Below are 57,671 nucleotides of genomic sequence, written 5' to 3'. Positions count from 1 at the left end.
TCGCGCAGGTGGGCGGCTAGCCGGTCGACGCGGGTCATCAGCTCCCGGTAGGTGACCTGGCGGCCGCTCTGGACCAGCGCGACCGCGTCGCTGTCGCGGCGGGCGGCGATCCGGGCGGTGAGGTCGGGCAGGTCGGTGTGCACCCGGACCGGCCCCTGCCAGGCTTCGGTGACCAGCGCGTGCTCGGTCTCCTCCAGCAGCGGCAGCCGGTCCACGGGCAGCCGCGGGTCGGTGACGGCGGCGCCGAGCAGGTTCAGGTAGTGGTGCATCGCGCGGCGGGCGGCGGGCTCGTCCCACACGTCGCGCCGGTACTCCAGCTCGACCTCCAGCGCGTCGGCGTGCTCGCTGACCGCGACGACGAGGTCGAACTTCGCGGTGTCCGGACGGAACCGCTCGACGAGGGTCATCCGGGCCGCGCCGAGCCGCACCGTGGTGCCGGTCCGGGCGGCGGAGCTGTTCCAGTCGAACACCACCTGGAACAGCGGGGTCGCGTCGGTGTCGCGGGTCAGCGGCAGCGCCGCGACGACCTGCTCGAACGGCACGTCCTGGTTGCTCTGCGCGGCGGTCGCCGCGTCGCGGACCCGCCCCAGCAGCTCCGCGAACGGCAGCCGCGGCTCGACGTCGGCGCGGACCACGACCGTGTTGACGAACAGGCCGATGAGCGGCTCCACCTCCGGCAGCGCGCGGTTCGCGACGGGGGTGCCGATGAGGATGTCGCGCTGGCCGCTGTACCGGTGCAGCAGCGCGTGCAGCGCCGCCAGCATGACCGCGTGCGGGGTCGCGCTGTGCGCGCGGGCGAGGGCCCGGACCGCGGCGGTGACGTCGGCGCCGACCCTGGCCTTCAGCCGGTCACCGCCGGTGGCGCCGGCGGCGCCGGGACCCGGCGACGGCAGCTCGAGGCGCTGGGCGGCGTCGGCGAGCTGCCCGCTCCAGTAGGCGAGCTGCCGGTCGAAGCCACCGTCTGCGAGGCGGCGGACCTGCCAGGCGGCGTAGTCGGCGTACTGCAACCGAATCGGGGCCGGTGCCGGGCCGTCGCCCAGCTCGGCCGCGTACCCGGCGGACAGCTCCCGGGCGAGGATGTCGACGGACCAGCCGTCGAAGGCGATGTGGTGCAGGCTGAGGACCAGGTGGTGCCGGTCGTCGCCGGTGCGGGCGAGCACCGCTCGCCACACCGGCCCTTCCCGTAGGTCGAACGGCCGCTGGTATTCGTCGCGGGTCAGCTCGTCCAGCGCGGTGTCGTCGGCGCCGGGCAGGTCCACCCGCCGCAGCCGGAGGCTGACCGGCCCGGTCACCTGCTCCTGCCCTGCGTCCGTCCGCCGGTACGTCGTGCGCAGGATCTCGTGCCGCTCCTCGACGCCGCGTAACGACCGCTCCAGGGCGTCGGCGTCGAGCGGCCCGTCGATCCGCAGCGTGAAGATCACGTGATACGTCGGGGTGCCGGGGTTCAGCTGCTCCAGGAACAGCAGCCGCTGCTGCGCGGGGGACGCCGGACGGGGACCGCTGCCGGGCGTGATCGTCGGCGCGGGCGGCCCGGCGGTGAGTCGCGCCAGCCGCTGCTCCACCAGGCTGCGCACGTCGGTTGACAGGCGCTCCGGGCTGGTGCTGGTGCTCATCGGGGGTCCCTCCGTCGCGCGCGGGCGTCGTCACGCCGCGTCTGCTGACAGGCAACACGACCGCGACTAGTGAGTTTGTTAGGAGCCGCAGGACATCGGCACGGACGGTGAAGTTTGAGGATTGTGCTAGGACCTGCCGCCTACGGTCAGTCGCGGGCACCATCGAGACGGGGGACCTGTGCGGCCGACGGACGACACGACGCAGTTGGAGCTGGAAGCATCGGTCGAGCGGCTGCTGGACGTGCACGCGAGGGTCATGGCCCACGTGTACGCGCTGATCAGCGAGACCGGATCCGAGACGGTGGCGCCGGTGGTGCACGAGCCGCCGCCGACGAACGGGGAGCCGTATCCGCTGTCGTCGACGCAGCGGGAGATCTGGTTCCTCGACCAGCTCGGCGACGCGTCCTCGCGGGCCTACAACGAGACCGTGCTGCTGGACCTGGCCGGGCCGCTCGACCCCGGGACGCTGCGGCACGCGCTGGACACGGTGGTGGCGCGGCACGACAGCCTCCGCACCGTCTTCGCCGCCGACGGCTCCTCGCAGCGGGTGCTCCCGCACACGCCGGTCGACCTGCCCGTCGTCGACGTCCACACAGGACGCACGGGAGACACAGGGCGCGCAGGACGCACCGAGTGGCTCGAAGGACGGGTGCAGGAGACGTTCGACCTGACGCGAGGGCCGCTGCTGCGCGCCGCCCTGCTGCGCCTCGGACCCGGGCACCATCAGCTGCACCTGCTCGTCCACCACAGCGTCGTGGACGGATGGTCGTTCGTGGTCATCCTCGACGAGCTGCTGCGCCTGTACGAGCAGCAGCGCACCGGCGTCTCAGCGGGACTGGTGCCCGCTCCGGCCTACCGTGACCACGTCGCCCGCCAGGCGGCCCGCCGCGAGGGCCCGGCCGGGCAGGCGGCGGCGTCGTACTGGACCGAACGGTTCCGCGGGCCGCGGCCGGTGCTGCAGCTGCCGCTGGACCGGCCCCGGCCCGCCCGCGGCGCCGGCCGGGCCGCCCGCCTCGACCTGGCCCTGGACCCCGCGGTCGCCGACCTCGCCGCCGCGCGGGCCAAGGAGCTGCGCACGACGCTGTTCACGGTGCTGTTCGCCGCGTACGCGCACCTGCTGCACCGGCTCACCGGCGAGGACGACATCGTCGTCGGCATCCCCGTGGCGCAGCGCGACCATCCCGGCGCGGACGTGCTCGTCGGGCACTGCAACACCGTGCTGCCGATCCGGCTGGCCCGGGACGGCGCCGCCACCTTCGCCGAGCAGGTCCGGGCCGTGCAGCAGGCACTCGTCGGTGCCTACAGCCACCCGGACTTCAGCATCGAGCTGCTGCGCGGCGAAAGCGGCGGGACCGGCGGCGCCGAGCCGGGGCCGCTGCTGCGGACGTTCTTCAACCTCGACCGGGCCCGGGCCGTGCCGCACCCGGCCGGGCTGCACGCCTCCATCGTGACCCCGCCCGCGGCGGTTGCGAAGGTCGACCTGTTCGTCGACATGCTCGTCGTCGACCGCGACCTCACCGTCATCTTCGAATACGACACCGCCCTGTTCGACGCCAGGACCGTGCACGGCTTCGCGGCCATGTACGAGCACGTGCTGCGCGGCCTGACCGCCCGGCCCGGCGACCGCGTCGACGGCCTGGAACTGACCCCGCCTGCACAGCGCCGGGAGCTGCTCGCCGCCGGGCGCGGTGCCGTGACGCCGCCGGTCGCCGCCCGCAATGTCCTGGAGCTGTTCGAGGCGCGGGCCGCGGCGACCCCGGCGGCGACCGCGGTCGTGCACGGCGGCGAGCGACTGTCCTATGAGGACCTGAACACCCGCGCGGCGGCGCTCGCCTCGCGGCTGCGCGGGGAAGGCGTGGGGGCGGAGGACCGCGTCGGCGTGTTCCTGCCCCGCGGCGCCGACCTGGTCGTCGCGGTCCTCGGCGTGTGGAAGGCCGGGGCGGCGTTCGTCGCCCTCGACCCGGACCAGCCGGCGGCCCGCCGCGCCGCGGTCGTCGCCGACGCCGGGGTACGGATCGCGGTCACCACCGACGCCCTGGCGGCACAGTTCGACGGCACCAGCGTGTGCCTGGACCGCCTTGAAGCCGGCGGAGAAGCCGACGATGTCGCGCCCCTGAGAAGGCTCCCCGGCGGGCTCGCGTACGTCATCTACACGTCCGGGTCGACCGGCCGGCCCAAGGGCGTCATGGTCACCGACGACGCGCTGCTGGCCGTGCAGCAGGGCTGGGACCAGGCCTACCGGCTGCCGGGCCGGGTCACGTCGGTGCTGCAGATGGCCAACTTCGGCTTCGACGTCTTCGTCGGCGACCTCGTCCGCGCCCTGTGCAACGGCGCCCGGCTCGTGCTGTGCCCTCGCGACCTGCTGCTGCAACCGGAGCACCTCCTCGCGCTGCTGCGGCGGGAAGCCGTCGACTGCGCCGAGTTCGTGCCCCTCGTGGCCCGGCGCCTCGCCGACCACGCCGCCGCGACCGGCGCCCGCCTCGACGGGCTGCGGACGCTGATCGTCGGCTCCGACCTGGTGCACGCCGACGACCTCGTCCGGCTGCGGGAGCTGCTCGGCCCCAGTGGTGAGGTCGTCAACTCCTACGGCCTGACCGAGGCCACCATCGACAGCACCTACCTCATCCACGACCGGGCCGAGGACAGCGGTGCGCTGTGCCTCATCGGCGGGCCGTACCCGAACGCCGAGGCGTACGTGCTCGACGACGACCTGCGGCCCGTGCCCGCCGGCGTGCCCGGCATGCTGTACGTCGGCGGCGCCCTCGCCCGCGGCTACGCCAGCCGGCCGGACCTCACCGCGGCGGCGTTCGTCCCGCACCCGCACGCGAGCGTGCCCGGCGCCCGGCTGTACCGCACCGGCGACCTCGCCCGCTACCGCCGCCGCGGGGACGGGCTCACCATCGAATACCTCGGCCGCCGCGACCACCAGGTGAAGATCCGCGGCTACCGGATCGAGCTCGGCGAGGTCGAGGCGGCGCTGCGCGCGGTCACCGGCGCCGCAGAGGTCGTCGTCCTGCCGCACCGCGGCGACACCGACGGCGACGACCGCCTCGTCGCGCACGTCGCCACCGGCGGGCCCGGCGGACCCGGTGCGTCCGGTGCGTCCGGGGAGGGGCAGCTCGCCGACTGGCACGAGCGGCTCGGCGGGCGGCTGCCGCGGTACATGGTCCCCGACGGCTACGTGCTGCACGCCGCGCTGCCCGTCAGCCGCAACGGCAAGGTCGACCGGGCCGCGCTGCTGGCCCGCGGCACCGACGGCGTCCAGATCGCCCGCCGCGCCTACGTCGCGCCCCGCACCGACCTGGAGCGGCGGCTCGCCGGCGTGTGGTCCGACGTGTTCGACCGGGAGCGGATCGGCGTCGAGGACGACTTCTTCGCCCTCGGCGGGCACTCGCTGCTCGCCACGCGGCTGGTCAGCCGGGTCCGCACCGCGCTGGGCCTGGAGCTGAGCCTCCGGGCGCTGTTCGAGACCCCGACGATCGCCGCCATCGCCCACAGCCTCGAAACCAGCCTCGGAACGGGCCTCGAAACCGGCGGGGACGCCGGAGCCGGCGCGATGCCGGCCGCGACCCGGCCCGCGCTGACCGCCGCCGCCGACCGCCCGGCGGCCGTGACGCTGTCACCGGCGCAGCAGCGGCTGTGGTTCCTGCACGAGTTCGAGGGGCCCGCCGCCACGTACAACATCCCCCTCGCGCTGCGCCTGACCGGCCCCCTGGACCGCGACGCGCTGCGGGACGCGTTCCACGACGTGGTCACCCGCCACGAGTCGCTGCGCACGACGGTGCGCACCGTCGCCGGGACCGCGGTGCAGCAGGTCGCGTCCGCCGCCACGGTGCGGATCCCGTTCCTGACCTCGTCCGTCCACCCGGGCGACCTGCCGGCCGCCGTTTCCGCCGCGGCGGGCGCGCCGTTCGACCTCACCACCGACCTGCCGCTGCGGGTGCACCTGTTCGCGCTCGGCACCGACGAGCATGTCGTCGTGGCGGTGCTGCACCACATCGCCGCCGACGCCTGGTCGGTGGCGCCGCTGGCCCGCGACCTCACCACCGCCTACGCCGCCCGGCGCGACGGCAACCCACCGTCGTGGGCGCCGCTGCCGGTGCAGTACGCCGACTACACCCTCTGGCAGCAGCGGCTTCTCGGCGCCGAGACCGACCCCGGCAGCGTCCTGAGCCGGCAGGTCGCCCACTGGCGGGACGCCCTGGCCGGCGCCCCCGACGCCCTCGAACTGCCCGGCAGCGGCACCGGCGGGACCGGCGAGGCCGACGGCGCCGACGTGCGCTTCACCGTCGGGCCCGCGCTGCACACCGCCCTCGCGCGGCTGGCCAGAACCGGTCGCGGCAGCGTCTTCATGGTCGTGCAGGCCGCCCTCGCCGCACTGCTCACGAACCTCGGCGCCGGCACCGACATCCCCATCGGCAGCCCCGTCGCCGGCCGCCTCGACGAGGCCCTCGACGACCTCGTCGGGTTCTTCGTCAACACCCTGGTGCTGCGCACCGACACGTCGGGCGACCCCACGTTCCGGGAGCTGCTCGACCGGGTCCGCGACACCGACCTCGCCGCGTACGCCAACCAGGACGTGCCGTTCGAGCACCTCGTCCTCGCGCTCAACCCGCCCCGCGTCGAGGGCCGCAGCCCGTTCTTCCAGGTGATGCTGGTCGCCGACGGCACCGAACAGGTCCACGCGGAGCTGCCCGGGCTGCGGATCGCCGAGGAGCCCGTCGCCGCGACGACCTCGACGTTCGACCTGGTGCTGGTGCTGCGGGAGCGGTTCACCGCCGACGGCGGGTGCGCCGGCATCCGCGCCGACCTGCGCTACCGCACCGACCGCTTCGAGCCCGCGGACGCGGAGCGGCTCACCACCCGCCTGCTGCGGGTCCTCGCCGCCGTGGCCGCCGACCCGGACGTGCGCTGCGCCGACCTCGACGTCATGGACGACACCGAACGCGACCTCGTCCTGCACACCTGGCCCGCCGGAAGGACCCTGCCGGCTCCCGCCCCCGACGGGCCGCAGACGCTGCCGGCGCTGGTCGAGGCGCAGGCCCGGCGGACCCCGGACGCCGTCGCCCTCGACGGCGCGGACGGACCGGTCACCTACGCCGAGCTGGACGCGTGGGCGACCCGGCTCGCCGCCCGCCTGCACGCCCTCGGCGCGGGACGCGACGGCCTGGTCGCCCTGGCCGTGCCCCGCGGCGCCGGGCTCGTCGCCGCCGCGTTCGCCGCCGGCAAGGCCGGGGCGGCGTTCATGCCCGTCGACCTCGACGCCCCCAAGGCCCGCATCGCGCAACTGCTGCAGGACGCCCGGCCCGCGGTCGTGGTGACCGATGCCGCGCATCGCCACCTGCTGCCCGACGTGCGGATCGCGATGATCGACGAGGACAGCGACGCGGGGACCCTGCCCGCGGGCGCCGCGCCGCTGCCCGGCGACGCGGCGTACCTGCTGTTCACGTCCGGCTCCACCGGACGGCCCAAGGGCATCCTCGTGCCGCACCAGGCGATCCTGAACACCCTGCGCTGGTACCTCGACGAGGGCCTCGTCACCGCCGCCGACCGGGTGCTGTTCAAGACGCCGATCACCTTCGACCCGTCGCTGCTGGAACTGTTCGCCACGCTCGCCGCCGGCGCCACCCTCGTCCTCGCCGAACCCGACGGCTACCGCGACCCCGAATACATCGCCCGGACCGTCGAACGGTTCGCGGTCACGTCGGTGCGGTTCGTCCCGACGACGATGCGGCAGTTCCTCGACGTCATCGACGCCGGCAGGTGTACGACCCTGCGCCACATCCTCTGCGGCGGGGAGAAGCTGTCCGCCGAGCTCGCCGCCCGCTGCCTGGACGTCCTCGACCTGGAGCTGGTCAACCTGTACGGGCCGACCGAGGCGGCGGTCGAGGCCACGTCCTGGCGGGCCCGCCGCGGCGCCGTGCCGGCCCGGATCCCGATCGGCCGGCCGGTCGCCAACACCCGCGCGTACGTCCTGGACGAGCGGCTGCGCCCGGTCCCGCCCGGCGCGGCCGGCCAGCTGCACCTCGCCGGCGGCGGGCTCGCCCACGGCTACCTCGACCGGCCCGACCTCACCGCCGCCGCGTTCATCCCCGACCCGTTCGGGCCGCCCGGCGGCCGGCTGTACCGCACCGGGGACCTGGTCCGCTGGAGCGACGACGGCGAACTGCTGTTCCTGCGCCGCGTCGACACGCAGGTGAAGCTCCGCGGGGTCCGCATCGAGCTCGGCGAGGTCACCGCCGCGCTGCTCGACGTGCCCGGGGTCCTCGACGCGGCGGTGCTCGTCCGCGCGGTCGACGGTGAGCCGACCCTCGTCGGGTTCGTCGCGCACGGCGATGCCCCGGCGCCGGCCACCGCCGGGGTGCTCAAGCGGCTGCGGGCGGTGCTGCCCGCGGCGATGGTCCCGACCCGGCTGGTGCCGATGCCCGCGCTGCCGCTGCTGGCCAGCGGCAAGACCGACGAGCGGACCCTGGCCACCGTGCCGCTGCAGGCGGTCGTCACCACGTACGTGGCGCCGCGCACCACAGCCGAGGCCGCGATGCTGCGGCTGTGGGAGGACGTCCTGGCCCGGCCCGGCATCGGCGTCGAGGACGACTTCTTCGCCCTCGGCGGCCACTCGATGCTCGCCACCCGGCTCGTCGCCCGGCTGCGCGCCGAGTCCGGCGTGGAGGTCCCGGTCCGGGCCGTGTTCGAGGCGCCGACCCCCGCCGGGCTCGCGGCGTACGTCGACGGCGCCGCCGGCAGCGTCCGCCCGCCGCTGGTCCCCGGGCCGCGGCCCGACGTCGTGCCGCTGTCGTTCGCCCAGCAGCGGCTCTGGTTCCTGTACCGGCTGACCGGCCCGAGCGCCACCTACAACGTGCCGCTGACGATCCGGCTCACCGGCGCCCTGGACGTCGAGGCGATCGCCGGGGCGCTGCGCGACGTCGTCGGCCGGCACGAGAGCCTGCGGACCACGGTCATCGAGGTCGACGGGGTCGCCGCGCAGCGGATCGTGCCCGCCGCCGAGGCGCGCCCCGACCTGACCGTCGTCGACTGCGGCCCGGGCTCCGGGCAGAGCCTCGCCGGGGCGCTCGCCGCCGCCGTCGACACCGCGTTCCGGCTGGAGGACGACCTGCCGGTGCGGGCGTGGCTGCTGTCCGCCGGACCCGACGAGCACGTGCTGAGCGTGGTCCTGCACCACATCGCCTGCGACGGCTGGTCGATGGTGCCGCTCGCCACCGACCTCGCCCGCGCCTACGCCGCCAGGGTCGCCGGCGACCGGGTCCGGTGGGAGCCGCTGACCGCCCAGTACGCCGACTACACCCTGTGGCAGCAGCGGCTGCTGGGCAGCGCCCGCGACGCCCGCAGCCTGCTGTCCCGGCAGACCGCCTACTGGCGGCGGGCGCTGGCGAAGGTGCCGGCGGAGCTGGCGCTGCCGTTCGACCGGCCCCGCCCCGCCGCGCCGACGTCCGCAGGCGGGGGAGTCCGCTTCACCGTCCCGGCGGGGGTCCACGACGGCATGGCCGTCCTCGCCCGCGGCCACCGGGCCAGCACGTTCATGGTCGCCCAGGCGGCGTTCGCGGCGCTGCTCACCCGCGCCGGCGCCGGCACGGACATCCCCATGGGCACTCCGGCCGCGGGTCGGACCGACCCGGCGCTCGACGACCTCGTCGGCTTCTTCGTCAACACGGTCGTGCTGCGCACCGACACGTCCGGCGACCCGGCCTTCGCCGACCTGCTCGGCCGGGTCCGCGACGCCGACCTCGACGCCTACGCCAACCAGGACGTGCCCTTCGACCACCTGGTGCGGGCGCTGAACCCGGCCCGGTCCAGCTCCCGGCACCCGCTGTTCCAGGTGATGATCGTCGCCGACGACACCGACCGCGACGCGCTGGAGCTGCCCGGCCTGCGGATGCGGATCGAGCCGACGACGTCGACGACCGCCAAGTTCGACCTCAACCTGATGCTGCGCGAACGCATCGGCCCCGACGGCGCCTGCCTCGGCGTCGACGGCCTGCTCGAATACAGCGCGGACCTGTTCGACGACGCGACCGTGCGGCGGCTCGCCGACCAGTACGCGGCGCTGCTCGCCGAGGTCGTCGCCGACCCGGAGACCCGGTGCTGCCGCCCCCTCGATGTCCGCGACCCCCGCGATGCTTCTGCGAAGACGGTGACCGCTGGTGAGTGACCTCAGGCCCAATCCCTGGCTGCCCAACCGGCGGCGCGCCACCGGCACCGTGCTGCGGGTGTTCTGCTTCCCGCACGCCGGCGGCGCCGCCTCCGCGTTCCGGACGTGGCAGCGGCAGCTGCCGTACGGGCTGGAGGTGTGCCCGGTCCAGCTGCCCGGCCGCGAGTCCCGCTTCGGCGAGCCGCTGCCGACCGGCGTCACCGACCTCGTCCCGAACCTCGCCGCGGCGCTGCTGCCCGCGCTGGACGTGCCGTTCGCGTTGCTGGGCAACAGCATGGGCGCGCTCATCGCCTACGAGCTGGCCCGGCACCTGCGCGGGCGGTACCTGCTGTCCCCGACGCGGCTGGTGGTCGCCGGCGCGAAACCGCCCGGCGGCGCCGCCCGCATGCCGCACCTCAGCCACCTGCCGGACCTCGAGTTCGGCCGGGCGATGCAGGCCCGGCACGGCGGCATCCCCGCCCAGGTGCTCGACGACCCGCAGATCGCCGAGGTCTACCTGCCCGTGCTGCGCGCCGACATGGCGATGGTCGAGGGGTACCTCCCCAAACCGGGGCCGCCGCTCACCTGCCCGATCAGCGCCTACGTCGGCGACGGCGACACCGTGTCCAGCCCCGAGGACGTCGACGGCTGGGCGGCGGTGACCTCCGGCCGCTTCGACCGGCGGGTCCTGCCCGGCGACCACTTCGCCGTCCTGAGCCACGCCGAGCTCGTCACCGGCCGGCTCGCCGACGAGCTCGGCGTGCGCTGAGTGCCACCCAGTTTCGCTTTCGAGAGGACACCGACATGGCCGACGACGACAGCCGCCGCTACAGCGTGGTGGTCAACGACGAGGAGCAGTACTCGATCTGGGCCGACGGCCGCGACGTGCCCGCCGGCTGGCGGGACGCTGGGTTCGCCGGCACCAAGGACGAGTGCCTCGCCCACGTCAGCGAGGTCTGGACCGACATGCGCCCGCTGAGCCTGCGCCGCGCGATGGAGCACCAGAGCGTCTAAGCGTTCTGCTAGAGATCCGCCGCGGCCCGCCCGGGCCGCGGCGGACCCACGTGATACTCGATTTCCCCGCTCACGCCCGGTCCGTCCGCGGTCCGCCGCCGGAGGCTCAGGGCACCTCTGACGAAGGCGGTGCAGCCCATGGCTTCCCTCGACGGTCCATCCTCCGAAGCCCGGGACGGGTTGCTCGCGCGGCTGCTCGCGGCCGGCGACGCCGACCGGGACCGGGTGCTGCTCGACGTGGTCCGGACCGCGGTCGTCGCCGCCACCGGCAAGCCCGGCCCCGTCGACACCGGTCTCGCGTTCCGGCAGCTCGGCGTGTACCGCGCGATCGGCACCCAACTGCGGGAGGAGCTGGCCGCCGCCACCGGGGTGCGCATCCCCGCGACCCTGCTGTTCGACTACCCGACGCCCAACGCCGTCGCCCGGTTCCTGCGCGACGAGCTGCTCGGCCCGGACGCCGACGTCCAGGTCGCGGTGACCGAGGCGCATGCGGCGGTCGACGACCCGGTCGTGATCGTCGGCATGAGCTGCCGGTACGCGGGCGGCGTCGACACACCGGAAGCCCTGTGGCGGCTCGTCGCCGACGGATCGGACGCCGTCACCACGTTCCCCACCGACCGCGGCTGGCGGACCGACCTCTACGACCCCGACCCGGACGCAGTCGGCAGGTGCTGCACCCGGCACGGCTCGTTCCTGCACGACGCCGCCCAGTTCGACCCCGCGTTCTTCGGGATCAGCCCGCGCGAGGCGCTCGGCATGGACCCGCAGCAGCGGCTGCTGCTCGAGGTCGCCTGGGAGGCCCTCGAATCGGCCCGCATCGACCCGCCGTCGGTGGCCGGCCGCCCCGGCGGCGTCTACGTCGGCGTGCCCTACACCCACTACGGCCCGGCGCTGCACCGCCCTGCCGACGGCATGCACGGCTACCTGCTGACCGGCAGTCTCACCAGCGTCGCGTCCGGCCGGGTCGCCTACACCCTGGGCCTTGAGGGGCAGGCCGTCACCGTCGACACCGCCTGCTCGTCCTCGCTGGTCGCGCTGCACCTGGCGACCCGGGCGCTGCGCGGCGGCGAGTGCGAACTCGCCCTCGTCGGCGGTGTCACGGTCATGTCGACGCCGGGTGTCCTGATGGAGTTCAGCCGCAAGCGGGGGCTGTCGCTCGACGGTCGCTGCAAGGCGTTCTCCGACGACGCCGACGGCACCGGCTGGGGCGAGGGCGCCGGCATGCTCGTCCTGGAGCGGCTGTCCACCGCCCGGGCCCGCGGCCACCGGGTCCTCGCCGTCGTGCGTGGCTCCGCGCTCAACCAGGACGGCGCGTCCAACGGTCTGACGGCCCCGAACGGCCCGGCGCAGCAGCGGGTCATCCGCGCGGCGCTCGCCGACGCCGGTCTCGGACCGTCCGATGTGGACGCCGTCGAGGCGCACGGCACCGGCACCGCCCTCGGCGACCCGATCGAGGCGCAGGCCATCCTCGCCACCTACGGCCGGGACCGCGACGGTGACCCGCTGTGGCTGGGCTCGCTGAAGTCGAACGTCGGGCACACGCAGGCCGCGGCCGGCGTCGGCGGGGTCATCAAGATGATCCTCGCCATGCACCACGGCGTGCTCCCGCAGACCCTGCACGTCTCGGCGCCCTCCACCCACGTCGACTGGGCGAGCGGCAACGTCGCGCTGCTCCGCGAGGCGGTCGCCTGGCCGGAGACGGGCCGCCCGCGCCGCGCCGCCGTGTCGTCGTTCGGCGTCTCCGGCACCAACGCCCACGTCGTCCTCGAAGCCCCCGCGCCCGAGGACACCGACGCGTCCGCGCCCGGGGCCTCGTCGCCGGCCGGGGCGGCGCCGGTGCCGATCGTGGTGTCCGGCAGGGGCGAAGCGGCGCTGCGCGCCCAGGCCGCCCGCCTCGCCGGGTTCCTCGACGAGCACGACCTCGCCGCCGTCGGCTGGTCGCTCGTCAGCACCCGGGCCGCGCTGTCGCACCGCGCCGTCGTCGTCGGCGCCGACCACGAGACCGTCCGAGCGCAGCTGCTGCGGGTCGCCGACGGGACCGCGCCCGGCGCGCTCGCCCGGCCCGGCGGGAAGGTCGCGTTCGTCTTCCCCGGGCAGGGTTCGCAGTGGGCCGGCATGGCCGTGCGGCTGCTGGACACCGATCCCGGGTTCGCGGCGTCGATCGCCCGGTGCGAGGCGGCGTTCGCGCCGTACACCGACTGGTCGCTGACCGCCGTCCTGCGCGGCGAACCGGACGCCGCCCCGCTGAGCCGCGTCGACGTGGTCCAGCCGGTCCTGTTCGCGGTCATGGTGTCCCTGGCCGGGATGTGGCGCGCCGCCGGCGTCGGACCCGACGTCGTCGTCGGGCACTCCCAGGGCGAGATCGCCGCCGCGCACGTCGCCGGCATCCTCTCCCTCGACGACGCCGCCCGCGTCGTGGTGCTGCGCAGTCAGGCGCTGTCCGCCCTCGCCGGCAAGGGCGGGATGCTGTCGGTGGCGCTGCCCGCGGCCGAGGTCGCGCAGCGGATCGCCGAATGGGACGGCCGGCTCGGCGTCGCGGCCGTCAACGGCACCACGTCCGCCGTGGTGTCCGGCGAGCCCGGCGCCCTCGACGAGTTCACCGCGGTGTGTGCGGCGGCGGGTGTACGCACCAAGCGCGTCGACGTCGACTACGCCTCCCACGGGGTGCAGGTCGAGGCGATCCGCGACCGGCTCCTGGAGCTGCTCGCCCCCGTCGCGCCGCGGCCGGCCGCCGTGCCGATGCACTCCACGGTCGGCGCCGACCTGAGCGGCGTCACCGTCGGCGGCGCGGACTACTGGTACCGCAACCTGCGCCACAGCGTCGAGTTCGCCGACGCCGTCCGTGCCCTCACCGACGCCGGCGTGACGACGTTCATCGAGGTCAGCGCCCACCCGGTGCTGACCGTCGGGATCCAGGAGACCCTGGAGGACCTGGCCGGGGACGCGTTCGTCACCGGCACGCTGCGCCGCGACGACGGCGGCCGGGACCGGTTCCTCGCCTCGCTCGGCGCCGCCTACGCGCACGGCGCGGCCGTCGACTGGACCGGCGTCTTCGGCCCCGACCGGCGGACCGTCGCCCTGCCCACGTACGCGTTCCAGCGGCAGCGCTTCTGGCTCGAGGCCCCGCTGCTGGAGGACGCCGCGCTCGCCGCGACCGGGCCGACCGTCGACGGCGAATTCTGGGCCGCCGTCGAGCAGTCCGACGCGGCCGGTCTCGCCGGCGTCCTGTCCGCCGACGCCGAAGCGGTCGCCGCCGTGCTGCCCGCCCTGCGCACCTGGCACGAGCACCGCGCCGTCCGCGGTCTCGTCGACGGGTGGCGGTACAAGATCCGCTGGGACGCCCTGCCCGAGCCGCAGGAGGTCACGCTCACCGGCGAGTGGTTGATCGTCCATCCGGACCCGGAGACGGTGCCGGGGCCGGTCATCGCGGCCCTGACCGCGCACGGTGCGACGGTGCGCACGCTCGCCGTTGACCCGGCCGGCACCGACCGCTCGGCGCTGTCCGGCCTGCTGCGCGACGCGCTGTCCGTCGACGTCCCCGTCGCCGGGGTGCTGTCGCTGCTCGGCACCGACGAACGCCTGGACGCCGGCGTGCCCGCCGGCGCGACCGGCAACCTGCTGCTCATCCAGGCCCTCGACGACCTCGGCGTCACCGCGCCGCTGTGGTGCGTGACCCGCGGCGCGGTGGCCGTCGACGGCGAGCGTCTCGCCGCGCCCGCCCAGGCGCAGACGTGGGGTCTCGGCCGGGTCGCGGCGCTGGAGTACCCGCGCACCTGGGGCGGGCTCATCGACCTGCCGGCGACCGGCCTCGACGCCCGCGCGGGAGCCAGGCTGTGCGCGGTGCTCGGCGGGCTGGAGGGGGAGGACCAGGTCGCGGTCCGGGCCACCGCAGTGTTCGGGCGGCGGCTCGTGCACGCCGGGACCGGCTCCACCGCACCCGCCCGCACCTGGCGGCCGTCCGGGACTGTCCTGGTCACCGGCGGCACCGGTGCGCTGGGTGGGCACGTCGCCCGGTGGCTCGCCGCCGGCGGCGCCCGCCGCCTGGTGCTCACCAGCCGCCGCGGTGCGGAGGCGCCCGGGGCGGCCGCGCTCGTCGCGGAGCTCGCCGCGGCCGGCGCCGAGGCAGCCGTCGTCGCCTGCGACGTCGCCGACCGAGCCGCCGTCGCGGCGCTCGTCGCCGACTGCGCCGGGCGGGGTGAGCCGATCACCGCGGTCATGCACACCGCCGGCATCGCCGACCTCGCCGCACTGCCGGACCTGACCGCCGGCGGGATGGCCACCGTCGCCGCGGGGAAGGTCGCCGGGGCCCTGCACCTCGACGAGCTCCTGGACCGGTCCACCCTCGACGCCGTCGTCTACTTCTCCTCCATCGCGGCCGTCTGGGGCGTCGGCGACCACGGCGCCTACGCGGCGGCGAACGCCCACCTCGACGCGCTCGCCGAGCAGCAGCGTGCCGACGGCGTCCCGGCGCACTCGGTCGCGTGGGGGCCGTGGGCCGGCGGCGGCATGATCGCCGACTCCCTCGCCGACACGCTGCGCCGCCGGGGCGTCCCGCTGATCGACCCCGAGCCGTCGATGCACGCCCTGCAGCAGGTCCTCGACCACGACGACACCACGGTCGCGGTCGCCGACGTCGACTGGGAGCGCTTCGCCGCCGTCTTCGGCAGTGCCCGGCCGAGCCCGCTCATCGGCGCGCTGCCCGAGACCCGCCGCCTGCTCGAAGCCGCACCCGAGCCGGCGGCGGCGGGCGCTGCCGAACACGGCGGCGAACTCGCCCGCAGCCTCGCCGGGCTCGGCCCCGCCGACCGTGACCGGGTCCTGCTCGACCTGGTGCGCGGGCAGGTCGCCCGGGTCCTCGGGCACGCGTCCACGGCGACCGTCGAGTCGTCGCGGGCGTTCATGGAGCTCGGCTTCGACTCGCTGTCGGCGGTCGAGCTGCGCAACGGGCTCAACAAGGCGACCGGGCTGCGGCTGCCGGCGACCGCCGTGTTCGACCACCCGACGCCCGCGCACCTGGCCCGGTTCCTGCGCGCCGAGCTGTCCGGCGAGGCACCGGAGGCGCCGGTCGTCGCGCCCGTCGCGGCCGTCGACCGTGGCGACCCGATCGTCATCGTCGGGATCGGCTGCCGGTACCCCGGCGGCGTCCGCAACCCCGGGGACCTGTGGCGGCTGGTCGAGGGCGAGGTCGACGCGGTCGGCGCGATGCCGGCGGACCGCGGGTGGGACCTCGCCGGCCTCTACGACCCGGACCCGGACCGTGCCGGCACCACGTACGTGCGGCACGGCGGCTTCCTCTACGACGCCGCCGACTTCGACCCGGAGGCGTTCGGGATCAGCCCGCGGGAGGCCGTCGCCATGGACCCGCAGCAGCGGCTGCTGCTCGAGGTCGCCTGGGACACGTGCGAACACGCCCGGATCGCCCCGACGTCGCTGCGCAACAGCCGCACCGGGGTCTTCGTCGGCATGGCCGACCAGGCGTACGGCTCCCGGCTGCGGTCCGGTGCCGAGGGCATCGAGGGGTACCTCGTCACCGGCGGCGCGTCGAGTGTCGCGTCCGGCCGGGTCTCCTACGTGCTGGGTCTGGAGGGCCCGGCGGTCACCGTCGACACCGCGTGCTCGTCGTCGCTGGTCGCGCTGCACCTCGCGGTGGAGTCGCTGCGCCGCGGCGAGTGCGACCTCGCCCTCGCCGGGGCCGCGATGGTGATGTCGACGCCGTCGCAGTTCGTCGGGTTCAGCCGCCAGCGAGGCCTCGCGCGCGACGGCCGCTGCAAGGCGTTCGGCGCCGGCGCCGACGGCTTCGGCCTGTCCGAGGGCGCCGGCATGGTGATGCTGGAGCGGCTGTCGGGCGCCCGCGCCAACGGCCACCGGGTCCTCGCCGTCGTGCGCGGCACCGCGGTCAACCAGGACGGCGCCTCCAACGGGCTGACCGCGCCCAACGGCCCGTCGCAGCAGCGGGTGATCCGCACCGCGCTCGCCGCCGCGGGCCTCGCGCCGTCCGAAGTGGACGCGGTCGAGGGGCACGGCACCGGCACCCTGCTCGGCGACCCGATCGAGGCGCAGGCGATCCTCGCCACCTACGGGCAGGACCGCGCCACGCCCCTGTGGCTCGGGTCGCTGAAGTCGAACATCGGGCACACGCAGACCGCGGCCGGCATCGGCGGCGTCATCAAGATGGTCCTGGCGATGGAGCACGGCACGCTGCCCAGGACGCTGCACGCCGACGAGCCGTCCCCGCACATCGACTGGTCGTCCGGGGCCGTGCGGCTGCTCACGCGGGCCCGGCCGTGGCCGGCGGGTGAGCGGCCGCGCCGCGCCGGGGTGTCGTCGTTCGGCATCAGCGGCACCAACGCCCACGTGATCCTCGAAGAGCCGCTGGCGGCCACCGGGCCCGACGCTGAGCCCGCCGCCGGGCGGACGGCGGTCTCCGGGCCGGTGCCGCTGGCGCTGTCCGCGCACGGACCGCAGGCACTCGCCGCGCAGGCAGCGCTGCTGCGGGCCCGGATCGGCGGGGCGGGACCTAGTGCCGACGCCGCCGACGACGACACGGCGGATCTCGCCGACGTCGCGTGGTCGCTGCTGGCCACCCGGGCCGCCCTGCCGCAGCGCGCCGTCGTCCTCGGCCGGGACCGCGCCGACCTCGCCGAGGGCCTCACCGCCCTCGAGACCGGTGCGGAGCCCGCCACCGGACCGGCGGTCGTGCGGGGCACCGCCGACGTCGACGGCCGCGTCGTGTTCGTGTTTCCCGGCCAGGGCGCGCAGTGGGCCGGGATGGCGGCCGAACTGCTCGACACCGCACCGGTCTTCGCCGCGTCCGTGCGGGCGTGCGAGGAGGCCCTCGCGTCCTTCGTGGACTGGTCCCTGAGCGCGGTCCTGCGCGGCGAGGACGGCGCCCCCGGCCTGGACCGGGTCGACGTCGTGCAGCCCGCGTCGTGGGCGGTGATGGTCTCCCTCGCGGCGCTGTGGCGTGCCCACGGTGTGCGGCCCGACGCGGTCGTCGGCCACTCCCAGGGTGAGATCGCCGCCGCCTGCGTCGCCGGGATGCTCAGCCTCACCGACGCCGCCCGGGTCGTCGCGGAGCGCAGCAAGGCGATCGTCACCCTCGCCGGCAGTGGCGCGATGGCGTCCGTCGCGCTGCCCGTCGAGGCGGTGCGGGACCGCATCGCGGGCGTCGGTGTCGACGGAGGCCGGATCAGCGTCGCCGTCGTCAACGCGCCGACGGCGGTCGTCGTCGCCGGCGAGGTCGGGGCCGTGCACCGGTTCGTGGCGGACTGCACCGCCGACGGCATCCGGGCCCGGCTCGTCGACGTCGACTACGCGTCGCACTCCGAGCAGGTCGAGTCCATCGAAGGCACGCTGCTGGAGGCGCTCGCGCCGGTCCGTGGCGTGCCCGGCACGGTGCCGATGCTGTCGACCGCGACGGGTGAGTGGCTCGCCGGCCCGCAGCTGGACGCCGGCTACTGGTTCCGCAATCTGCGGGAGACGGTCCGCTTCGCCGACGGCGTCCAGCGCCTGGTCGAGGACGGTTACCGGGCGTTCGTGGAGTGCAGCCCGCACCCGGTGCTGACGGTGGCGGTCCAGGAGACCGCCGACGCGAGCACCGACGGCGCCTACGTGGTGGTCGGGTCGCTGCGCCGCGGCGACGGCGGCCCGGACCGCTTCGCCCGCTCCGTCGCCGAGCTCCACGTGCGCGGCTGCGCGGTGGACCTCACGCCGCTGCTCGGCACCGGCCGTCGCATCGTGGACCTGCCGACGTACGCCTACCAGCGGCGCCGGTTCTGGCTCGACGCGACGCCCACCGGCCCGGCCGCGGGCGCGCCCGCCGACGACCGGTTCTGGGACGCGGTCCGCCGCGGCGACGTCACCGGTCTCGCGGGGGCCACGTCGGCCGATCCCGCCGCGCTCGCGGCGGTCCTGCCCGCGCTGCGGACCTGGCACGAGGACTCCCGGGTGCGGGCCGCGGTCGACGAGCTGCGCTACGCCGTGCGGTGGGACGCCCTCGACGAGCCCGCCCCGGCGAGGCTCACCGGCCGCTGGCTGGTGGTGGCCGCCGAGTCGGCGGACGGCGGCGTCGACGGCCCCGCCGGCGTGGTGCTGGACGCGCTCGCCGCCCACGGTGCGGCGGCGGAACTCGTTCGGCTCCCGGCGGGTGAGTCCGACCGCGACCGGATCGCCGAGCGGCTCCGCCCGTGCGCGGACGGTCCGGTCGAGGGTGTGCTGTCGCTGCTGGCCTGGGACGAGTCGCCGCACGGCACGGTGCCGGAGCTGCCGGCGGGCCTTGCCGGCAACGTCGGACTGGTGCAGGCGCTGCACGACGCCGGCACCGGCGCGAAGCTGTGGTGCGCGACCGGCGGGGCGGTCTCCGTCGGCGCCGGTGACGTGCTGCACCGCCCGGCCCAGGCGCAGGTGTGGGGCATGGGCATCGTCGCCGGCCTCGACGACCCTGACGGCTGGGGCGGCCTGGTCGACCTGCCCTCCACAGTGGACGCCGCCGCGGCCGGTCGGCTGTGCGCCGTGCTGGCCGGGATCGGCGACGAGGACCAGGTCGCCGTCCGCGCCGCCGGCGTCTTCGGCCGGCGGCTGGTCCGGGCCCCGCTCGCCGACGGTCCGCGCCGCCCGTGGCGTCCACGCGGGACGGTGCTGGTGACGGGCGGCACCGGGGCGCTGGGCGGGCACGTCGCCCGCTGGCTCGCCGGCGCCGGCGCGACCCGACTGGTGCTGACCAGCCGCCGCGGGATGGCGGCGCCCGGCGCCGCCGAGCTCGTCGCGGAGCTCGCCGCGCTCGGCGCCGAGGCGACCGTGGTGGCCTGCGACGTCGGCGACCGGGAGCAGGTCCGCCGGCTGCTGGCCGAGCTGCCGGCGGGTTCGCCGCTCACCGCGGTCGTGCACGCGGCCGGGGTGCCCGGCGACGAGCGGCCACTGTCCGGCACCGAGCTGACGGACATGGCCGCGGTCCTGCGCGGGAAGGCCGCCGGGGCGATGCACCTGGACGCGCTGCTGGCAGCGGTGCCGCTCGACGCGTTCGTCATGTTCTCCTCCGGCGCCGGCGTCTGGGGCAACCTCGGCCAGGCGGCGTACGCGGCGGGCAATGCCTACCTGGAGGCGCTCGCCCGGCACCGGCGGCACCGTGGCCAGGCGGCGACGTGCGTGGCGTGGGGCGCGTGGGAGGCCGGCGGCATGGTCGACGCGGGCGAGTCCGACCGGCTCGCCTCGCACGGGATGCTCGCCATGGACCCGCGGCACGCGGTCGCGGCGCTGCGGGACGCGGTCGAGCACGGCGAGGCGGCGCTCGTGGTGGCGCGGGTCGACTGGGCCCGGTTCGGTGCCCTGTATTCGATGGCGCGGCACCGCCCGCTGCTCGACGAGCTGCCCGAGGCGCGACCGGCGTCGGCAGCCTTGGAGGAGTCCGGGACGGGGCGCCCCGAGCCGGCGCAGCGGCTGCTCGGCCTCGCCGACGACGAGCGGCAGCGGGAGCTGGTGCACCTGGTCCGCAGCCACGCCGCCGGCACCCTTGGCCACGCCACCCCTGACGCGGTGTCCGCGCAGCGGCCGTTCCGCGAGCTCGGCTTCGACTCCCTCACGGCGGTCGACCTGCGCAACAAGCTCACCGCCGTGACGGGGCTGCGGCTGCCGGTGACGGTGGTGTTCGACCATCCGACGCCGGCCGCGCTCGCCCGGCACCTCAACGCGGAGCTGGTCCCGGACGCGGGCGGCGACCCCTTGCGGGCGCTGGACGCCCTCGCCGCGGCGCTGCCCGCCGAGGACGCCGACCCGGGCACGCGACGGCAGGTCGCCGAACGGCTGCGCAGCCTGCTGCGCCGCTGGGACGACGGGCCGGCGGGGGACGGGCCGGCCGGGGACGGGCTGGCCGAGGCCGACGACGACGAGATGTTCGACCTGATCGACCGCGAGCTGGGCCTGACCTGACACGGTGCGGGCCGCACCCCGGCCGGGGTGCGGCCCGCACACCGCGTTGCCGCCGCACACGCAGATGGCCGGGACTGGTGTCCCGGCCATCGTTGCGTGCTCACGTGCGGCCTTCAGCGCCGCACGTACTCGCTGAGCACCTTCGGCGGCCACGACCCGACGCCGAAGAGCCCCATGGAGTAGGCCTTCGACACCAGCGCCGCCCGGTTCGGCACCTTGAACTGGCGCAGCATGTTGCTGACGTGGTACTCGATGCCCTGCCGGCTCAGGTACAGCTTCGCGGCCAGTTGCACGGTGGGGACACCGGTGGCCACTCCCTCGAGGATCTTCGCATTGATCTCGGTCAAGATCTTGTTCGGGCTGATGAGTACCCGGCGGTCATCCTCGCCCTTGTCGGGTGCGACCAGGACGACGATTGTCTTCAGCTGCCCGGCATCGCCCTGTACGGCCATTCCGGTGAGGGATCCGGTGAAGGCGGTGCGGGTCGCCCACAGTGCGGCGAGATGCTCCACGAAACGGCCGCTGCGACCGGTGAGAAGCCGCTCGAACTGACGGCGCATGTGCTGGCGCACACTCGGGTGCAACAGCTCGGAGAAGTCGAATCCGTACAGGTCGAAGCGCGGCTGGCCGCAGTGCTCGAGCAGCGCGGAGTTTGTGTGTTGGATACGCAGTTGTGGATTGAGGACGGCGAGGCCGGCCCCGGTCCGTTCGACAATGGACAGAAACAGCTCGCCGTATTCACTCGCGCCGACGAGGGCTGCCGGGTTTGGCTGCGGAAAGGTGCAGCATTGTTCCGGTAGTGTTTCACTCCTGTTTTGTCGCTGGAGCGGGCCGGTCTGAGTTGCGTCTCGAACGTCTGCCTTCAAGTTACTGACCAGAAGCATCGACACGTCTCCCAAATGCTCCAAATTTGTGATCGCATCGGGAGCCTTGCACGGCTTTCCGCAAGCGTCAACGCGAGCAAATCGGGCACCAAAGACTGTGGTAGGTGTGCGCCTAGTTCGGTGTGGCGGACCGTAGTCGGCGGCGTTGGGTGCCCGTTCGGACACGCCGGGTGGCCAAGGTTTCCGCAGTGGCGCCGTCCGTGACGTGTTCATGCAGCTCAATATGGGTGGGGAGGGCCGGCGCGCCGCGTCCGGGGGCGGTATCTGGGCACCCTGTGCAACGGAATCCGGACCGAAGTCCGGTTCGGCCCCACATGTGACCGTCCGGTAGCACGTAGAGGCCGACATCGATCTTGCGAAAAATTTGAGCATTGTCTTGAGGGTTCAGGGCCGCGGCGACGTATCCACGAATGCTTTCAGTGGCCTAATTATTACCCGCGGTGATCTTCCAGAGTTCGGAAGCGAACGAACCTATTCGAAGTGTACATCGGACATTTTGGCCGCTACCTGGTTGAGCACCGCCTTTAGTGCGGATCGGTTGGTGACCCCCAGTTTGCGGTAGCAGTTGGTCAGGTGTTTCTCCACGGCCCGCTGGGAGATACCCAGCCGGGTGGCGATGGCCTGGTTCGTGAGACCGGCCGTGACCAGCTCCGTGACGGTCCGCTCCGACGGGGTGAAGGAGCTGAACCCGGGCACCAGCTGCTCGTGGTGCGCCTCGAGCGCCACGTTGGCCGGCTCCATCAGCCAGGAGAAGCCGGCCGCGGCCGCCAGCTGCCCCCCGCGCCGCAGGTCCTCGCCGGCGCCCCGCCGCCCCGTCGCGAGCAACCGGGTGCCCCGCGCCAGCAGCGCCCGCGACAGCTCCAGCTCGTTGACGGAACGTTCGAGGACCTCGACAGCATCGTCGAGCAGGCGTAACGCCTGCCGGCCGCGGCTGAGCTCACCCCAGATCCGCAGCGTCCGGCCGGTCGCCGCGGGTGACCCCCACGCTGCCGCCAGACGGTGCTCCTCGGCGATGCGTTCGAGGGCCTCCTCGGGCCGCCCGAGCCGGTGCAGCAGCGGTGCGATCATCGCGCCGATGGGAAAGAGCGCCCGGTTGTGCCAGCCGTGCGTGGCCAGCTGCTGCTCACACTCGATCAGCGCGGCCAGCGCCGCCTGCGGCTCGGCGGTGTACTGCATCGCGCCGTACAACAGGTTGCTCACCATCGGCAGCATGCCCGTCTCGGCGTTGGCCCGCTCCGCGCGGCACAGCGCCGCCGCCCGCTGCCGCAGCCGCTCGTTCGGCACCGCGGCGGCGACCGCGAAGAGCATCGCGACGCTGATCCCGTCGTCGCCGAAACCGTCCGGCAGCACGGTGAGCGCGTTGAGGGCGCTGGCCGCGGCCGGGCCGGGACGCCCGATGTGCAGCTGCTGAAACGCCAGCTGGGTGTGCACCTGCGCCGCGACCCGGCGGCACGGCTCGGCGTCGGAGGCCCGGCGCGCCTCCATCAGCCACAGCTGCAGCGCCGGCACCCGCTCGACGGCGACGGCACCGGCGACCAGGAGCGGCGCGATCGAGGCGAGCGTGTCGTGGTCGGCAGGGAGAGACTCGAACAGCAGCTGCGCGAGCGGGGCGAGGTCGTCCGCGGTCATGTCCGCCAGCATGGTCGCGCAGAACAGCAGCACCCCCGCGAGCTCCCGTTCGGCCGGGGTCCGCGGCGGCGCCGCCCAGCCGCGCAGCTGGGCCGTGGCGGCGGCCAGCACCGCGGGGTCCTGCCAGCCGGCCATCCACAGTCGCGCCTCCAGCCGCTGCGTCAATGCCGCGGCCGCCGCCGGCCGCCCGTCACGGGCCGGCTCCGCGGCCGCCACGACCGACAGGTGCCGCGCGATCGCCTCGCCCGCGGCGTCCGCGCCGGCCTGCAGCGCCATCGGCGGGATCCGGGCCAGGGCGGCGGCGCGCGCGTCGTCGTCCGGCAGCTCCGGCAGCGCCTGCAGGACCCGGCGCACCAGCGTCGACGGGTTGCCGCACCGCTCGGCGACGGCGAGGTCGACGAGCACCCGGGCCCGCTCGGCACCGCCCGGCGGCAGGCCGCGCAGCGCGACCCGCAGATACCGCACGGCGGTGGCCACGTCATGGCGGGCGAGGGCGCTCGCGGCGGCGTCGGACAGCACCCCCGGCGCGTACGCGTCCAGCGTGACCGCCTGCTCCAGGTGCGCCGCGACCCGCTCGGCGGGCGCGCCGGCCAGGTACAGCGCCTCCGCCGCCTCCAGATGGCCGACCGCGAACGACTCCGGGCAGATCGTGGTGCCCACGACGTGCCGCACGACCGCGTCCAGCACCGGCTGCGGCTCGGCGGCGTCGTGCAGCCCCATCGCCCGCAGCGCACGGGCGGCGGTGCGGGCGTCGACGTCGTCGAGACCGGCGAGCCGGCCCACGAGACCGGGCTCCGCGTCGGCGCCGAGCAGCACGCCGCGCAGCAGATACGCGCACAGCGCCTCGGGCAGCGCCGCGACCGCGGCGGTCACCCGCCGGCGCAGCGGCTGATACGCGCGGCCGGTGATGTCCGGCGGACCGCCGCCGGTCCCGGACCATCCGTCGACGTCCGCGGCCATCGCGCGCACCACCGAAGGGTTGCCGCCGCTGAGCCGGTGGCAGCGGTCCGCCGTGGCCCGGTCCGCCCCGGTGCCGGCCAGGAGCCGCTCGACCCCGGCCGCGGTCAGCCGGGCCGGATGCGACGTCCGGTCGGCGTGGGCCAGCGCGGCGCGGACCCCTGGCCGCTCGGCGCCGGCGTCGCCGTCCAGGACCGCGAGCACGACCAGGACGCTCACCCCGCCCGCCCGTCCGGTCAGCCGGTGCAGGCGGGTGAGCCAGGCGAGGCTCGCGTCGTCCGCCCACTGCAGGTCGTCGACGGTGACGAGGAGCGTGCCGGTCCTGGCCGCGGCCGAGGCGCGGATGTCCCGCCACAGCCGCGACGCCAGGCTGCGCGGCAGGCCCTGCTCGACCCGGTTGGCGACGGCCGCGACCACCGGCACCCCGCCGGCGAGGGCGAGCTCCGCCGCCTGCATCAGCAGCGCGGACTTGCCGGCGCCCAGGTCGCCGGTGACGGCCAGGACACCGCCCTGTCCGGCCCGGAGCCTGGTCAGTGCGGCGCAGCAGAGGTCTCGCTCATGATCCCGCTCGATCAGCACACCGCAGAGTGTTCCCCAGCCGCGCCACCCAGTACATCGGAAAGCTCCGATCTGCTGGTGATTCCCAACTTTCGGTACGCGTTGCTGAGGTGCAGCTCAACGGTGCGCTTGGTGATGGCGAGGATCCCGGCGATGGCCGTGTTCGGCAGGCCGTTCGCCGCCAGCTCGGCGACCCGGAGCTGGGCGGCCGACAGGGTCGAGGCGTCGCCGCCGGTCTCCGGGTGCCGGTCGGCGACCCGGCCGGTGTTGCGGTGCACCGCGACACCCTTGGCGCTCCTGCCGGCCTTGGCCGCGCCGGCGCCGCCGACCCTGACGCTCCAGCCGTTGCCGGGCCCGATCCGGGCCGCGGCGCGCAGGGCCGCGGCCGCCGCGGGCGACCGTGGACGGCCCGCCGCCGCGCTTTCGAGGCTCAGCAGCGTCTCCGCCGACCAGCCGCCCCGCATCGCGGCCCACAGCGCCACGACCGCGCGGTCCGCCCGGGTCACCCCGTCGCCCTGCAGCAGCGACGCGCGCAGCTCGGTGAGCGCGACGGTGCCGCTCGCGCCCCACCGCTCGGCGGCCAGCCGTTCGGCCCGCAGCAGCGATGCGGCCTCCGCGTCGCGACCGCGGACGTGCTCCCACAGCGCCGCCTGGGACCGCCACGGCAGCAGCGCCGGGTTGCGGTGCCCCGCGGCCAGGCACCGGCGGCCGCACTCGTGCAGCATCCGCACGGCGGCGTCGACCTGACCGTCGGTGGCCTCGGCGACCGCCCGGGCGTAGAGCAGGTACGCCCAGGCGATGCCCTGGTCGCTGCCCGGCGGCAGGGGCGCGGCCAGCGCCGCGCGGGCCTGCTTCCCGCGGCCCGTCGCCAGCAGCTGCATGAGCTGCAGCGCCCGCAGCCGCGGCAGGGTACTGGCGTGCCAGGACTGCTCCGGCAGGCATCGCCCCAGGTCGTGCAGGTCGCGTTCGGCCTCGGCGAGGCGGCCGGTGCGCAGCCACAGCTCGATCCGCGCGGCGAGCGGCCCGGCCGCGTGCCCGCCGGCGCCGCGGGACGCCTCGACGAGCCCGTTGAGCCGGCGCTCCGCCGCGTCGAAGTCCTCGGTGAACGTCAGCGCGCGGGCCGCCGCGACCTGGACGGCGGGTGGCACCACGGCACCGGCCGGCGGGTCCAGCGCGGCGAGGGCGTGCCGGCGGGCGCGGTCCACGTCGTCGCCCGCGACCGCTTCGCGCCACGCGAGGACGCCGCGCCCGGCGGGGTCGGTGGCGGCGCCGTCGGGTGCGGGCACCCGGTCGGAGGTCAGCTCGGGTGCGGTGCCGGCCCGGTCGACCGCCAGCCAGTACAGCGCCGCCAGTGCCGCCGCCTCACCGGACGACGCGGCGACGTCGTGGTGGGTGGCGGCGAGCTCGCGCCGGGCGGCCTCGTCGTCGCCGCGGACCAGGAGCCGGTCCGCGGCGGCGAGCCGCAGCGGTGACGGCCCGCCGTCCGGTGCCGTGCGCAGCACCGTGCGGTAGGTGCGGCCGGCGGCCTCCGGCGAGCAGGTCAGCTGCACGTCGCCGAGCGTCAGCCAGGTCGAAAGCCGCAGCGTGTCGTCCATCGGCTCGCGCAGGGCCCGGTTGTACAGCGTCGTCGCCGCGTCCCAGGACCGTTCGGTGGCGGCTGAGGCGGCCGCGGCCAGCAGCGCGCCGAGCGCCCAGGCGGGCCAGCCGGGCTCGGTCGCGCTCAGCAGCCGGCCGACGAGGACGGGTGGCAGGCCCTTGTCGTGGGCGGTCTCGGCGGCGAACCGGCGCAGCGCGGCCCGGTCGGCGCCGTCCATCGCGGCGAGCACCACGTCGGCGACGAGGGGGTCGGTGGCGTCGAGCCCGGGGCAGCCGGGCAGGCCCTGGGTGAGCCGGGCGGCGAGGCGGTCCGGCACGCCCGGCCCGAGCAGCGCCCGGATCCGCAGCCCGCGCAGCTGCGCGGCGGGCAGCTCGGTCAGCCGCTCGGTGACCTGGTCGCGCCGCACCTGGCGGCACGCGGCGTTGAGCCCGTCGAGGTCGAGGTGGTGCAGCCCGTACCGGCGGACGGCGGCCACCAGCACCGCCGGGTCGCCCGCGGCCGCGGCGGCGAGCAGCACCGCGGGGTCTCCGGCGGCCGCGGCGGCCAGCAGCGTCCCGGTGTGCGCGTCGAAGGTGCCCCCGCCGGCGGTGGCGAGCACGGACCGCCACCGCGCGGCGGCCGCGGCGCTCCCGGCGGCGCTTCCGGCGGGGCGGGGCCCGGTCACGAGACACCCCCGTCGGCCGGCTCCGCGAGCGGGGCGGTGGCCCGGCGGGTCAGCGGCATCGGCTCGACGATGCCGGCGAGGGCGTCCCTGCGCCGGATGCCGAGCCTCCGGTAGACGTTGGTGAGGTGGAACTCGACGGTCCGCATGGAGACGAACAGCTCCTCGGAGATCTGCCGGTTGGTCGCGCCGCCGGCCGCCAGCCGCGCGACGGCCCGTTCGCTGCTGGACAGCTCGCCACAGGCGGCGAGCTCGGTGCCGGTGCGCCCGCCGGCGGAGCTCAGGACGTTGCGGCAGTGCGCCGCCAGCACCATGTAGCCGAGCCGGTTGGACAGCACCATGCCGTCGCGCAGGTGCCGGCGCGCGGCGGTGCGGTCGCCCAGGACGGTCAGGGTCCGGCCGAGCATCAGCTGCGCCTTCACCTGGTGGATCGGCGCCGGTGAGCGTTCGAGCTCGGCCAGGGCACCGAGCAGCAGCTCGACCTTGGCCCCCTGCTCGGTGAGCGCGGCCCGGGCCAGCAGCGCCATGCCCGCCGTCCGCGGCGTCCGCCACCGGTCGCACTGCTCCTCCGCCTGCTCGAGCCGCAGGTGCGCCTCCCGCTGGTGGCCGCGCTGCGACAGCAGGATGATCTCGTCGAGCCACCAGCTGCTGAACGCCGGGCTGCACACTCCTGCCTCTTCGATGACCTTCCCGCAGACGCGGAGCCGCTGCAGCGCCCGGTCGTGGTCCTGGCCCCAGTAGGCGGCGAGCGCCGTCGCGCCGACGGCCTGCACCTGCTCCCACAGCGGCATGTCGGACCCGCGTTCCTGGATCGCCTCCATCCCCGCCTCTGCGGCGAGGACCCGGGCCTGGGCGCTGTTGACGATCGAGATGCTCGTCTGCGCCGACCAGGTCGCGGCGCCCCACTCGCTGTCCCCGGCCAGGCGCAGCGCCGTCGTCGCCTCCGCCCAGGCGGCCTCGAGCTCGCCGACCTCGAGCAGCACGTGTGCCCACGTCGCCCGGGCGACCGCCTCGGCGCACGGCTCGCCGCGGTCGCGGTGGTGCCCAGCCAGCCGGCTCGCCGCGGCGAGCGCACCGGCGGTGTCGTCGGCCATCAGCAGCACCCGGGTCGCCATCAGGGGTGCCCAGCTGTCGCCGGTCACGGGACGGTCCAGCACCAGCCGGGCGTAGCGGGTGGCCCGCTCGACGTCGAGCCCCTCGTAGGCGGTGGTGAGCGCGTGCACGGCGAGCATCCGGTGGGTGGACGACGCTCCGGCGACACTCGCCGGTGCGTCACCGATGCGCGACCGCACGGTGTGGTAGGTGGCGCCGCCGATGGCGGCGTTGGCGGCGAGCGTCGAGTCGACGGTCGCGAGCTGGAGGCGGTCCCGCAGCGTCGGGGTGTTCCCGGCGGCGCGGCGCAGCGTCTCCATGGCGTCGTGCAGCAGGTACGGCGCGGTCGGCTCCCGCCCGGTGACGAGCGCGGCGAGACCGAGGCAGACCACGGCCCGTGCCTTCGTGCGGGCGTCGCCGGTGCGCGGCAGCGCCTGCCGGGCGTGCACGAGCGCCGCCGACGGGTCGACGTTGAGCAGCGCGACGGCCACGTCGACGGCGGCCTCCGGCGAGTGCGGCTGCGCGGCCAGCAGCCGGGTCCGGATGCGGACCGCGGCGGGCGCGTCGTGCCGGTAGGCGACGGTGGCCGCGTCGCGCAGCCGCTCCAGCATCCAGGGTTCGTCGAGGTCGTCGAGCTCCAGCAGCACGTCGGCGATGCGCCGCACGGGCGCGTCGGCGTCGTTGAGCATGAGCGCGGCCTTGCGGCGCAGGCGCTGCAGCTCGTCGGCGGCGATCAGGCCGAACAGCCCCGCGGCGACGGCGGGCGGCACCGGCCGGTCCGCGTCGCCGGTGACGACCCCGGTGTTGCGCAGTGTGGCCAGGCGGGCGACGGTCAGCTGCGGCGGCAGCCCGGCGAGCGCGCCGACGAGCTCGGCGTCGGCCTGCTGGAGGACGGCGGCGGCGACGGCGACCCTCAGCAGGTTCGGCTGGCGGCTCAGGAAGCGGCGCAGCCGGTCGGTGCGCGGCTCGGCGCCGGCGTGCTCGGGAGCGTCGAGGTCGAGGATCAGCTGCCGCGGGCCGGCGAGGATGTCGGCGAAGAGAGTGTTGAGCGCCGGGTGCTCACGGGGTTCGACGGCGAGGACCACCTGCAGCGGCCGGCTGGTGCAGCGCCGCAGCAGGTAGTGCAGCCAGCGCAGGGTCGCCCCGTCGCACCAGTGGGCGTCGTCGACGACGAGCCGCACCGGGCCGAACTGGAGCAGGCCGAGTGCCCGCCGGTACAGGTCGAGCACGGTGCGGTGGCCGCCGTCGGCGGGGACGACCTGGGTCCCGGAGCGCGGCTGCGCCGGCAGCAGTTGCCGCGCCGCGGCGAAGTCCACCGCGGCGTCGGCCTCCGTGCAGGTCGCGGACAGCACCGTCACGCCCGCCGGGGCCGGCGCGCGCAGCAGGGTGGTCTTGCCCGTGCCGTACGCGCCGGCGACCACGACGACGGCGACGGCCTCGACATCCGGTAGCACCGGCCGGCCGTCGCGCGCCGGCAGGGTGCCGGTGCTGCGGTCCGGTTCGGCGGGCTGCGGTGTCATGACGGTGTCCCATCCGTACGGTCAGTGCGGTGTCCCTGCGGTCGTGCCCGGCGGTGCCGCGGTCAGCCGGTCCGCGGTGCCCGGGTGAACCCCGTGATGATCACGGCACCGACCAGCAGGTGCAGCAGCGCGAGCGAGACCTTCGTGCCGGTGTCCGTGCCGCCGAGCGGCCCGAGCAGCGACAGCAGCAGGAAGACGACCGCGATGACGGTCCAGATCGTGCGGCCCTTCGCGGTGACCTTCTCCAGCAGGGCGAGCAGGCCCCAGCCGAGGAGGCCGGCGACGACGACGGTGAGGACGACCGCGACGGCGCTGATCGTCTGGTTGCTGCTGCCGGACTTGACCACCAGGTCACCGGCGACTGAACGGGCGATGAAGAAGACGATCAGGGCGAGGACGGCGGCGCCGGCGATGGCGAGCGGGCGCACTGCGGACGGCTTCATGTGCGGGTGTACCTCCGGGGTCGGGCGGGGTCGGGTGGAACGGACTGCGTTACGGCACGGGTGACGGTTGTACCGCGTCGAGCGAGCCGGGCGGCACGGCGGGGCACAGTCCGGCCGCGGCCGCCCGGTCCAGCAGCGCGCGGACGGCGGCCAGCCCGTCGTCGCCGAGGTCCTCGGTGAACCCGTTGACGTACAGGGCGATGTGCTGCGCCGTCACCTCCGGCGCCATCTCCTGGGCGTGCTCGCGGATGTAGCCCTGCGACGCCTCGGGGTGCGCCCACGCGTGCCGCACGGACGCGCGGACCGCGTCGGTGACCGCGGCGATGCGCCCGGGGCCGAGGTCGCGGCGGGCGACGATCGCGCCGAGGGGGATCGGCAGGCCGGTGTCCTCCTCCCAGAACCGGCCGAGGTCGACCAGCTCCCGCAGGCCGTAGGACCCATAGGTGAAGCGGGCCTCGTGGATGATCAGGCCGGCGTCGACCTTGCCGTCGCGGACCGCGGGCATGATCTCGTGGAACGGCATGACCACGATGCCGCCGAAGCCGCCCGGCACGCCGCGCTCGGCCCACAGCCGCAGCAGCAGGTAGGCCGTGGACTGCTCGCTGGGCACGGCGACGACCGACGCGCGCAGCTGCTGCGGCGTGCGGTCCTCGCGGGCGACCAGCAGCGGGCCGCAGCCCCGGCCGAGGGCACCGCCGCACGGCACGAGCGCGAAGCGGTCCAGGAAGCCGGGCAGCGCCGCGTAGGAGATCTTCATGACGTCGAAGCGGTCGCTGCCGGCCAGGTGGTTGGTGACGTCGATGTCGGCGTGGGTGACGGTCGTCGCGGGCGTGCCCGGCAGGACCCCGTGCGTCCACGCGTGGAAGACGAATGTGTCGTTGGGGCACGGCGAATACGCGATCGACAGCGGCCGGTCGTCCATGAGCGGGCCCCTTCCCTCCGGGCGCAGACACATTGATCGTGCTGCCGGATCTTACGGCCGAACGGCACGGCTTGTCCCGGTTCGTGATGGCGTCGGTTCGCATGCGGATCAAGTGTGGTGATTTCCCCAATCTCCGCCACGGCACGATGCCAGCAGCAGAACTGCGTCGGTCGCAGACCGCTGCCTGTCTTCCGTGCCCGGCACATCCAGCCGGGCTCATCGCTTCCGGCACCCGAAGGACGAATCGATGACGACCGTCATGGAACCCGCCGCGGCGCTCACCGACGCATGGCTGGCCACCGACCTGGACGAGTGGACCGTGCGGGTGGTCCGCCGGCACTTCGACCCGGCGACCGGCAGCCCGTACTGGCTGGCCCGCCGGCCGCACCTCGGGTTCGACCCGTTCGACATCACCCGCTACGACGACCTCGCCCAGTTCGGGCCGTTCTCCCTCGCGACGCTGCGTGAGCTCGACCCCGTGCAGCTGGTGCCGTCGGATGTGCCGCGGCCGCTCGCCGGGCGGATCTGGGAGTCCGGCGGCACCACCGGCAAGCCGTGCCGCATCTTCCACACCCCGTCGATGGCCGAGCACCACACCGCGTGGCGGCTGCAGGGGCTGCGGCTCACCGGCTTCGAGCCGGGCCGCACCTGGCTCTACGCGTGCCCGAGCGGGCCGCACATCGTCGGCCGCGGCGCGAACCAGATCGCCGAGCTCTACGACTCGACCGTCTACACGATGGACCTCGACCCGCGCTGGATCAAGACGCTGATCCGCGACAGCCGGCTGGTCGAGATGAACATGTACGTCGAGCACACCATCGAGCAGATGACCGACGTGCTGGAGACCGGCCGGGTGCACTATCTGGAGACGACGCCGGCGATCCTGCAGGCGCTCATCTCCCGCCGGCCAGAGCTCGTCGCCGGCCTTTCAGGCGTCGGCCTCGGCGGCACCCAGCTGACCCCGGCGATGTACACCGAGATCGCCGAGGCGCTGCAGGGCGGGCTGATCGGCATGACGTACGGCAACACGTTCGGCTGCGCGATGGGCCTGCCGGTCGAGCGCGACGGCGCGGTCCTGCCGTACCTGCCCAACTACCCGCAGGTCACGATGGCCGTCGTCGACAAGGAGGACCCGCGGCGCACGGTCGGCTACGGCGAGACCGGCCGGGTGCGGCTCACCGTCCTGCACGACGACCTGTTCCTGCCCAACATCATGGAGCGCGACCAGGCCGTCCGGCACCGGGCCGGGGACGACTGGCCGTGCGACGCGGTCGCCAATGTACGGCCGCTGCAGATCACCTCCGCCGCGCCCGAAGGGCTCTACTGAGCCTCGCCCGCAAGCCCCACAAAAGAGTCGATGAGGAGTCGTTGGTGGACACAGGTCTGAAGCGGGAACTGGAGGCGAAGGTCTTCGCCGGTGAGCGGCTCAGCCGCGAGGACGGCATCGCGCTGTACGCGTGCGACGACCTCGCGTGGCTGGGCGGGCTGGCGCACCACGTGCGCACCAAGAAGAACGGTGACGTGGTCCATTTCAACGTCAACCGGCACCTGAACATGACGAACGTGTGCACGGCGTCGTGCGCGTACTGCTCCTTCCAGCGCAAGCCGGGGGAGAAGGACGCCTACACGATGCGGATCGAGGACGCGGTCCGGCTCGCCAAGGCGATGGAGTCCGAGCAGCTCACCGAGCTGCACATCGTCAACGGCCTGCACCCCACGCTGCCGTGGCGCTACTACCCGCGCTCGATCCGGGCGCTGAAGGAGGCCCTGCCGCCCACCGTGGCGGTCAAGGCCTTCACCGCGACGGAGATCCACTGGTTCGAGCGCATCTCCGGGCTGTCGGCCGAGGAGGTCCTCGACGAGCTCATCGACGCCGGCCTGGAGTCGCTCACCGGCGGCGGCGCGGAGATCTTCGACTGGGAGATCCGCCAGCACATCGTCGACCACGCCACCCACTGGGAGGACTGGTCGCGCATCCACCGCCTCGCGCACAGCAAGGGCCTCAAGACCCCGTGCACGATGCTGTACGGGCACATCGAGGAGCCGAAGCACCGCGTCGACCACGTCATGCGGCTGCGCGAGCTGCAGGACGAGACCGGCGGCTTCCACGTGTTCATCCCGCTGCGCTACCAGCACGACTTCCACGACTCGCGGGACGGCAAGATCCGCAACAAGCTGATGGCCCGCACCACGATGGCGACCGGCGCCGAGGCGCTCAAGACGTTCGCGGTGTCCCGGCTGATGTTCGACAACGTCCCGCACGTCAAGGTGTTCTGGGTGATGCACGGCCTGCAGACCGCGGAGCTGGCGCTCAACCACGGCGCCGACGACATCGACGGCTCGGTCGTCGAGTACAAGATCACCCACGACGCGGACGAGTTCGGCACCCCGGACAAGATGACCCGCGAGAGCCTCCTCGACCTGATCCGCAACGCCGGGTTCCGGCCGGTCGAGCGCAACACCCGCTACGAGATCATCCGCGAGTTCGAGGGTCCCGACCTGGCCCGCCGCGAGACGCCCCAGCCGATGCGGGTCTGACCCCGTGACAGTCACCGAAAGAGCCACCGAACCACGAGACGAGGCAGGTGAACGCGGATGACCGCGGCGACGACACCGCAGGAGGACCAGCTCGAGGTCTGGATCGACCAGGGGCTGTGCACCGGCGACGGGATCTGCGCGCAGTACGCGCCGGACGTCTTCGAGCTCGACGTCGACGGGCTCGCCTACGTCAAGGGTGACGACGGGGAGCTGCGGCACTCGCCCGGCACGGCCGTGCTGGTGCCCCTCGTGGCCGCCCAGGACGTCATCGACTCGGCGAAAGAGTGCCCCGGCGACTGCATCCACGTGCGCCGCCAGCACGACGGCGTCGAGGTGTACGGACCGGAAGCGCCGGCATGACTGTGACGCCGGCGCAAATGCGTGGAAGTGTACGGACCGGAAGCACCGACACCATGACCGTCGCGACGGCCGAGGGTGCTGTGACGTTGCTCGGCCGGCTCCTGCCGGAGGGCACGGCCGTTGTCGAGGCGTTCGACGACACCGTGCCGGCGCCGCTGTTCCCGCAGGAGCTCGCGGCGCTCGGCAACGCGGTCGCGAAGCGCCGCGCGGAGTTCATGACGGCCCGGCGGTGCGCCCGCGAGGCGCTCGGCCGGCTCGGCGTCGGCCCGGTCGCGATCCCGTCCGGGCCGCGCCGCGAGCCGCTGTGGCCGGCGGGCATCGTCGGCACCATCACCCACTGCGCCGGCTACCGGGCCGCGGCCGTCGCCCGGGCCGAGCAGCTCACCACCATCGGTATCGACGCCGAGCCGCACGAGCCGCTGCCCGACGGCGTCCTGTCCAGCATCACCCTCGTCGAGGAGCGCCGGCACCTGCGGCAGCTGGAAGGGCAGCGGCCCGGCGTCCACTGGGACCGGCTGCTGTTCAGCATCAAGGAGTCGGTGTTCAAGGCGTGGTACCCGCTGACCGGCCGCTGGCTGGACTTCACCGAGGCAACGGTGACGATCTCGCCCCAGCGTGAGACGTTCCACGCGTGGCTGCTGGTGCCTGGCCCGGTCGTCGGCGGGGTCGAGGTCGCCGGGTTCGGCGGCCGCTGGCTCGTCGACCGCGGCCTGGTCCTCACCGGCATCGCGGTCCCGGCCCGGCAGCCGGCGTACGTCGGCTGACGAAGCGCGGACAAGCGCGGAGGAGGGCCCGGCGCCGAACGGTGCCGGGCCCGATGCGTCAGCGGCGGGCGGGAACGGGCCACTGCGGCGCACCCCGGCCGGCCCGGTGCCGCGGCGGGAACAGCAGCAGCCCGGCGACCGCGCCGCAGAGCAGGGCGATGCCGTGCTGGTCCGGCTTCACGGCGAGCGCCCCGGCGCCGACCAGCGACGCGACACCGGCGACGAACGCCACCCCGGTGTAGGAGTCCTGGCGCAGCAGCACGCTCATGACCACGAGGACGACGGTCGGGGCGATGGTCGCGCCGATGATCCCGCCGAAGCCGAGCCCGGCCACGCACGCCACGTAGTACGGCACGACGAACGCGTGCGGGCGGGTCGCCGCACCGGGCCGCAGGAGCAGCAGGGTCGCCAGGGCACCGGCGAGGCCGCAGACGGCGAGGGAGTTGCCGGCGCCCGTCGGGTCCAGACGCTCCCCGAAGGCCTCACCGGCCAGGCCGATCCCCACGTACAGCACCAGCCAGCGCAATGTGCCGAACCGGCGCTCGGCGATGACGCCGACGACGATCAGCGAGCCGATGTTGAACAGGATCTGTCCCCACCCGGCGGACTGCACCAGCAGCGGCGTGAACCACCGCCACCATTCACCGTCGTGTAACGCCGGGTAGTCACGCCGGAACCGGGCCAGGACGTCGGGGTCGTTGAGCTGGGCAGCGGCACCGAGTGCGGTGATCAACGTGACGATCACGGTGGCGATCGGCAGGCCCGCGCTGCGGCGAGATTCGACGGTGGTCACTGCCCCTACGCTACCCGCAGCGCGCTCGCCCCTCCCGGCGCGATCGCCTATCTAGGGGTTGCCCTAAGCGTGATCGCCGATGCTCGAACCCGACCATGGGGAGGCGGGCGTGCAACCTGCGAGGCATGCGGCAACCGACGCGGCGGCGGTCGAGGCGTGGATCCTGCGGCACGTCGCGGAGAAGACCGGCACGGACAGCGTGGAGCCCGACGCGGTCCTCGCCGACCTCGGCCTGTCCTCCCGCGACGCCCTGGTGCTGCTCGGCGACCTGCAGGAGCACCTGGGGCGGCCGGTCGCGGCCACCGTGTTCTGGCAGTACCCGACGGCCCGGCAGCTGGCCCGGCACCTCACCGGCGCGGGTGAACCCGCGGTGAACCTGCCACGCCCGGCCGCCGCGGCCGACGGCGGGCCGATCGCCGTCATCGGCATGGGCTGCCGGTTCCCCGGCGCCGACGGCCCCGACGCGTTCTGGCGGCTGCTGGAGTCCGGCACCGACGCCGTCGGCGGTGACGTGCCCGGCCACCCGCCGCTCGGCCGGCCGCACGGGCTGCTCGCCGACGTCGACCAGTTCGACGCCGAGTTCTTCGCCATCTCCGGCAAGGAGGCCGGGCACGTCGACCCGCAGCACCGGCTGCTGCTCGAGGTCGCGTGGGAGACCCTCGAACACGCGGGCGTGCCGCCGGCGAGCCTGGCCGGCACCCGCACCGGCGTGTTCGTCGGCATCAGCGGCAGCGACTACGGCCGGCTCCTCGCCCGCGAGCCGCACCTGCACACCCCGCACTCCGGGACCGGGCAGGCGCTGAGCGTCGCGGCGAACCGCATCTCCTACGCCCTGGACCTCAAGGGCCCGAGCGTGGCCGTGGACACCGCCTGCTCCTCGTCGCTGGTGGCGCTGCACATGGCCTGCCGCAGCCTGCGCCTCGGCGAGTCCGACACCGCCCTCGCCGGCGGCGTGAACCTGCTGCTGGCCACCGACGGCACCGACGTCTTCGAGCAGGCCGGCATGATGGCCGCCGACGGCCGGTGCAAGACGTTCGACGCCGCCGCCGACGGCTACGTCCGCGCCGAGGGCTGCGGCCTGGTGCTGCTCAAGCGCCTCGACGCGGCCGTCCGCGACGGCGACCGGGTCCTCGCCGTCGTCCGCGGCTCCGCGGTCAACCAGGACGGGCGCAGCAACGGGCTCACCGCCCCGCACGGCGGCGCCCAGGAGGACGTGCTGCGCGACGCCCTGCACGACGCGGGCCTGGCACCCGCCGACGTCGACTACGTCGAGGCGCACGGCACCGGGACCCCCCTCGGCGACCCGATCGAGGCCGCCGCGCTCGCCGCCGTCCTCGGTGAGGGCCGGCCCGCGGGCGAGCCGCTGCTGCTCGGCTCGGTGAAGACGAACATCGGGCATGCCGAGGCCGCCGCCGGGATCGCCGGGGTGCTCAAGGTCGTGCTGATGCTCCAGCACGGGCACGTCCCGGCCCACCTGCACCTGCGGGACCGCAACCCGCGGATCCCCGCCGACGCGCCGCTGACCGTGCCGACCACCGGGCAGCCGTGGCGGCCGCGGCACGGCACGCTCACCGCCGGCGTCAGCTCCTTCGGCTTCGGCGGCACCAACGCCCACGTCATCGTCCAGGCCGCCCCGCCACCCACGAAGTCGTCCGCCGGTGGCAACGTCCGCTCCGCGCACCTGGTCACCGTCAGTGCGAAAAGCCCGGCGGCCCTGGCGGCGCTCGCGTCGCGCTACGCGGACCGGCTGGAACGCAAGCCGTCGCTCGCCGACCTCACCGCGTCCGTCCACACCGGACGGTCGCACTTCCGGCACCGGGCCGCGTTCGCCGCTCGTACCCGCGAAGAAGCCGCCGAACAGCTGCACCGCATCGGCACCGGGACGGCCCACCGGGGCCTGCACAGCGGTCTGCGCCCACCCGACGGTGCCGGGAGCGTCGCGTTCCTGTTCAGCGGGCAGGGGTCGCAGTACGCCGACATGGGCCGGCAGCTGTACGTGACGAACGCCCGCTTCCGCGACACCATCCTGCGATGTGACGAGGTCCTGCGGGACCTGATCGGCCGCAGCATCCAGACGGTCCTGTTCCCGCAGCCCGGCGAGCAGCACCTCCTCGACGAGACCCGCTACACGCAGCCCGCGCTGTTCTGCGTCGAGTACGCCCTCGCGCAGCTGTGGACCAGCTGGGGCGTGACCCCCGGTCACCTGCTCGGGCACAGCGTCGGCGAGCTGGTCGCCGCGTGCGTCGCCGGGGTCTTCGACCTCGAGGACGGGCTGCGCCTGGTCGCCGCGCGCGGCCGGCTCGTGCAGGAGTGCGCCGCGCCCGGCGCGATGCTGGCCGCGTTCACCGGCGAGGACACGGTCCGCGCCGCGCTCGCCGCCGTGGCCGACCCGAGCCTGGCGATCGCCGCCGTCAACGCCGACACCAATGTCACCGTCGCCGGAACCGCCGAAGCCGTCGCCGCCGTGGAGGCGCACCTGACCGCCGGTGGCGTGACGGTCCGGCCGGTGAAATCGGGCCTCGCGTTCCACTCGCCGATGATGGCCGCGGCCCGCGACGCCTTCGCCGAGGCCGCCGAGGCCGTCACCTACCGGGCGCCGCGGGTGCCGCTGGTCAGCGACCTCGACGGGCGGTACTTCGACGACACGCACCGCCCCGATGCCGGGTACTGGACCAGGCACCTCACCTCGACGATCCGCTACGCCGACGGCGTGCGCCGCATCGCCGAGGCCGGCTGCACCACGTTCGTCGAGGCCGGCCCGGGTCAGGTGCTGCTCGGCGCCGGTCGCCGGGTGGTGTCCGGGGCGCGGTGGGTGGCGTCGCTGCGCCCCGGCGCCGAGGACGGCGACGTGCTCACCGACTCGCTCGCTCAGCTGTACGCCGCCGGCCACGACCTCGACTGGGCCGGGATCCACGACGGCTTCCGCCGCCGGCGGGTCGACCTGCCCACCTACCCGTTCCAGCGCAGACGGTTCTGGCTGCCCACGGCGGCCGCACCGGCGGTGATCCCCATCCAGAGAGGGGCTGAGGAGCACGTGGCACAACCGACGTCGGCAGGAGCGGACGACCGTATCCTGGCGGAGCTGGGCCAGGTCGTGACGACACTGCTGGAGTCCGCCTCGCCGATCGACCCGGACATGTCGTTCCTGGAGCTCGGCGCGGACTCCATGACGCTGTTCCACACGATCCAGAGCATCCAGCGCACCTTCGAGGTGGTCATCCCGATCGGGCTGCTGTTCGAGGAGGTCAACACGCTGCGGCGGCTGGCGGGGTACATCGCGGACAGCGCCCCGGCCGCCGTGCTCGCCCTGCGCGAGCCGTCGCCGGCGCCCTTGCCGGTGGTCACGCCCGCGCCGGGGGCCGTGGCCGCTGCGGTGCCTTCGATGCCACTGCCGCCGCTAGTCCCGGGCACCGCCGGCGTCGTCGACCGCTTCCTCGACGTCCACGCGCAGGTGATGGACCAGGCGTTCGAGCTGCTGCGCCGCCGCCAGCCCGGTGGAGCCACGCCCGCGGCACCCGCCTCCTCCGCCCCGCCCGCGCCGGTCGCTGCGACCCCGGCCGCGGCCCCGGCGGTTCCGGCGCAGCGCACGGCGATCCCGGCCGCGCCGCAGGGGACGTTCGTCGCGTTCGGACCCCGCAGCGGCGGGAACCCGCGGAAGCTCACCGACGAGCAGCGGGCCTTCATCGCCGGCATCTCCCGCGCCTACTGCGCCCGCACCGCCGGGTCCCGCGCCCAGGCCGGCGCGGAGCGGCTGGGGCACGCCGACGTCCGGCACGCGCCGCAGCCGTACCTCAACCTCAAGGAGACCCGCTACCCGATCGTGGTGGCCAGGTCCCACGGCGCCAAGGTGTGGGACGTCGACGGCAACGAGTACATCGACCTCACCATGGGCTTCGGCGTCAACCTGTTCGGGCACAACGAGCCGTTCATCAACGAGGCGATCACCGCCCAGCTCGCCGACGGCATGCAGCTCGGCCCGCACTCGCCGCTGGTCCCGGAGATGACCGACCTCATCCGGCAGCTGACCGGGAAGGAACGCGTCGTCTACTGCAACACCGGCTCCGAGGCCGTGATGGTGGCGGTCCGGCTGGCCCGGGCGGTCACCGGACGGCACCGCATCGCCATGTTCGCCGGCGCGTACCACGGCACCGCCGACCCGATCCTGGCCCGCCAGGACATCGAGGGCTCCTCCGGCGAGTCGGTGCCGATGGCCCCGGGCATCCCGCCGGAGGTCAGCGCCAACGTGCTCGTCCTGCCCTACGGCGACCCGGCGTCGCTGCAGGTGCTGCGGGAGCGGGCGCACGAGCTCGCCGCCGTGATCGTCGAGCCGGTGCAGAGTCGCCGCCCCGACATCCAGCCCGTCGAGTTCCTGCGCGAGGTCCGCCGGATCACCGCCGGCGCGGGCACCCCGTTCATCTTCGACGAGGTCATCACCGGCTTCCGGATGCATCAGAACGGCGCCCAGGGCGTCTTCGGCATCACCGCCGACATCACCACCTACGGCAAGGTCCTCGGCGGTGGCATGCCGATCGGCGTCGTCGCCGGCGACGCGAAGTACCTCGACGCGATCGACGGCGGCGCGTGGGAGTTCGGCGACCAGCCGTACCCGCAGTCGGTCCGCACGTTCTTCTCCGGCACCTTCTGCAAGCACCCCCTGTCGCTGGCCGCCGGCCGGGCCGTCCTGCGCGAGCTGGTCCGCCGCGGCCCGGCGCTGCAGGAGCAGCTCAACGCCCGGACCGAGGCGTTCGGCGCGCAGCTGGACGCGATGTTCACCGCGGCGGACGTGCCGATCCGCGTCGCCCGCTTCGGTTCGCTGTTCCGGCTGCGGCTGGTCGAGGAGCCGGCCCAGTCCGAGCGGACCGAGATCTTCCACACCATGCTCGTGCACGACGGCCTGTACATCTGGGAGGGCCGCAACTGCTTCCTGTCCCTCGCCCACACCGACGACGACCTGGACCGGATCGTCGCGATCGTTGTCAAGGCCGCGGACGCGATGACCGCCAACGGGCTGTTCCCGGGCGCTCGGACGATCCTGGCCGGCGCGGTGGGGGAGCTGTGACCGCCGACCGGCACCCGCTGCACGTGCTGGAGGGCGTGCACACGCTCGGTGACCTGCTGCGCCACCACGCCGGGCGCACCCCGGACCGGCCCGCCTGCACGGAGCTGGACAGCCACGGCGTGGAGGTGGCCACCCTCACCTACGCGGAGCTGGACCGGCGGGTCCGGGACACCGCGGCGCTGCTGCAGCAGACCACGGCACCCGGGGACCGGGCGATGCTGATGCTGCCCAACGGCATCGACTTCGTCGTCGCGTTCTTCGCCTGCGCGTACGCGGGGATCGTCGCGGTGCCGTCACCGTCGCCGGACGCGATCCACGGCGGGAAGCGGACCCTCGGCCGGCTCGACGGGATCGTCAAGGACGCCGACCCGGCCGTCGTGCTCACCACCGCCCAGCACGCCGAGTCGTCGCTCGTCGCGGACCTCGGCGGCGTCGAGCCGATCGTCGTCGCCGACGTGCCGGCGGGCCTCGCCGGGCTGTGGCGCGACCCGGGGGTGCGGCCGGAGGACCCTGCGTTCCTGCAGTACACGTCCGGCTCCACCAGTGCGCCGAAGGGCGTCGTGCTGTCCCACGGCAACGTGCTCGCCAACGCCGCCGCCATCGCCGTCCTCACCGACGCCGCGAACTGCCCGCCGGGCGAGCACTGCGTGGTGAGCTGGCTGCCGATCTTCCACGACATGGGCCTCGCGCAGATGCTCGGCGCGCTGTACCCCGCGGGCCGGGTCGTGCTGCTGCCGCCGATGGCGTTGCTGATGCGCCCGTTCGTCTGGCTCGACGCGGTCAGCCGCTACCGTGCCTGGGTCTCCTCCGCCCCGAACTTCGCCTACGAGCTGTGCGTCGCGAAGGTCACCGACGAGCAGAAGGCGCGGCTCGACCTGAGCGGCTGGAAGATCGCGCTCAACGGGGCCGAACCGGTGCGGTACAGCACCCTGACGAAGTTCATGGACGCGTTCGCCGGCGCCGGGTTCAGCCCCGAGACGCTGCGGCCCTGCTACGGCCTGGCCGAGGCGGTCGTCTACATCAGCGGCGCCCGCTCGCCCGGCGACGCCCGCTGCGTCGACCTCGACGCCGCGGCACTGGAGGAGCGCGGCGCGCTCGTCGCGGCGCGGGCGGGCCACCCGGCACGGCAGATCGTCGCGTGCGGCCGTATCCCCGCCAACCTCGACGTGCGGATCGTCGCCGCCGGGGTACCGGCGAGCGACGACCGGGTGGGCGAGATCTGGGTCGCCGGGGACAGCGTCTCCAGCGGCTACTGGCGGCAGCCGGAGGCGACCGCGGCCCGCTTCGGCGGCCGGCTCGCGGACCGGCCCGACGCCGCCTACCTACAGACCGGTGACCTCGGCTTCATCGCTGACGGGCAGCTGTTCGTGCTCGGTCGCATCGACGACCTGATCATCGTCGACGGCCGCAACCACTATCCGACCGACATCGAACGCACCGTCAGCGCCGCCCACCCGGCGATCGCGGCGGACGGCGTGGCGGCGTTCCCGTCCGGTGACGACGGGCAGCTCGGCATCGTCGCCGAGACCGCCCGTCAGGTCCGCGTCTCCCGGGACGCCGACGGCGCCGGCGTCCCCTACGAGGAGGTCGTCGCCGCGGTCCGCCGGGCCGTGTCGGACGAGCATCAGCTGCACGTCGCGTCGGTGACGCTGCTGCGCCCCGGCGGCCTGCCCCGCACCACCAGCGGCAAGGTCCAGCGCAAGCGGAGCCGGGACCTGCTGCCCGACGGCGGAGCCAAGGCGTGGTGACCGGTAGCGTGCTGGCGATGCGCACCTTGTTCGACACGCCCTCCACGTACACGCTCGACGCGGCCTCCTCGGCGGGCCCGGTGCCACCGGTGCAGGCGGTACTGTTCGACTTCGCCAACACGATCTTCCACATGATCGACGCCTCGCGGTGGCTCCAGCTGATCGCCGCGGACACCGGCCGGGCCGGCGAGCTCGACGACCCGGCCGCGCTCGCCGCGGTCCTCGCCGACCTCACCACCGCCTACCAGCTGCCCGACGTCCTCGCCGTGCAGACCGGCCGCGACCTGTCCGCCGACCGGCACCGCGACGCGATGCTCGCCTGGTTCGCCGCCGTGCCGTTCCTGCGGGGCCACGAGCCGGCCGCGCACGCCAGGATGATCCACACGGAGTCGTGGGTGCCGTATCAGGACACCGAAGCGGTGCTGCAAGGCCTTCAGGCACGTGGCGTGCGGGTCGGGGTGGTCAGCGACATTGCCTGGGACATCCGCGCGCATGTCCGGCATTTCGGTCTCGCCGACCTCATCGACACCTACGCGCTGTCGTACGAGGCCGGCCGCGAGAAGCCGGACCCGGAGCTGTTCCGCAAGGCGTGCGCCGACCTGGGCGCCGACCCGCGGGCGACGCTCATGGTCGGCGACAACCCGGTCCGCGACGGCGGCGCGTCGGCCGCCGGGCTGCGCTGCTACATCCTGCCGGCCGAGCACCGCACCGGCGACCGCGGGCTGGCCCCGGTCCTCGACCTCGTCCCGGCCGTCCGATGAACCCGGCAGCGCCGACCGGGCCGACCGATCCGTCCGGGCTGACCGATCCGCCCGGACTGACCGGGCCGGCCGGGCCGGACCGGCCGGCGCTGCCCGGACTGCCCGGCTTCCAGCGGGTCCTGATCGTCACCGCGGTCGAGCCGGAACGCGCCGCCGTCCTCACCGGCCTCGGCCTCACCCCGCCCGCCGATGGCCTCGCGCCGGCTCCCGACGACGGCGCTCCCGCCGCGGCCGGTCGCGTCGACCCCGCCTCGGTGATGGTCGTCGCCGGTGGGGTCGGGCCCGCCGACGCGGCCGCCGCCACCGCGAGGCTGCTGACCCGGGCCGAGTGCGAGGGCCGGCCGTTCGACGCCGTGCTGTCCGCCGGGATCGGCGGCGCGTTCCCGGGCCGGGCCGGCATCGGCGGCCTGGTCCTGGGCCACCTCAGCGCGGCGGGCGACCTCGGCGCCGAGGACGGTGACGACTTCATCGACCTGGAACGCCTCGGCTTCGGCCGCAGCCGCCACGCCGCCGACCCGCTGCTGCTGCGCCGCCTGCGGCAGGCTCTGCCCGCGGCGGCCGTCGGCGCGGTGGTGACCGTCAGCACCGCCACCGGGTCGGCCGCGAGGACCGAGGCGCTGCGCCGGCGGGTACACGACGCGGCGGCGGAAGGCATGGAAGGCTTCGGCGTGGCGGCCGCCGCCGCGGTCGCGGGAACGCCGTTCGGCGAGCTGCGGGCCGTCTCCAACGAGGTCGGCCCCCGCGACCGGTCGGCCTGGCGGATCCCGCAGGCCCTCGGCGCGCTCCGCGACGCGTTCGCGGTCCTGGCGGCACCGGCGGGCGGCTGAAGCCCGGTCGCTGTCGTCGTTACACGCGGCTGCTCGCTGGGTACCCCGTCCGGCATCGAGACGAGCCGGGGAGTGGCGCATGACCGACGAGGTGCATCTGCAGATGTCGCTGGACCTGCCCCGGGAGTCCGAGCGGGTGGGACAGACCCGCCGGATGCTCGACGGTGCCCTCGCCGGGGCGGGCGTCGAGGAGGACTGCCGTGACGACATCCGCATCGCGCTGACCGAGGCGTGCACCAACGTCATCGAGCACGCCGCGCTCGCCGCCACGTATCACGTCGACGTCACCGTCGAGGGCGACCGGTGCGTGATCGAGGTGACGGACGACGGCGGCGGGTTCGACCCGTCGAGGGTCCGGCCCGGCGACCTGATGGACGACTCCGGACGAGGGCTGCAGATGGTCGCGGCCGTGGTGGACGGCCTGGACGTCGTGTCCGTCGACGGCACCGGCACGATGCTGCGGTTCACGAAGCAGCTGACCTGGCGCCGCTGAACCCCTGGCCGGGCAGCGCTCAGAAATGCCCGCCGAAGTGCCCACCGGTCACGTGGCCACCGGCGCCCATGCTGCTGGGCCACGTGGTGGCGTGCACCGACGCCGGCCGGGTCCGCGGCGGCGGCTCGGGCGGCCACGGATCGGGGCGCCCGGCCCGCTCGGCGACGCTGCGGAAGTGTTCGCGGTCGTACCAGTACCGCCGCTCGGTGAGGACGGCACGCAGCTTCGTGCCGTCGGGGTCCTCGCGGTCGTACCGCTCGAACTGCCCGGTGAGGAACAGCAGCGGGAGCACCGCCCGGTCGTCGTCCTCGGGCAGGTAGCCCGCGTCGACGACGGCCGCGACCGCCTCCGGCTCGAGCTTGACCGCGCGGGCGACGAGCGCCCGGCGCATCCACCGGCGCCGCAGGTCCTCGACCGAGGGCCTGCCGAGCGGCTCGAGGGTGCGCAGCGACCGGCGTACGGCCGCGACCATGTCGTCCGGGAGGTCCGTGCCGAGCGCGGACAGGACCCGGCCGATGATGTCGTCCGCCTCGAGGCCCGTCCCGCGGGCGGCGCACGCCAGCTGCAGGACCCGCGCGTCGGAGTCGGCCTCGCGGTAGGCGTCGAACTGGCGGGTGAGCAGGAGCAGCAGCGGCGTCCAGGCGGGGTCGGCGGGCCGGTGACCGGCGTCGCGGACCGCGCCGACGGCCTGGGCCTCACCGAGGATGGCCCGCTCGCACAGAACCGCGACGCCCGCCTCGGCCCGCATGTCCCGCAGCGCCCGCTGGCACAGGTCGTGGACGGTGCCGGGCAGCCAGAAGCCGAGGTACTCCAGCAGCCTGCCGGCCAGCGCGCCCTGGTCGTACGCCCGCAGCAGCCCGGGCCGGTCCTTCAGCATCACGAGCAGGGCCAGGTCGATGTCGCCCGGGTCCGAGGGTAGCCGGGGGAGGTTCGGGTTGGCGGAGACGATCCTCAGCAGCGGGCCGGGCTCGCCGCCGGACCACAGGTCGCACCGGGTCTCGGCGCCGTCCGGTGCGCCGCCCAGGTAGGTCGGGCCCGGTTTCGCCCGCGGCCGGAACGCCACCTCGAGGGCGTCGAGCAGCCCGGGCTGGTCGGTGGCGGACAGCAGCTCCGTCAGCCGCTGCCGGATCCTCGCGTCGGGGAAGTGCAGGGCGGCGTCGACGAGCAGCTGCACGTGCGGATCGCCCAGGTACACGCCGGACGGCGGCACGGTGGCGGTCCGCGGCAGGCAGGCGGTCAGCCGGACCCGCGGCAGGTACGGCGACGTCGGGTCAGGCTCGAGCAGGAACTCCAGCACCGGCGCGACCCGCTCCGGCCGCTCGTGGTTGCCGAACCTGAAGGACGCCCCGGTGAGCAGGAACCACGCGCCGCGCCACACCTGCTCGCGCTCGTCCCCGCCGGCGGCCCACCACCGCTCGACCCGGTCACGTGCGCGTGCGTTGCCCTCGTACACCGCGGCCGCGAGGACGTCCTGCGCACGCTGCGGTGTACGCCATCGACGGAACAGCATCCATCTATTCTCGCACCGCCGGCATCGTTCGTGTCGAAACGACTGCCGGTGATCGGGCCGGGTCGTACCCCGGGGCAGAATTCGGTGAACGTCGAACGGGTACGGTTCGGGTGGCCTTTTTCAGGTTCACACCGGGAGACGTTCGCTTTGACCGAGGCAATGTCACCGCGTTGGCAGGAGGCCGACGCGGCGGTGGAGTCGCTCGTCGGCGCGCTCCTCGCGGAGGCTGCCCGGACCGCGGGCCGCGGCACCCGGGTGCGCCCCGGCGGCCGGAAGAGCACCCGCCACCACATCGCCGAGGTCATCCGCGCCCACGAGCTCGCCCCGGGTCTGCGGGTGGACCGCAACATGGTCGCCGCCCTGTTCATCGGCCACCGCGACCTCGTGTCCAACCCGGTGCTGGTGGTCGCCGTCGCGCGGGCGTGCAGCCTCATCGCGGGCCGGAAGCTGACCGCGAAGAAGGTCGCCCGCCTGCGCACCGCCAGTCTCCGCGTCGCGAAGCTGATCGCCCGGGCCGACGCCGACACCTACCGCGTCCCAGCCCCGCGCCCTGCGCCCTTGCCCGAGCCGTTGCCCGAGCCCTTGGCGGATCCAGTGCTCGACGAGCCTGTGCCGGTCGGTCCGAAGCGGTCCGCCGCCCCCACGCGACGGGATGCCGCCCGGGTCGCGGACCGTCAACGCCGCCGCCGCCAACGCCAGCAACTGCGCAGTCGCCGTCGCGCCCGTCGCCGGGCCATCAAGGTGCTCCTGCTGATCGCGGTCCTCCTCGTCGTCACCGGACTGCTCACCCTCGGCCGATGAGTTCCACGGCGCTCCGTCGTACCAACACCGAGACGACGAAAAGGAGCGGACCATGATGGTCGAGGTCAACGGGGTCGAGCTGTGCGTGGAGACGCTCGGCGACGCGGGTGCCCCGCCGGTACTGCTGATCGGCATCACCATGCTGACCTGGCCGGACGAGCTGTGCGCGGCACTGTCCGAGCGGCACCACGTGGTGCGGTACGACCTGCGCGACACCGGCCGGTCCACCTGCGCGGACCCGGATGCGCCCGGATACGACCTGCGCGACCTGGTGACCGACGCGTCGGAGCTGCTGGCCGCCCTGAACCTGGCGCCGGCGCATGTGGCCGGCCTGGGGGCGGGCGGCTTCATCGCGCAGCTACTGGCGCTCGACCACCCCGACCAGGTCGCGAAGCTGACGCTGGTCTCCACCCGCCCTGTCGCACCCGGCCCGGTCGACCCCGACCTGCCCGACCACGACCCTGCGACGATGGCGCAGCTGTTCAGCCGCCCCGAGCCCGACTGGACCGACCGCGACAGCGTCGTCACCTTCATGGCGGAGTCCGCGCGGCTGCTGCTGGGCTCGCGAGGGTACGACGAGCAGGACGCGCGGACCACCGCGGGCCAGGTCTTCGACCGGGCAGGCCACACCGCAGCCGCACAACGCGCAAGCCACCTCGGCACCACGTTCGCGGCGATCGACTGCACACCGCGCTGGCGGGAGCGACTCGGCGAGATCACCGCCCCGACCCTGGTGATCCACGGTGACGAGGACCCGTTCTTTCCCCACGGCAACGGCGTAGCCCTGGCCAACGAGATCCCGGGCGCCACCCTGCTCACCCTGCCGGGCATCGGCCAGGGCCTGCCACGCCCGACATGGCCCGCCGTCGGCGACGCCTTTGCTGGGGGTCAAGGGGTCGTGGGTTCGAATCCCGCCGTCCCGACATCGCGAAAGGCCAGCTCAGCTGGCCTTTTTTGTTGACCGCAGTCAATGTCTGCGTCGCGTCATGACACTTGGTTTTGCACGTACGCGCGTACTGTTTCGGCGAAGCTGCTGCTGGATGGCCTGTTGATCTCGTTCGGGCACGTTAGCGCACGGGTCTGCGCCGACCAGTCTAAGTGCCGTGATGATCGGGCCAAATGCAGATTGAGCAGGACTTTTAGGGTTTGTCCTATCAACGTTCATCTGGGAAGCGGCCCCTTTACGGCAACGGGTCGCTTCGAGTCCACTGTGGATAGTCACGACACATCTGTGACACGTACGCCCATACGGTGATCTTCCGTGAGCGCTTCTGGCGTTCGCCACGACGTGATCTGGCTGCGGCTCTGGTCGCGACGTTGTTGCAGGCCGTGGCGAGGGCTTCTCGGCACCTGTGCTGTCCGTCAGGATGGCAGCATGATCGCCGCCGCTGCCGATGCGCTTTCAGCGTCGCCTGCTGACCGCTCGGAGGTGGATGGTCCGAGCTGGTGTGAGCCGGGGCTAACGGCCCGGTCGGGGCGGTATCCACTTGCTGTCGAGGCGCCGGTGATGGCGGCCGTTGACATGCTCATGCCGGGTGTGTCGACGGTGACCCGCTATGCCCGCTATTACAGCCTCTACTGGGCTGTGGCCGCGCATGCCGAGGTGAGCGGCCTGGACCGTGAAGGGTGCCGCAGGCTGGTTCGTCGGGCCGAAGTCGGGATGGCAGTCGTCTCGAAGGAATATGACGATGCCGATCACGCGCTCGGGTTGACGCACGGTGTGGATGCGCTGGCCAGGCTGCACCCGCCGCCGGGCGGCGAGTTCGAGGTGGCCGACGGTGCCGGCGCGCGGTCGTACTCGCCGCGGTCGTGGGGGTTCTGGTCGCAGTACAACGGGCCGAGCGTCGCGCTGGGCACAGTCGAGATGGACGGCGGCGCGCTGCGCCCCGGTCGGCATCGCTGCCCGGCGCAGGTGCTGGCTATGTACGCGCCGCTATTCGACGCCTGCGAGCGGGGACAGGGGATCTCCCTGCCGTCTGCGGAGTTGGAGGCGTTGCGGCTGCAGCAGGTGCAGACGCCCGACCTCGAAGCCTTGCGCGGGGTGTTTACGGCAACGGTCCAGGGCCAGCACGACCCGTCGGCGTGGAGCGGCGACGACCGCACCCGGCGGGCCACCCTGCGGGTGCTGGCGCGCTGCTGGCAGCTGCACCCCCAGGCGAAGACATGGCTGGAAGCCTTCGTTGCCGGGGTAGCGTACGGGCCGGCGGCGCGCGACGACTCGGTGCTGGGCGGGGAGGAGCGGACGGCGGCGTGGCGGGGTGTGGTGCTGCGGCACCACTCGGTCGGTGCGTGGCGGCGTCTGTGGGCGGACCTCGTCGCGGCGGTTGGCAGCGGTGGCGCGTCCCGGCGCCAGTTGCACGAGTGGATCAGCGACCGGCTGCCAGGCGGTACCGTCGACGGCTTCGCTGAGGACCTGCCGCCGACCGATCTGGACGGTGACCCATTTCCGGCGGAGGACCTGCTCCGGCGAGCAGACATGGGTACGGCGACGGACGTCGCGGTGCTGCTGCTCGGTGCTCGCCGTCTGAACACGCTGACCGGCCTCGCTCGGCGCGGCTTCGCCGGGCAGCGGCAGACCTATCTGGATCCGAATTGGGTGGCCAACCTGCATCGAGAGTTCACCGGTCGCCCACTCGCGGAGTTGGGCCGTCGGTTGGTCGACGACATGTTGGCGCAGTCGCGTCGGGTGGCACTGCGGAAAGTGACAGTCGGCCCAGACGGCACCTTCGCGGTGTTCAGCCGGTTGCATGAGCGCAACGGCATGTACTTCGCGGACTCCGCAGAGGGCCGGGACAACATCGGTCTGCGCATCCCGCAACTGGCTGGTATCGCAACGCAGGTCGGGCTGCTCACCGCAGATCCCGCTCAGCCGGTGACCGGCCATGGGCGCGAGCTGCTGGAGTTGCCGGGATGAGCGAGGTGACGAGTGCGGTCCGGTCGCCGTTGACGCTGCTGGAGCGGTGGCGTGACCGGGTCGACCGGGCCCCGCTGCGCGAGATGCTCATCATCGGGTACACCGTCGACCTCGGCTTCCTGGAGAAGTTCGCTATCCCGACCGCTCGCGGTCTCGGTGCGCGTACCACGGTCCTCGGCGACGCTGGCCAGGCGGTGCACGACCCGGTGGACGTGCGGCGGGCGGGCCTGGCGTATCAGCACGGCCACGCGGTCTGCGACCGGGCCTTTCACCCCAAGCTGGTCGTGCTCACCGGCGACAACGACGCCGTCCTGGCCGTCGGGTCGGGCAATCCAACCATGTCCGGCTGGGGACACAACCACGAGCTGTGGGTGACGGCCCGAGGCTCCCGCCAGACCGGACCCCAGGTCATGATCGACGTGGCGGAATGGCTGCACGACCTGCCGACCGTCGTGCCGGTGGCCAGCTGGATCGCGGACACGCTGCGCCACGTCGCGGACCAGATCCGGCCATCATCGGCCGACGAGCGGTGGTCATCGTTCCGGGCGTTCGGCAACCTGCACCAGCCGCTGCTGCAACGCATTCCCGGCGGGCCGGTCGACGAGCTCCGGCTCGCTGCGCCGTTCTACGACCAGAAAGCCGATGCGGTGCGGGCGCTGATACAGCGGACCGGACCGCGGACTGTGCGGATCGCGGTGCAGCCCTCCGTCGCCCAGTTCAACGGCGACGCCCTCGTGCGAGCCGCCGTGTCCACGGAACGTCACGAGTTCCGGCTCATCGGGCGAGGGCGCGCCCGGCACGGCAAGCTGATCGAATGGGACGCCGCCGGCGCTACCGCGGGTATGACCGGCAGCGCGAACATCACCGCTTCAGCCCTGCTGATGAGCACCGTCCAGGGCGGCAACTGCGAACTCGCGGTCGTTGCGCCCCAGGCGACGCCGCTGCTGCCCGACGGCGATCCGCACCCCGACACCGAGCTCCGAACTATGGCGTCGGTGCAGCCCGAGCCGTCAGAGATGTCGGGTCCGGTGCCCGTGCTGCTCGGCTGCGCGCTCGTCGACGGCACACTTCTTGTCGAGCTGGCCGTCGTTCTTGAACAGCGGGTCGTGATCGAAACCTCGCCATCGGCTGCTCCTGGGACGTGGCAGGAGGTGGGCGCGGTACCCCACGGGCAGCGCACAGCCCGGTTCCTGGCCCTGGAGGTGACCGGCGGCGCGGTCCGCGCGTTCGTCGATGTCGATGGTGAGCGGCGTGAGTCGGCGGTCGTGTTCGTTACCGACGCGGTTCGCTGCCGGCCCCGTCGCGACACCGCAGATGTACCGCGGCTGACGCACACGTACCAGCCCGACGAGCTCTTCACCGACCCGTCGATCGCCCAACGGTTCACCACGGACTTCGCCCGGCTCGTGGAGCTGGCCGCGCCAACACCTGCCTCCCCGGGACATGACCGACCAGGGCGTGCAGACGCACCGCCCGCAGACCGGTGGGCCGACTACCTGGAGGAATGCGACCGTCGGCTCGGACCAGCCCTGTCAGGGCTGATCTTCCCGCGTCAGGCAACCACACAGCACACACCGGCTGCCGGTTGGTCCATCGATGACATTGACGAGGGCGAGGTCACCGAGGGCGAGGACGAGTCGGTGCTCGACGACCTCGACGAGGACGCGGCCGCCCGCCAGACTCCCGCCGTGCGTCCCGACGAACGCCGCCGATATCGGCGCTTCGCCGCTCAGTGGGCAGCGTCGGTGACCGGGCCGCGCAGCCGGGAGGCCGACCGGTCGACGTTGCCGGCCGCCGACCTACGCATGACGGTCGTTGCGTTGTACCTGACGCTGCTTGCTGCAGGAGTCTGGCGGGAGGAGGAGCACGAGGACTGGCGCCGCGACCTGCGCTGGCTCATCTGGTCGCTCGTCCCCGACGACCAGATCCTCGACGAGCTGCCCGCGGAGGCATTCGAGCACCTCTACGCGCTGCTCGCGGTCGCGATGGCCACCCTGCGGCACAACACCGCGCTGCACGGAGGCCGGACCGGCGACGTGTTCGCCACCGAGGCGTGGCGCGACGCCGCCGAGTGGGTTGCCGAGGCGGACATCCAGCTGGCCGAGCAACGCCTCTTCCCAGCTACCCAGCCCTTCGCCGTCCTCGCCAACGCCCGCGGCCTCTGGGACACCGTGCTCCTGGCACGCAGCACCAAGCAGGACCCGCATGCCGAGGCCCGCACCACCCTCGCCGACGCCGGTATCTCCGTCCGTCTGGACGGCAATGTGTGGTGGGTGGAAGGCGACGGCAGTGCCTACCGCAACGCCGCCCGCGCTGTGACCGAGCTCAGCCGGGCCTCTGGCCACGCCGCCGCTGTCGCGCGCAACAAGCGGCACACTGTGCTGATCGCCGTCGCCGGCAACACGATGGTGCTGGCCGACTCCCAGGCGCGCGTCTGGCGACTATACGAACTGTCCGGCACCAGGACGCCGCTGTCCCTTACAGCCGGTAACCCGGCAGCACCGCCCGGCGGGCGAACGACACCGCTCGCCGCCGTCGCCCCCATCGAGGTGCAACGCCTGAGCGAGCTGGCAGGCGTCGACCTTCCGGCCGTCGTGCGGCGCATCTGGACGCTGTCTCTGTAATCGTCCACCAACCGGCTCGTTGTCTTCTCCGCTAGCCGCATGTCCGTCAGAGAGGGGTTGTGTGCCCTGAACGAAGCGAATGCGGACAGGAGGTCCGAGCCCCGGCTGCCCGTTTCGGGTGTCCGCTCAGACCGGGGCAGACTCACAGTGAGCGGGCATGACTTGCCGCAACGGATCCCGCATGCGCGCGAGGTGAGGGGCATCATGTGGATATGAGACGAGCATTCCGAGTTGCTGCAGCGGCCGTCCTGTTCGTCGCCGGTGTGGTCGGGACGGTAGCCGCAGGCAGATTCCTGCTCGATGAAGGACTTGACCGTGCCGAGAAATGGATCTCGATCGCTGGCGTGTGCGCGTCCTTGGTTGTCAGCGCAGCAGGCTTGCTCCTCGCGTGGAATACGTGGCGGGTAGCCCGCGCAACCGGCCGAACGACTCCGGCAGTGACCGCGGGCGGTGCTGGAGCCGTGGGAATCGGCGGAACCAGCGGCGCCGAGATCCGCACGAATGTGTCGGGCGTCGTGCCGCCGGCGTCCATTCCCCCTGGGGGCCACGGTGTCCACGCGGGTGGGGCCGGGTCGGTTGCCGTCGGCGGTGACAGCACCGCGCCGATCACCACCAGAGTCACCGGTCCGAGGTCTCGGCCGCAGCCATGATCTTCCGACAACGGAACAAGGGCTCAGCTAGCGCGGCGGTTGTCCCCGCAATGGCATCCGCGCCGGGTTCAGTTGCCGTCGGAGGTGACGTTAACGCGCCTGTCACGACCACGGTCGTGCTGGGCGGTGGAGATCCGGGCCTCTGGCTGGAAGCGGACCAGTTCTTCGACTCGTACCAGGGCACTGGCCTGTACTCGCACAATTGGCCTCTGTTGGGTCGCGACGTGGAGCTGCGCGATCTGGTCGACTGGCTCAACAGGGGCCCGCGACCGGTGGCACTGCTGAGCGGACGCGGGGGGATCGGCAAGTCGCGCCTGCTACGCGCCTTCGCCGAAGCTGCAGCGGCTGAGCACGGCTACCTGGTGCGTTTCCTTGACCGAGAGGCCTCGGTTCGGCCAGCCGACATCGAGGTCTTGCCCGCATCAGACCGCACGCTAGTGATTGTGGACGACGCGCACGAGTCAACGAGTGTCGCCAACACGATCGCGGGCATTCTCCGTGTCCGACCAGGGACAAGGATCCTGCTGTCGGCCCGCCCATACGGCCTTGTGTATCTACACAGAAACCTGCGCACGGCTGGCCTGCACCCGACCGAGGTGCCGCACTGGCAATTGCCGGACCTGACGGGCACGGCAGCAACCGACTTGGCCGAGGTCGTGCTCGGTGAAGGACACGACCCAGACGTGGCGCGCCGGCTCGCGGCCATCGGCCGCGACTGTCCGCTCCTTATCGTGGTGGGCGGCAGCCTAATCCGTACCGGCAATCTCGACGCTGCCCGCGTGGGCACCGATGACCTGCTGCGCGACGAGGTGATGGACAGGTTCGCTACGGTCCTCACCAGCGACCCGGCAGGTGAGTCCGGCCTCCGGCGCGAAGTGCTGCATGCCGTGGCGGCCCTGCAGCCGTTCCGACTGAACCAGCAGGAGTTTCGATCCGCGGTCGAAGCCGTCACCAGCCGGCCATTCGACCAGGTCATGTTCCAGATCCGCGGTCTCGAAAGTGCTGGCGTGCTGCTGCGCCGCGGTGATGCAGTACGAATCGTGCCGGACCTGCTTGGCGACGCCGTACTCACTCAAGCGATCGCCGACGTCCGCTCCGGCTCCGGCATCGGCTACCTCGAGCGGCTCCTGCCTGCCACCAGCGGTGACGCTCTCCTACATTTGGTACTCAACGCCAGCCGGGTCGACTGGAACGTCCGCACCAGGGCATCAGAACCGCGGCCGTCGCTGGTGGACGCCCTGTGGGACGCGCTGGTTATACATTACGAAGTGGCTGAATATCAGGAGCAGCTGGCAATCCTCCGGCGGCTGCAACACGTCACCTTCTACCGGCCGTCCGCGCTGTGGAACATCAGCCGTCTCGCGTACAGCAGTGCCATGGCAGCGGGTGAGGGATCGGCGGCCCGAGCCAAGATCCTGGACATGCTGCCGCCAGTCCTGGAGAGATCCGCACTGGACTTTGACCGCTTCGATGACTCCGTCGACCTGCTTTGGACCCTGGCCCAACAACGCGGCAAGGCCGATCAGAACGACTTCGACCACCCCATCCACGTCCTGCGGGAACTTGCCGCATTCAAACCGTGGAAGCCAGTGTCGTTCAACATGCTGGTCGTTGGGGCGGTGAAGCGATGGATCGGTGCCAGTGGGCCGAGCCGGCCGGCCGTCTCACCGCTGGAAGTCCTGCAGCCGTTGCTGGCAACGGACAGCACCGAACAAGAGTCCGACGGGCTCACCATAATTCTGAAGCAGTACCTACTGGACCCGACGGTCGTGGAGCCGGTCCGTCGGAAGGCCGTCGACGTCCTCAGGGATGAACTGAGCTCGTCAGATCGTTGGCGGGCGACTCGTGCGGCGGAAAGCCTACACAAGGCACTTGTCTACCCCCACCTCAAGTTCGGACGCAGTGTTCCTCCAGATCAGCGAGAGCGGTGGACCCCGGATTTCGTCGAGACGCTGGGCCAGATCCGCGACGTGATCCGTACTCGACCAGTCGATCCTGTCGTCGCCATCGGTCTGCGGCGCAGTCTGCAATGGCATGCCCGCTTCGCCGCCGGCCCTACCAAGGTCGCCGCACAAGAAGTCCTCGCCGCCGTACCGGACACCGTCGAGTACGACATGGCAGTCGCCCTCCACGACGGCTGGGCTCGCCTCACTGACGACGTGGAAGACTTCCGCGAGGCGCAGCGGGCACAAGGTGAAAAGCTCGACGCTCTCAGCAGGCGAGTGTTGGAGACCTGGTCGAGCACCGCATTGCTCGAGCAGCTGGCCCGATGTATACAAGCGGAGCAAGATGCCGCGCTGACCGGCAACCGGAATCCAGACCTCTTCGCCTCCGTCCTCCTGCGGCATCAGCCGTCGCTCGCCCAGGAACTGGCAGCGACAGTGCTTCATGAACCAGACGGGACGCTGGCGATCCTGCTGCCGTGCGCGGTGGCTGAACTGGTGCGCAGCGACGCCGACGCGGGCTGGGATGTCGTCAACACGCTCATTGACCGTGACCGCCTCCGTTTAACGCGGCTTACCGCGGCAGGTGTCGGCCGGTACCGTGGTGAGGAGGGACCGATGCACGTCAAAGAACAGCCGACCCTCCGACGGCTGTTGCATCACGAGGACGAGAACATCCGATGCTATGCACTGGACGCAGTCCGCTGGATCGGGCGGTACGACCGGGCCGGCGCAGCAGATCTCGCGCTGTCGGTGTCGTTCACGCAATCGTCGACGGTCGCCCGTGAAGTGTTCGCCGCCTTCGGCGAGCACGGCTACCTGTCATACGACGACCTCGGCGAAGCGAACCGTGAACAACTCATCGACGGGCTCGCTGATCTCGCTCACCTGGACGACTACGAGGTTCAGAATTTCCTTGCCCGCACCTGTGTAGGGCACCCCGAGAGAGTGTTGGAATTGCTGAAGCGTCGCACGGCAGTAGAACGGGACGCGCCAACCGCCGGGTACCGTGCCTTGCCCTTCCACTGGGATCATGCTCTCCCGTTCCGGGAGACGACCCGCTTCGCGGAATTTCTGAACGAAACCCTCGAGTGGATCGCTGAGGGCATCGACCGCAACGGCAGTCTTGACCGGGCCGACGTGTTCGCTGCAGTGGCTGGAACGTTCGATGACGACGTCCTGAACGTGCTGGACCGAGCCATGGCGACTGGCACGGTGCAGCAAATCAGGGCCGTAGGGCTCGTGCTGTCGTACGCGCACCGCACTCTCGTCTGGGACAACCCTGACTTCGTCATCCGGGTCCTCCGAGCGGCCGAACCGCACGGTGAATCTTGCCAACGCACCGTCCGGCACGGGCTCGGCCGCTCCGTGGTCCGCGGCGGGTGGGGTGGCAAGGTCGGCGAACCGTTTCCTCAGGACATTGAGCAGCGGAACCGGAGCGCGGCCGTCGCAGCCACGCTGAGCGCGGGCTCGCCGGAGCGAGCGTTCTACGACGACCTCGCAGCGACGGCTGAAGCAGCCATTCGCTCGGAGATCGACCACGACCGGGAGTACTCCGGAAGCCGAGACTGGTAGGACGCCCGACCAATCCGATGTAGCGGTTGCCACTGTTGACGGCCACGGTGATCCGCCGGCGCGGGGCGGCGCCGTACCGTCGGATCGACGCGGCGCGTCCGAGCGTCGGCTGCCCCCCGCCGCCGGACCGGTGCGCTGCCGGGGCGTCGGTGACCGCCCAGGTCACAGCTGTGAGTTCCCCCGTTCGGTGATGACGGACAGAATGGACAACTGCATGCGTTCGGACGAGATGACCGAGGCCCGAAACCGATGGATCGACGGGGTTTCCCGCGAGGTCGTAAACGCCCTGTGGCCGGGTGACGCCGACCGCCTCCAACTCGCCGCCGAACTGGACGATCCGCTGTGGCGGGCGATGACCCTGGCGCACATCGCGATGCGCGACCTGCTCGCGTACTCAATGACGGGCACAGCGGAGCTGCTCAGCGCGTCAGGCCTGGTAGGCGGGCTGCCCGAGGGTGTGGTCGAACACCTTGTCGAACCCGTGGTCAGGCGGGTCCGCGTCCAAGGCGTTCCCGGCCCACGATGGTGGGACGTCAGAGGGTTGCACGTGCTGATGTTGGAGCTGTGGACCGCTCGGCGATCGGTGCGGGTGCCACAGGATCAGGTCGTCGCCGAGCTGCGGCGGTACTGGGCCCCGTCGAGCCCAGAGGTGATCGCCAGTCTGCTCGCGGTTGCCGACGACCCGTACGCGCAGCTGCCGGCGTCGTTGTGCGCCGCCGCGGATGCGGTGCCCGCCACCGGCGACAGAGCCGATCTGCGGCAGCTGCAGCGGATGATCACCGCCTACCGGGCGGGCGGCGGTGAAGCGGCGGCGTGGCTGGATGCGCTGTCGACCGTGTTGGCCGGACTCACGGTCGTCGAGCAGGCGCTGCTCGCCGCTGACGCGGTTGTCGACTACCACGACGGGTGTCTTGCTGCCTTTGCCGGCATGTACCACTACGAGCACGTCGGCAGGGACGCGCTTCCCGGCAGCCAGGACGAGTATCCGCGCCCAGCGCCCCAATGGGCGCAGGACCAGGTCATCAACGGTGGCGCCCGGTGCTGGCATGGGCATGCCGGGCCGCTGCCGCTGTGGTTCGCCACGACCGAGAACGACGAACACGACCGGCTCGCGGCGCCGTTGCTGCGGGACGGCCGCGTCCGTCTAGCCCGAGTGTCCTGGATAAGCTGATCATGACAAGCGTTCGGGCTGGTCAGCACTGGTTTAGCAGGGCCAGAAGCGTATGACCTAAGCTTAGGCGGCGTCTCGCCGAAGCCGAGCCTGCCGCGCACGGGGCCGAACTAGCCACGGCCTTAGCCAATTTGAGCGGTCAGCGTGCCCTGAACGGCGATGATGGTGGCGCCATCGACG

General features: G+C 73.6%; 28 protein-coding genes (1 of these 28 running past the window's edge). 19 read left to right on the top strand and 9 right to left on the bottom strand.

Annotated features, from left to right (window positions below; translation table 11 throughout):
• A protein-coding gene (locus tag ABZS58_RS39205; RefSeq protein ID WP_354788647.1) for an amino acid adenylation domain-containing protein crosses the window boundary here: on the bottom strand, positions 1–1,613 show its 5' portion. The gene continues 5,953 nt to the left of window position 1, outside the view; only the first 1,613 of its 7,566 coding nucleotides appear in the window; its start codon is at positions 1,611–1,613; the stop codon falls past the left edge of the window.
• A 178-nt stretch (positions 1,614–1,791) separates the two neighbouring features.
• On the opposite strand from ABZS58_RS39205, the gene ABZS58_RS39200 reads away from it, so the two are divergent.
• The 4 genes from ABZS58_RS39200 (at position 1,792) to ABZS58_RS39185 (ending at position 20,697) form a co-directional block, all read left to right on the top strand.
• The gene (locus tag ABZS58_RS39200; protein WP_354788646.1) at positions 1,792–9,780 is read left to right on the top strand and encodes an amino acid adenylation domain-containing protein; all 7,989 of its coding nucleotides are present in this window, start codon (positions 1,792–1,794) and stop codon (positions 9,778–9,780) included.
• Positions 9,773–10,528 carry an alpha/beta fold hydrolase gene (locus ABZS58_RS39195; protein WP_354788644.1) on the top strand — a complete coding sequence of 252 codons (756 nt, stop codon included), beginning with the start codon at positions 9,773–9,775 and terminating at the stop codon, positions 10,526–10,528. The genes ABZS58_RS39200 and ABZS58_RS39195 overlap by 8 nt, the downstream gene beginning before the upstream one ends.
• A 35-nt stretch (positions 10,529–10,563) precedes the next feature.
• On the top strand, positions 10,564–10,773 hold the full coding sequence (locus tag ABZS58_RS39190) for an MbtH family protein (RefSeq protein WP_354788642.1): 210 nt from the start codon (positions 10,564–10,566) through the stop codon (positions 10,771–10,773).
• Positions 10,774–10,911: 138 nt separating this feature from the next.
• Complete coding sequence (locus tag ABZS58_RS39185) at positions 10,912–20,697, top strand: type I polyketide synthase (RefSeq protein ID WP_354788641.1); 9,786 nt, start codon at positions 10,912–10,914, stop codon at positions 20,695–20,697.
• A gap of 113 nt (positions 20,698–20,810) precedes the next feature.
• On the opposite strand, the gene ABZS58_RS39180 is transcribed toward ABZS58_RS39185, so the two are convergent.
• The 6 genes from ABZS58_RS39180 to ABZS58_RS39155 all read right to left on the bottom strand — a co-directional run bounded on the left by ABZS58_RS39180 (position 20,811) and on the right by ABZS58_RS39155 (position 30,960).
• Positions 20,811–21,581, bottom strand: a complete 771-nt coding sequence (locus ABZS58_RS39180; protein WP_354788667.1) for a PAS domain-containing protein — start codon at positions 21,579–21,581, stop codon at positions 20,811–20,813.
• A gap of 471 nt (positions 21,582–22,052) precedes the next feature.
• Complete coding sequence (locus tag ABZS58_RS39175; protein WP_354788639.1) at positions 22,053–24,746, bottom strand: LuxR C-terminal-related transcriptional regulator; 2,694 nt, start codon at positions 24,744–24,746, stop codon at positions 22,053–22,055.
• Entirely contained in the window at positions 24,740–26,986 is a 2,247-nt protein-coding gene (locus ABZS58_RS39170; RefSeq protein WP_354788638.1) for a helix-turn-helix transcriptional regulator, read from the bottom strand. The genes ABZS58_RS39175 and ABZS58_RS39170 overlap by 7 nt, the downstream gene beginning before the upstream one ends.
• Positions 26,983–29,595: a helix-turn-helix transcriptional regulator gene (locus ABZS58_RS39165; RefSeq protein ID WP_354788637.1), complete on the bottom strand. Its 2,613-nt coding sequence runs from the start codon at positions 29,593–29,595 to the stop codon at positions 26,983–26,985. The genes ABZS58_RS39170 and ABZS58_RS39165 overlap by 4 nt, the downstream gene beginning before the upstream one ends.
• Positions 29,596–29,657: 62 nt before the next feature.
• Positions 29,658–30,038, bottom strand: a complete 381-nt coding sequence (locus tag ABZS58_RS39160; RefSeq protein WP_354788635.1) for a DUF6069 family protein — start codon at positions 30,036–30,038, stop codon at positions 29,658–29,660.
• Positions 30,039–30,087: 49 nt separating this feature from the next.
• On the bottom strand, positions 30,088–30,960 hold the full coding sequence (locus tag ABZS58_RS39155) for a 1,4-dihydroxy-6-naphthoate synthase (RefSeq protein ID WP_354788634.1): 873 nt from the start codon (positions 30,958–30,960) through the stop codon (positions 30,088–30,090).
• Between the two features lie 247 nt (positions 30,961–31,207).
• Between ABZS58_RS39155 and ABZS58_RS39150 the strand changes: the two genes are divergently transcribed.
• Genes ABZS58_RS39150 through ABZS58_RS39135 form a run of 4 tightly spaced genes read left to right on the top strand, consistent with a single transcriptional unit; the run spans position 31,208 to position 34,622 of the window.
• Positions 31,208–32,287, top strand: coding sequence for a hypothetical protein (locus ABZS58_RS39150; protein ID WP_354788633.1), 1,080 nt, complete (start codon positions 31,208–31,210; stop codon positions 32,285–32,287).
• Positions 32,288–32,331: 44 nt separating this feature from the next.
• Entirely contained in the window at positions 32,332–33,498 is a 1,167-nt protein-coding gene (gene mqnE, locus ABZS58_RS39145) for an aminofutalosine synthase MqnE (RefSeq protein ID WP_354788632.1), read from the top strand.
• Between the two features lie 57 nt (positions 33,499–33,555).
• A complete protein-coding gene (locus ABZS58_RS39140) occupies positions 33,556–33,858 on the top strand; it encodes a ferredoxin (RefSeq protein ID WP_354788631.1) in 303 nt (100 codons plus the stop codon).
• A gap of 53 nt (positions 33,859–33,911) precedes the next feature.
• The gene (locus ABZS58_RS39135) at positions 33,912–34,622 is read left to right on the top strand and encodes a 4'-phosphopantetheinyl transferase superfamily protein (RefSeq protein ID WP_354788630.1); all 711 of its coding nucleotides are present in this window, start codon (positions 33,912–33,914) and stop codon (positions 34,620–34,622) included.
• A 58-nt stretch (positions 34,623–34,680) separates the two neighbouring features.
• Here ABZS58_RS39135 and ABZS58_RS39130 read toward each other — a convergent pair whose 3' ends face one another.
• Complete coding sequence (locus ABZS58_RS39130; RefSeq protein WP_354788629.1) at positions 34,681–35,415, bottom strand: rhomboid family intramembrane serine protease; 735 nt, start codon at positions 35,413–35,415, stop codon at positions 34,681–34,683.
• 109 nt (positions 35,416–35,524) lie between these two features.
• Here ABZS58_RS39130 and ABZS58_RS39125 point away from each other — a divergent pair, with 109 nt between their 5' ends.
• From ABZS58_RS39125 to ABZS58_RS39105, 5 genes are all read left to right on the top strand, one after another.
• A complete protein-coding gene (locus ABZS58_RS39125) occupies positions 35,525–40,474 on the top strand; it encodes an aminotransferase class III-fold pyridoxal phosphate-dependent enzyme (RefSeq protein WP_354788628.1) in 4,950 nt (1,649 codons plus the stop codon).
• Positions 40,471–42,222, top strand: a complete 1,752-nt coding sequence (locus ABZS58_RS39120; RefSeq protein WP_354788626.1) for a fatty acyl-AMP ligase — start codon at positions 40,471–40,473, stop codon at positions 42,220–42,222. Before ABZS58_RS39125 ends, ABZS58_RS39120 begins: the two co-directional genes overlap by 4 nt.
• Before the next feature lie 17 nt (positions 42,223–42,239).
• A complete protein-coding gene (locus ABZS58_RS39115) occupies positions 42,240–42,983 on the top strand; it encodes an HAD family hydrolase (RefSeq protein WP_354788625.1) in 744 nt (247 codons plus the stop codon).
• The gene (locus tag ABZS58_RS39110; RefSeq protein WP_354788624.1) at positions 42,980–43,810 is read left to right on the top strand and encodes a futalosine hydrolase; all 831 of its coding nucleotides are present in this window, start codon (positions 42,980–42,982) and stop codon (positions 43,808–43,810) included. The genes ABZS58_RS39115 and ABZS58_RS39110 overlap by 4 nt, the downstream gene beginning before the upstream one ends.
• Positions 43,811–43,889: 79 nt before the next feature.
• Complete coding sequence (locus ABZS58_RS39105; RefSeq protein WP_354788623.1) at positions 43,890–44,303, top strand: ATP-binding protein; 414 nt, start codon at positions 43,890–43,892, stop codon at positions 44,301–44,303.
• 19 nt (positions 44,304–44,322) lie between these two features.
• Here ABZS58_RS39105 and ABZS58_RS39100 read toward each other — a convergent pair whose 3' ends face one another.
• Positions 44,323–45,813, bottom strand: a complete 1,491-nt coding sequence (locus ABZS58_RS39100) for a hypothetical protein (protein ID WP_354788622.1) — start codon at positions 45,811–45,813, stop codon at positions 44,323–44,325.
• Positions 45,814–45,972: 159 nt separating this feature from the next.
• Here ABZS58_RS39100 and ABZS58_RS39095 point away from each other — a divergent pair, with 159 nt between their 5' ends.
• The 6 genes from ABZS58_RS39095 (at position 45,973) to ABZS58_RS39070 (ending at position 57,491) form a co-directional block, all read left to right on the top strand.
• Positions 45,973–46,614, top strand: a complete 642-nt coding sequence (locus ABZS58_RS39095) for a hypothetical protein (protein WP_354788621.1) — start codon at positions 45,973–45,975, stop codon at positions 46,612–46,614.
• A gap of 52 nt (positions 46,615–46,666) precedes the next feature.
• Positions 46,667–47,575 (top strand): alpha/beta hydrolase, encoded by a 909-nt coding sequence (locus ABZS58_RS39090; protein ID WP_354788619.1) that lies wholly within the window; start codon positions 46,667–46,669, stop codon positions 47,573–47,575.
• A 414-nt stretch (positions 47,576–47,989) separates the two neighbouring features.
• Positions 47,990–49,528: a hypothetical protein gene (locus ABZS58_RS39085; RefSeq protein WP_354788618.1), complete on the top strand. Its 1,539-nt coding sequence runs from the start codon at positions 47,990–47,992 to the stop codon at positions 49,526–49,528.
• Entirely contained in the window at positions 49,525–52,152 is a 2,628-nt protein-coding gene (locus ABZS58_RS39080; RefSeq protein ID WP_354788616.1) for a hypothetical protein, read from the top strand. The genes ABZS58_RS39085 and ABZS58_RS39080 overlap by 4 nt, the downstream gene beginning before the upstream one ends.
• A gap of 766 nt (positions 52,153–52,918) precedes the next feature.
• Complete coding sequence (locus ABZS58_RS39075) at positions 52,919–56,320, top strand: AAA family ATPase (RefSeq protein WP_354788615.1); 3,402 nt, start codon at positions 52,919–52,921, stop codon at positions 56,318–56,320.
• Positions 56,321–56,534: 214 nt separating this feature from the next.
• Positions 56,535–57,491, top strand: coding sequence for a hypothetical protein (locus tag ABZS58_RS39070; RefSeq protein WP_354788613.1), 957 nt, complete (start codon positions 56,535–56,537; stop codon positions 57,489–57,491).
• Positions 57,492–57,671 lie beyond the last annotated feature (180 nt).

The organism is Dactylosporangium sp. NPDC005555, from assembly GCF_040605635.1.
Taxonomy (GTDB): domain Bacteria; phylum Actinomycetota; class Actinomycetes; order Mycobacteriales; family Micromonosporaceae; genus Dactylosporangium.
The sequence above is the reverse complement of the archived record's forward strand: the minus strand, read 5'-3'. Positions and strand labels throughout refer to the sequence as shown.

What these genes read in the sequence shown, in the direction of transcription:
- ABZS58_RS39190 (WP_354788642.1), top strand. Translation starts at nt 10,564, where the DNA reads ATGGCCGACGACGACAGCCGCCGCTACAGCGTGGTGGTCAACGACGAG.
- ABZS58_RS39185 (WP_354788641.1), top strand. Translation starts at nt 10,912, where the DNA reads ATGGCTTCCCTCGACGGTCCATCCTCCGAAGCCCGGGACGGGTTGCTC.
- ABZS58_RS39180 (WP_354788667.1), bottom strand. Translation starts at nt 21,581, where the DNA reads ATGCTTCTGGTCAGTAACTTGAAGGCAGACGTTCGAGACGCAACTCAG.
- ABZS58_RS39165 (WP_354788637.1), bottom strand. Translation starts at nt 29,595, where the DNA reads ATGACACCGCAGCCCGCCGAACCGGACCGCAGCACCGGCACCCTGCCG.
- ABZS58_RS39160 (WP_354788635.1), bottom strand. Translation starts at nt 30,038, where the DNA reads ATGAAGCCGTCCGCAGTGCGCCCGCTCGCCATCGCCGGCGCCGCCGTC.
- ABZS58_RS39155 (WP_354788634.1), bottom strand. Translation starts at nt 30,960, where the DNA reads ATGGACGACCGGCCGCTGTCGATCGCGTATTCGCCGTGCCCCAACGAC.
- ABZS58_RS39150 (WP_354788633.1), top strand. Translation starts at nt 31,208, where the DNA reads ATGACGACCGTCATGGAACCCGCCGCGGCGCTCACCGACGCATGGCTG.
- ABZS58_RS39140 (WP_354788631.1), top strand. Translation starts at nt 33,556, where the DNA reads ATGACCGCGGCGACGACACCGCAGGAGGACCAGCTCGAGGTCTGGATC.
- ABZS58_RS39135 (WP_354788630.1), top strand. Translation starts at nt 33,912, where the DNA reads ATGACCGTCGCGACGGCCGAGGGTGCTGTGACGTTGCTCGGCCGGCTC.
- ABZS58_RS39115 (WP_354788625.1), top strand. Translation starts at nt 42,240, where the DNA reads ATGCGCACCTTGTTCGACACGCCCTCCACGTACACGCTCGACGCGGCC.
- ABZS58_RS39110 (WP_354788624.1), top strand. Translation starts at nt 42,980, where the DNA reads ATGAACCCGGCAGCGCCGACCGGGCCGACCGATCCGTCCGGGCTGACC.
- ABZS58_RS39105 (WP_354788623.1), top strand. Translation starts at nt 43,890, where the DNA reads ATGACCGACGAGGTGCATCTGCAGATGTCGCTGGACCTGCCCCGGGAG.
- ABZS58_RS39100 (WP_354788622.1), bottom strand. Translation starts at nt 45,813, where the DNA reads ATGCTGTTCCGTCGATGGCGTACACCGCAGCGTGCGCAGGACGTCCTC.
- ABZS58_RS39095 (WP_354788621.1), top strand. Translation starts at nt 45,973, where the DNA reads ATGTCACCGCGTTGGCAGGAGGCCGACGCGGCGGTGGAGTCGCTCGTC.
- ABZS58_RS39090 (WP_354788619.1), top strand. Translation starts at nt 46,667, where the DNA reads ATGATGGTCGAGGTCAACGGGGTCGAGCTGTGCGTGGAGACGCTCGGC.
- ABZS58_RS39085 (WP_354788618.1), top strand. Translation starts at nt 47,990, where the DNA reads ATGATCGCCGCCGCTGCCGATGCGCTTTCAGCGTCGCCTGCTGACCGC.
- ABZS58_RS39080 (WP_354788616.1), top strand. Translation starts at nt 49,525, where the DNA reads ATGAGCGAGGTGACGAGTGCGGTCCGGTCGCCGTTGACGCTGCTGGAG.
- ABZS58_RS39070 (WP_354788613.1), top strand. Translation starts at nt 56,535, where the DNA reads ATGCGTTCGGACGAGATGACCGAGGCCCGAAACCGATGGATCGACGGG.